The sequence below is a fragment of the Amycolatopsis thailandensis genome, assembly GCF_042723255.1.
Lineage (GTDB): Bacteria > Actinomycetota > Actinomycetes > Mycobacteriales > Pseudonocardiaceae > Amycolatopsis > Amycolatopsis thailandensis.
This window is the reverse complement of record NZ_JBHXJK010000053.1, coordinates 1-57416: the sequence shown is the minus strand read 5'-3', so window position 1 is coordinate 57416 and position 57416 is coordinate 1. Positions and strand designations below refer to the sequence as shown.

The following is a 57416-nucleotide window of genomic DNA, read 5'->3' as shown; positions in this document are numbered from 1 at the left end:
AGATTAACCCGTTAGAGCTGACTGATGTCGAGTTTGCCCTCGGAGTGGAACGCCCGCAGCCGCTTCTTGTCGAACTTGCCGACGCTGGTCTTCGGGACCTCGTCCACAAAGGTCCAGTTCTCCGGAAGCTGCCACTTCGCGACCTTGTCGGACAGGAACTCGCGCAGTTCCTCGGCCGTGACGCTCTGGCCCTCCCGGAGCACGACGGCGACCAGCGGGCGCTCGTCCCACTTCTCGTCGGGGATGCCGACCACGGCCGCCTCGGCCACCGCGGGATGGGCCATCACCTGGTTCTCCAGGTCCACCGAGGAGATCCACTCGCCGCCGGACTTGATGACGTCCTTCGCGCGGTCGGTCAGCGTGAGATAGCCGTCCGGGCTGATCTTGCCGACGTCGCCGGTGCGCAGCCAGCCGTCGTGGAACTTCTCCGGATCGGGCTCGTCCCCGCTCGTGCCGCTGTAGTACGACGCCGCGATCCACGGCCCCTGCACTTCGAGCTCGCCGACGCTTTCGTTGTCCCACGGCAGTTCCTCGCCGTTGTCGCCGATCAGCCGGGCGCTGACCGACGCCGGGAACCGGCCCTGGGTGTAGCGGTACTCCCACGCCTTCTCACCGGTCGCGGCGGCGGGCGGGCGCGCGACGCTGCCCAGCGGCGATGTCTCGGTCATGCCCCAGGCGTGCAGGATCGGCACGTCGTAGCGGTCTTCGAAAGCGTGCATGAGCGACGGCGGCGCGGCCGAACCGCCGACGACGACCTCGCGCAGATGCGAGATGTCCTGCGGGTTCGCGTCGAGGTGGGAGAGCAGGCCCTGCCAGATCGTCGGGACGGCGCCGGCGAAGGTCGGCTTCTCGGCGTCGAGCATCTGGGCGATGGGGGCGGGCTGGAGGAAGCGGTCCGGCATCAGCAGCGAGGCGCCGACCATCAGCGCCGCGTACGGCATGCCCCAGGCCATCGCGTGGAACATCGGGACGATCGCGAGCGCCTTGTCGTGCTGGGCCAGCCGCATGCTGTCGGTCATCGTGACCTGCATGGAGTGCAGCCAGATCGACCGGTGGGAGTACGCGACGCCCTTGGGGTCACCCGTGGTGCCCGAGGTGTAACACATCGCGGCGGCCGAACGCTCGTCCACCTCGGGCCAGTCGAAGGTTTCAGGCTGGCCGGCCAGCAGTTCGTCGTAGGAGTGCACCTGGACGCCGTCGGGCGCGGGGAGGGCCGAGGCGTCGCCGTTGGCCACGATGACGTGACGCACGGTCTTCAGTTCGGGCAGCTGCTTGGCCAGCAGCGGGATCAGCGTGCCGTCGACGATGACGACCTGGTCCTCGGCGTGGTTGGCGACGAAGACCAGCTGCTCCGGGAACAGCCGGATGTTGAGCGTGTGCAGCACCGCGCCCATCGCGGGGATGGCCAGGTACGCGGCCATGTGCTCGGCGTTGTTCCACATGAACGTGCCGACGCGCTGGTCGCCGGTGATGCCGAGGCTCCGGAGGGCGTTCGCCAGGCGAGCGGCGTGTTTGCCGAGCTCACCGTAGGTTTCGCGGCGGGCTTCTGAACCGGTCCAGGTGATGACTTCGCTCTCGGAGTGCACCTTGGTGCCGTGGCGGAGCAGCCTGCCCAGTGACAGCTGCCCGTCCTGCATCGTGCTCAACATCGCGTACTCCCGTGGTGCTCGTTCTCCGGTGAACTGGGGTTGGGCCGACTCTAATGCGGGTCGGGTGAACTGGTCAGTAACGTCGCAGGCAACCGTTCGGTCACAGTGTCGCGCTAACGGGTGTTCGCCGGTTCGGGTCAAGATCATCAATAATTCGTATTTTTCCTACCATGAAACGAAAAATGGCTAACAGTGCGAAGTCTTCGCATCGCTCATAAGGGTGATGAACGCCATCGAATCGCCGCCCGATGGGCGTGTTTCCGCAGGCTGGGGCGGGTTGCCCATGGCGTGGTCGAGGGGTAATAAGTGCGTGTCGGTTTCACGGCCGAGGAACGGGTGGCGTTTACTGGAGCCGTGGTACAGAGACGGCTGGCCAGCGCTTGCTCTTGCAAGCATGGTTAAAGGCCGTCGGCCGCGAAAGCGGAGACCTGAGATGAAAGGACTACTACGTTGGCTCTGCCCACGTTGACTCCGGAGCAGCGCGCCGATGCCCTCGCCAAGGCGGCTGAGGCTCGCAAAGCGCGCTCCGAGCTGCTTGCGTCGATCAAGTCCGGCAAGGAGAGCATCGACAAGGTGCTCAAGCAGGCCAAGGAGAACAAGACCATCGGCAAGACGAAGGTCACGCAGCTGCTGAAGGCCGTGCCCGGCCTGGGCGCGGTCAAGGTCGCCGCCCTGCTGGAGCAGGCCGGGATCGACCCCGACCGGCGTGCCGCCGGCCTGGGTGAGCGGCAGCGCGAGGCCCTCCTCGAGGCGCTGAAGTAAACCTTCCGCCCAGGTCACGGGCTGTCCAGGGGAAGGTGTTGCCTGAGAGGCTGTTGCCCGGGCAACACTTTCCCCTGGTCTCAGCCGGAGCCTGGGACGCTGGTGGGGTGACGACCAGTACCGCACCGGCGACCCCGGCAGACCTGGCCGCCCGCTACGAGCGGGGCGACTTCCTCCTGGCCACGGCGCGGCACGCGCTCCTCGCGAGCGGGGCCGCGGCCACCGCGACCGACACCGATCCGGCGCGGCTGTCCCAGGCGCTGCCTGGACTGTTCACCGGCTCGGGCGCTCCGATCGCGGTCGGAGTCCTGCCCTTCGACACCAGCGACGGAACCTCGACGCCGGGTCACCTGGTCCTGCCCCGCACGGTGCACCGCGCGTCTTCCGACCGCGGGGCCGTTCCGCCGCGCACCACGCTTCCGCAGCCGGTCAAGGTCACTTCCGTGCCCGAACCGGAGGCGCATCTCGCCGCCGTCCGCGCGGCCGTCTCGGCGCTGAGCGACCGGGACCTGCGCAAAGTCGTGCTGGCCCGTGCCCTCGATCTCGATTTCGCCGAATCCGTCCCGGTCGCGGACGTCGTCCGGAACCTGGCGAACGGGAACCCCCGGCACACCACCTACGCCGCGCAGCTGCCCGGCGGTCGCACGCTGGTCGGTGCCACCCCCGAACTCCTGCTGTCCCGCACCGGCGGCTCCGTGCTGTCCCGGCCGCATGCCGGGTCGATGCCCCGGTCGGCGGACCCGGCGATCGACAAGGCCAATGGTGAGGCACTCCTGGCGTCCGAAAAGGACCACGTCGAACACGCCGTCGTGGTGGAGTCCGTCGTCGAGATCCTGCGGCCGTTCTGCCGCACCCTCGACGTCCGCGGCCCCGAGCTGGTCTCGACGCCGGCGATCTGGCACCTCTCGACCACCGTCACCGGCGAGCTGATCGACCAGGACGTCACCGCGCTCGACCTCGCCGCCGCGCTGCACCCGACCCCCGCGATCTGCGGCACGCCGACCGATGCCGCGCGCTCCCTGGTCCAGGAGCTGGAGCCGTTCGACCGCGAGTACTACGCGGGCGCCGTCGGCTGGGTCGACGCGGCAGGGGACGGCGAATGGGCCGTCGGGATCCGGTGCGCGGAGATCGCCGAGACCTCCATGCGGCTGTACGCCGGTGGCGGCATCGTGCCCGCGTCCGACCCGCGGACCGAGCTGGACGAGACGTCGGCGAAGTTCCGCACCCTGCTGGCCGCGATGGGCCTGGAGATCTAGCGCGTTTCGTCCTCTGGATGCGGTACTTGCCACGCGCAACTACCGCATCCAGAGGACTAATTGCGTGGGGTCAGAGGGGTGCGAAGTCTTCGGTGACCGAGATGTCGTCCGACGTGATCAGCGCGACGGCGGCCCGGTAGCCCTCGGTCGCCTTCAGGTCCGCGAGCCGGGTCCGCGCCGGGTCGAGCGCCGCGTGGCTCGACCGGACCAGCCGCGCCTCCTCGTCGTACCCGGAGAACGTGATGCTCTGAAGCGGGATCTTCAGGCCCTTCCCGGTGGCCTTCATGACGGCTTCCTTGCGCGTCCAGTACGTGAAGAACGCCGTCGCGCGCTGCTCGTCGGACAGGCCGGAGATCGCGGCCTGCTCCGTCGGGGTCAGCGCGTACTCCATGAGTGAGTCCTCGGCCCGCCTGGTGGCCGTCTCGACGTCGAGGCCGACGGCGGTCCCCGCGGTGGCGGCGACGCCGATGAGGTCGCCGGAATGCGAGATCGACAGCATCAGCGGCGCGTCCGGGATTCGCGGACGGCCGTGCGGTTTGCCGCAGTCTTCGCAGGTCGCGTCGAATTTCACGGCCTCGACGGCGAGACCGAGCCGCTCGGCGGCGACGGTCTTCGCCAGCACCCGCCCGGTCAGGAACCGGCGTTTGTCGATGTCCTGACGGTAGGTGTCGTACCGGCCTTGTTCGAGCTCGTCGAGCAAGGCCAGGAACCGGGGTTCAGCGGGCAGGGGCTCCGACCAGCGGACCGCGCATTCGATCACCCCTCCTTTTTACCCGATCCGGACTGGTTCACTCGGGTGTTCTTTGAGTAGCGTCTTTACCGGACTCCGCACTGGCATCACTCGAGTTTTCATCGAGCAATGTCGCCTCGTCGAAAGGCGACTGGCCGTTCAGCGTCCGGTCCAGCTGCTCCCGGTCGATCTCGTTGGTCCAAGTGCCGATCAGCACGGTCGCGACGGCGTTGCCCGCGAAGTTCGTCAGCGCGCGGGCCTCGGACATGAACCGGTCGATGCCGACGATGAACCCGACGCCGTCCACCAGCTCCGGCCGGTGCGAGGACAGGCCGCCCGCCAGCGTCGCGAGCCCCGCGCCGGTGACGCCGGCGGCGCCCTTCGACGCGATGATCATGAACACCAGCAACGAGATCTGCTCGCCGATCGTCAGCGGTTTGTCGAGCGCGTCCGCGATGAAGATGGACGCCATCGTCAGGTAGATCGCGGTGCCGTCGAGGTTGAACGAGTACCCGGTGGGCACGGTGATGCCGACGACGGGTTTGGAGACGCCCGCGTGCTCCATCTTCGCGATCAGCCGCGGCAGCGCCGACTCCGAGGACGACGTCGAAAGGATCAGCAGGAACTCGCGGCCGAGGTAGCGCAGCAGCTTGAAGATGTTGACCCTGGCGAACACGCCGATGATCAGCCCGAGCACCACGAACACGAACAGCCCGCAGGTGATGTAGAAGCCGAGCATGATCACCGCGAGACTCTGCAGCGCCTTCCAGCCGGTCTCGCCGACGACGGCGGCGATCGCGCCGAACGCGCCGACCGGGGCCGCCCACATGATCATCGCGAGGATCCGGAACACGAGCCGCTGGATGTGCTCGATGCCGCGGCGGATCGGCTCGCCCTTCGTGCCCAGCTTCTGCAGCGCGAACCCGGCGAGCAGCGCGACCAGCAGCGTCTGCAGCACCTCGCCCTCGGTGAACGCCGAGACCAGCGTCTTCGGGATGATCCCGAGCAGGAACTCGACGGTGCCCTCGCTCTTGGCGATCTGGTCCTGGCCCTTTTCGGCGATCTCCGGTGTCAGGTGCAACCCGGTGCCGGGCTGGAGGATGTTGCCGACGACCAGGCCGATGACCAGCGCGACCGTCGACATCACCAGGAAGTAGCCGATGGCGAGCCCGCCGACGCGGCCGACCTTCGCGGCCTTCGCCACCGAGCCGACGCCGAGCGCGATGGTGCAGAAGATGATCGGCGAGATCATCATCTTGATCAGGTTCACGAACCCGGTCCCGAGCGGCTTCAGTTCCTTGCCGACCTCGGGGAACAGGATGCCGACCGCGATGCCGAGACCGACGGCCGCGATGACGGCGATGTAGAGGTAATGGGTCCGGTCCCGCTTCGCCGCGGGTGCCTGCGTGCTCATGGGTGCCCTTCGACAAGACGGGGACAGGTTGCGAAAACTTATGACAGTTTCTCGGCGAACGACAACCGAAGCGGTACGCTGAACTAAGCGAGCGCTTAGTCAATGCCGAACAGGAGCGGGCTGACCATGGATTTCTCTCTCAGCGTCGAGGAACGCGAGGTGCGCGACTGGGTCCGCACGTTCGTCCAGCGGGACCTGATGCCGCGCGAGCAGGAGGTGCTGCGCCGCGAACGCGCCGGTCAGCCGGGTCTCACCGGTGAAGAGCTGCGCGAACTCCAGCTCAAGGCCAAGGAATCCGGCTTCTGGGGCGTGCAGACGCCGGAGGAGTACGGCGGCATGGGCCTCTCCGCGGTGATGACCGCGCTGCTGGAGGCCGAGCTCGGCCGCACGTTCGTGCCGTTCCGCTTCGGCGGCGCCGCGGACAACATCCTTTATTACGCGAACGACGAGCAGAAGGAGCGCTACCTGCTCCCGACGATCTCGGGCGAACGCAAATCGTGCTTCGCGATCACCGAACCCGGGGCCGGCTCGGACGCCAAGGCCATCCGGACCTCCGCCCGCAAGGACGGCACCGACTGGGTGATCAACGGCGAGAAGACCTTCATCACCGGAGGCAACGAGGCCGACTTCGTGATGGTGTTCGCGATCACCGACCCGGAGAAGGGCGCGAACGGCGGCGTCACCTGCTTCCTCGTCGACCGTGACGCGGGCTGGAAGTCCGAATACATCGACACGATGGGCGAATGGGGTCCGGCGGCGCTGGTCTTCGAAGACGTCCGCGTGCCCGAGACGCAGATCCTCGGCGAACTCGGCCACGGTTTCGACCTGGCCATGCAGTGGATCGGCGCGGGCCGCTACCTGCTGCCCGCCCGCGCGATCGGCTCGTGCGAAAGGCTGATCTCGATGGCCATCGAGCACGCCAACACGCGGGAGACGTTCGGGCAGAAGATCGCCGAGCGCCAGGCCATCCAGTGGATGATCGCGGACTCCGGCACCGAGCTGGAGGCGTTGCGCTGGCTGGTGCTGCACGCCGCCTGGCAGGTCGACCAGAAGCTGGACTCACGGCACGCGCAGTCGATGGCGAAGCTGTACGGCGGCGTGAAGGCGAACGAGATCGTCGACCGTGTCCTGCAGATCCACGGCGGAATGGGCTACACGCGGGAACTGCCGGTCGAGCGGTGGTACCGCGAACTGCGGCTGCTGCGGATCTACGAGGGCACCGACGAGATCCAGCGCCGGACCATCGCGCGCAACCTGCTCAAGGGGCACGTCAAGGTCGGCGGCACCCTGGGCTGACCCCGCCTGAGGAGCCCAAGCGCAATGAAGGGGCCTTTCATCGCAAATTTCGCGATGAAAGGCCCCTTCATTGCGCTTGGCTACTCCTCGGACTTGCCGGACTTCAGGCCCGAAGAGATCAGGTCCATCACCGACGAGTCGGCCAGCGTGGTGACGTCGCCGACCTGGCGGTTCTCGGCGACGTCGCGCAGCAGGCGGCGCATGATCTTGCCGGAGCGCGTCTTCGGCAGCTCCTGCACGACGAGGATCTGCCGCGGCTTCGCGATCGGCCCGATCTCCTTGGCGACGTGGTTGCGCAGCTCCTGCACGGCCGCGTCGCCACCGTCCACGGCGTTGCCGCGCAGGATGACGAACGCGACGATGCCCTGGCCGGTGGTCGGGTCGGTCGCGCCGACGACGGCGGCCTCGGCGACCGTCGGGTGTGAGACCAGCGCGGACTCGACCTCGGTGGTCGAGATGCGGTGCCCGGACACGTTCATCACGTCGTCGACCCGGCCCAGCAGCCAGACGTCGCCGTCGGCGTCGTACTTCGCGCCGTCACCGGCGAAGTAGTAGCCCTGGTCGGCGAAGCGCGACCAGTAGGTGTCGCGGAACCGCTCCTCGTCGCCCCAGATACCGCGCAGCATGCCCGGCCACGGCTTGTCGAGCACCAGGTAGCCGCCGCCACCCTTGCCGACCTCGACACCCTGGTCGTCGACGACCTTCGCCGAGATGCCCGGCAGCGCCTTCTGCGCGGAGCCCGGCTTCGTGGCGGTGACGCCCGGCAGCGGCGAGATCATGATGCCGCCGGTCTCGGTCTGCCACCAGGTGTCGACGATCGGCGCCGAGTTCGCGCCGACGTTCTCCCGGTACCAGATCCACGCCTCGGGGTTGATCGGCTCGCCGACGCTGCCGAGCACGCGCAGCGAGGAGAGGTCGTACTTCTCCGGGATCTCGTTGCCCCACTTCATGAACGTGCGGATCAACGTCGGCGCGGTGTAGTAGATGGAGACCTTGTGCTGCTGGACGATCTCCCAGTGGCGGCCCTCGTGCGGGGTGTTCGGCGTGCCTTCGTAGACGACCTGCGTCGTCCGGTTCGCCAGCGGCCCGTACACGATGTACGTGTGCCCGGTGATCCAGCCGATGTCGGCGGTGCACCAGTAGACGTCCTCGCCGGCCTTGTGGTCGAAGACGTTGTGGTGCGTGTACGCCGCCTGGGTCAGGTATCCGCCGGAGGTGTGCAGGATGCCCTTCGGCTTACCGGTGGTGCCGGAGGTGTAGAGGATGAAGAGCGGGTGCTCGGAGTCGAACGCCTGCGGCGCGTGTTCCGCGGACTGGCCGTCGACCAGTTCGTGCCACCAGAGGTCGCGGCCTTCGGCGATCGGCACCTCTTCGCCGGTGCGCCGGACGACGATGACCTTCTCGACCGATTCGGCGCCTTCGAGCGCTTCGTCGACATTGACCTTCATCGGCGCGGCCTTGCCGCGGCGGTACTGGCCGTCGGTGGTGATGACGATCCGCGCCGCCTGGTCGTCCACACGGGATCGCAGCGCTGTCGGGGAAAAACCACCGAAGACGACACTGTGCAGAACGCCGATGCGGGCACACGCGAGCATCGCGAAGATCGCCTCGGGCACCATCGGCATCTGGATGGCGACGCGGTCGCCCGCGACGAGCCCGAGGGACTCGAAGGCGTTCGCCGCCTTGGAAACCTCGTCCTTCAGCTGGGCGTAGGTGATGTCGCGGTTGTCGCCGGGCTCGCCGACCCAGTGGATGGCGACCTGGTCGCCGTGCCCGTCGACGACGTGGCGGTCGACGCAGTTGTACGCGACGTTCAGCTTCCCGCCCACGAACCACTTCGCCACCGGCGCATTGGTCCAGTCCAGTACCTGCGACCACTTCGTTTCCCAGTGGAGACGGTCGGCCTGCTTGGCCCAGAACGCTTCCCGGTCGGCGTCGGCTTCGGCGTAGAAGTCGGCGGTGGCATTCGCTTGCGCGCTGAAAGCCTCACTCGGGGGGAAGGTCCTGCTCTCCGTGAGCAAATTGTCCAGCGCCGGCGACTGCTCGGTCATGGTGCGATGCCTCCTGTGTTTCGCGTGTCTTCACGCCCGTTGGCACGCTATCGACGTTACGACGCGAAGTAAAAGGTTGCATCGTGGTTGCGGACCGCATTCACACGCTTGAGGACAAAGCGGTACGGACCGCCGGCCATTCTGGTCCGGTGAGGGAGTAGACAACGGTGTCACGGATGGTTCCGTCGGGCCGGACGCGATGCGCGCGCAGTACGCCTTCCCGTTGCGCGCCGAGGCGTTCGATCGCCTTCTGTGACTTCAGGTTGCGGATGTCGGTCTCCCACGAGACGCGGTTCGCGCCGAGGTCGTCGAAAGCGTGGCGCAGCAACAGGAGTTTCGACTCGCGGTTGAGCCCGGTCCGCTGCCACGCGGAACCGATCCAGGTGTAGCCAAGGGAAATGATCTTGTGGCGCGCGTTCATCGCGTAGAACGACGTCGTGCCCGCGACCTCGCCGGTGCGCGCGTCGATCTGCGCCCAGGCGCGGCGGTCCGGGTCGGCCAGGATGGCGTCGACCATGGCTTCGGCCGCGGCGAGGTCTTCCGGCCGCCGGAGGCTGAGCCAGGTCCAGATCGCCGGGTCGGATCCGGCTTCGAACAGGCCTTTCACGTGGTCGCGGGTGAGCGGTTCGAGGCGGACGCGTTCGCCGGTCAAGATCGCGTGAGTGTTCCAGTCGGTCACGATCTTGAACTTACGGCCGGTAATGGCCTTACTGGATAGCCAGTTTCGAAGCATTCGAGAAGGCCACTGCGGCGTTGCCTATGCTCGCGGGAACGATCGACGAAGGCGAGGCAGCATGGCCGAGGAGCGGGAAGAGCTCACCTGGGAGTTGTTCGGGACGGCCAGCAGGGATCTGGCGCAGGCCGTCGCCGACGACGGCTTCGAGCCGGACCTGATCCTGTCGATCGCGCGCGGCGGGCTGTTCGTCGCCGGCGCGCTCGGCTACGCGCTGGACGTCAAGAACCTGCACGTGATGAACGTCGAGTTCTACACCGGCGTCGACCAGCGCCTCGACCTGCCGGTGATGCTGCCGCCGGTGCCGAACGTCGTCGACCTGACGAAGAAGAAGGTGCTCGTCGCCGACGACGTCGCGGACACCGGCGCGACCCTGAAGCTGGTCCGCGACTTCTGCGCCGATCACGTCGCCGAGGTGCGTTGCGCTGTCGTCTACGAGAAGCCGCGCTCCGAGGTGAAGTGCGAGTACGTGTGGAAGCACACGGACCGGTGGATCAACTTCCCGTGGTCGGTGCAGGCGCCGGTCGTGCGGCGCGCGGGGCAGGTGCTGGACGCGTGACGGATCCGTTGAAGCCGCTGCTGGACCTCGAAGGGGTCGCGGCGGCCGCGAAATCGGCTCAGGACGCGGTGTTCGCCGTCCACCGGCTGCCCGCCAACCTGCGTGGCGGCGCGGCGACGGCCGCCGAAGCGTCCGTGCGATCGGCGCGGGCGTCGGCCGGGATCGAGGGCGCCGCGCCCGAACTGCCGGAATCCGGCGAGGTGACCGATCCGGTGCTGGCGGGCGCGCTGCGGGTCGCGGAAGCGCTGGAGGGCCTGCTCCCGACCTGGCGGCGCGCGCCGTTGCAGGCGCTGGCGCGGTTGCACGTTCTGGCCGCGTCGGATCTGGTGACGGATCTCGACGCGCTGGGACGGCCGCGCTCGTCCGGCGACGTCGGGCCGCGGCTGGAGATGCTGGCGCAACTGGTCACCGGCGCGACGTCGGTGCCGGGACCGGTGCTGACCGCCGTCGTGCACGGGGAACTGTTGGCGCTGAAGCCTTTCGGCTCCGCGGACGGGGTCGTCGCGCGGGCCGCGGCGCGGCTTTCGGCGGTGGCGACCGGGCTGGACCCGAAGGCGCTGACGGTGCCGGAGGTCGCGTACTTCCGGCGGGTGCCGAAGTACATCGAGGCCGCTTCAGCCTTCGCAGGCGGGACACCTGAGGGCGTCCAGGCTTGGCTGCTCTTTTCGTGTGAAGCCTTCGAGGCGGGTGCCCGCGAGGCGAAGTCCATCTCGGACGCCGCCGGCTGACTTCCCGCGTTTCGTCCTCTGGATGCGGTCCTTGCGCGTGCAACTACCGCATTCAGAGGACGAAACGCGAGGGTGTAGGGAGACCACACGAGATCTTGAGTAGGTGTGGCGCGTAACCACATGGCTTAAGCGGGCTGGGCGACCTAACGTCGTCCGGCATGAGTGGTGCGTATCACAGCGATCTGGCCGGTAAATCCGCGCTGGTCACGGGCGCGGCGAGCGGGATCGGCCTGGCCTGCGCCGGAGCGCTGGCCGAAGCCGGGGCCAAGGTCCACCTCGTCGACATCGACGACGCCGTCGAGAAGGCGGCCACCGACGTCAACGGCATCGCCCACGTCGCCGACCTCACCGACGCCCAGGCCATCGAGACCCTCCCGGCCGAGATCGACATCCTCGTCAACAACGCCGGCTTCCAGCACATCGCGCCGATCCACGAGTTCCCGCCGGAGACGTTCACCCGGATCCAGGCGCTCATGGTCACCGCGCCGTTCCTGCTCGTCCGCCGCGTGCTGCCGTGGATGTACGGCCAAGGCCGCGGCCGTGTGATCAACATGTCCAGCGTCCACGGGCTCCGCGCGAGCCCGTCCAAATCCGCGTACGTCACCGCGAAGCACGCGCTCGAAGGCCTTTCCAAGGTCACCGCGCTCGAAGGCGCGGAGCACGGGGTGACCAGCAACTGCGTCAACCCCGGCTACGTACGGACCCCGCTGGTGACCGGCCAGCTCCAGGCACAGGCCGAAGAACACGGCCTCGAACGCGACGCCGTCATCGAACAGGTCCTGCTGCGCCGGTCGGCGATCAAGCGGCTCATCGAACCCGAGGACGTCGCCGCGTGCGTGCTCTGGCTGTCCGGCGACCACGCCGCCCATGTCACCGGCACCTCGATCCCCCTCGACGGCGGCTGGACCGCCGCGTGAACCCCTCCCAGAAAGGACGTCCCCCGGTGACCACCCAGAACCGCGGCTCGATCGCCAAGGTCGTCAGCGCCAGCCTGATCGGCACGACGATCGAGTGGTACGACTTCTTCCTCTACACCTCCGCCGCGGCGCTGGTGTTCGGCAAATTGTTCTTCCCCACCAACGATCCGCTGACCGGCACGCTGCTCGCGTTCCTGACCTACGCCGTCGGTTTCCTCGCGCGGCCGATCGGCGGGCTGGTGTTCGGGCACTTCGGGGACCGGGTCGGCCGGAAGAAGCTGCTGGTGCTGAGCCTGCTGCTGATGGGCGGTTCGACCTGTGCGATGGGTGTCCTCCCGACCTACGCGAGTGTCGGTGTCCTGGCGCCGATCCTGCTCACGCTGCTGCGGCTGGTGCAGGGCTTCGCGCTCGGCGGCGAATGGGGCGGCGCGGTGCTGATCGTCTCCGAACACGGCGACGACAAGCGGCGCGGATTCTGGGCGTCGTGGCCGCAATGCGGTGCCCCCGGCGGGAACCTGCTCGCGACGGCGGTGCTGGCGATCCTCGCCGCGACGCAGTCCGACGAGGCTTTCCTCAGCTGGGGCTGGCGGATCCCGTTCCTGCTTTCCGGTGTCCTCGTGGTGATCGGCCTGTGGATCCGGCTCGCGGTCAGTGAGTCGCCGGTCTTCCTGGCGGCGCAGGCGAAGAACGAGCCCGAGCACGCGCCGGTCGTCGAGGTGTTCCGGAAGAACTGGCGCGCGGTGCTGATCACGATCGGTTCGCGGATGGCGGAAAACGTTTCGTACTACGTGATCACCGCGTTCATTCTCGTTTACGTCACCACCGGGCTGAGCCTGCCGAAATCGGTGGGACTCAACGCGGTCCTCATCGGTTCGGCCGTGCATTTCGTGACCATTCCCTTGTGGGGAATTCTTTCCGACCGGGTCGGCCGTCGTCCGGTGTACCTTTTCGGCGCGATCGGTATGGCGGTGTGGAGTTTCGTGTTCTTCGCGATGCTCGACACGAAGAACGCGGGTGTCATCATTCTCGCGGCGACCGTCGGGCTGGTGCTGCACGGCGCGATGTACGGCCCGCAGGCCGCGTTCTTCTCCGAACAGTTCCCGACGCGGGTGCGCTACACCGGCCTTTCGGTCGGCGGGCAGCTGTCGTCGATCGCGGCGGGCGCGGTGGCGCCGCTCATCGCGGTCGCGCTGTTCAAGGAGTTCGGCAGCACGGTCCCGGTCTCGCTCTACGTCGTCGCGATGTGCGCGCTGACCGTGATCGCGCTGCTCGCCGCCCGCGAGACCAAGGGCGAGTCCCTGCACTCCGAAGTTCTCACGGAGCGCGGCCACGTGTCAGCATGACCGTTGTGGACAGTTCCGCACAGCTGCGCCGGCTGCTCGAACTGCTCGCCTCCGGGGCGGGCAGCGAGCAGCTGGCGCACGTCCCCGTCGATCCGAAGGCCACCGAGCTGGCGCTGCGGATCCGGGACACGGTCGCCGAGCATCGGCGGCGCGAGGCTGAGCTGGCCGCGTTGTTCGACACGGCCAGTGACCTCGCCCGGCTGGACGATCCGGACGCCGTCCTGCGGTCGATCGTGCGCCGGGCGCGGGCGCTGCTCGGGGTGGACGTCTCGTACCTCAGCCTCAAGAACGAGGCCGAGGGCAACACCTACGTGCGGGTCACCGACGGTTCGGTTTCCGCGCTGTTCCAGGACATCGTGCTGGGCATGGGTGAGGGGCTCGGCGGGCTGGTCGCGCAGACCGCGCGGCCGTACGCGACGGCGGACTACTTCCACGACGAGCGGTTTCACCACACTTCGTCGATCGACACCGGGGTGCTCGACGAGGGGCTGACCGCGATCCTCGGGGTGCCGCTGGCGATCGGCAGCAAGGTCATCGGGGTGCTGTTCGCCTCGGACCGGGCGGCGCGGGAGTTCAGCGCGGAGGAGGTCGCGCTGCTGTCGTCGCTGGCCGACCACGCGGCGATCGCGCTGGACAACGCGCATCTGCTCGACGAGACGCGCCGCGCGGTCGCCGAGCTGAACGACGCCAACGCGACGATCAGCGCGCACAACGACGCGATGCGCCGCGCCGAAGACGCGCACGACCGGCTGATGGATCTCGTGCTGCGCGGCGGCGACCTGGCCGAAGTCGCCGCCGCCGTCGCGGACGTGCTCGGCGGCGCGATCGCCGTCTACGACGCCGAAGGTGTCGTCCTCGCCCGGACCGGTGGGGAGCTGAGCCTCTCGCGCGCCGCTGTTTCGGCGTCCCGGACGAGCGGGCGCGCGGTGTCCACTGAGGACGGTTGGCTCTGTGCCGTCCAGGCGGGGCAGGAGTTCCTCGGCAGCTTGGTGCTGGGCGGCGGCCGGTCGCTCGGCGAGGCGGACCGGCGGCTGTTCGAACGAGCGGGCGTGGTCACCGCGGTACTGCTGATGCAACGGCGGTCCGTCGCGCGGGCCGAGGACGAGGTGCGCGGGGAACTGCTGTCGGACCTGCTCACCGCGCCCGGCCGCAATCCCGCCGCGTTGCTGGCGCGAGGCCGTCGACTCGGGGTCGATTTGTCGACATCGCACGCGGTGCTGATCGCGCATTCCGACGACGTCTCCCGGCGGCGGCTGGCCGCGGCGGCCGCCCGGCACGCGGCACTGGTCGGGGTGCACGCGGACGAGGTCGTCCTGCTGGTCCGCGGCGTGGACGCCGGCGCGCTGGCCCGATCCGTCGCCGCCGAACTAACCTCCACAATGGACTGTCCGGTGACGGTCGGCGCGGCGGGCCCGGCCACCTCCCCGCGGGAACTGGCCGTGGCGCACGCCGAAGCCGCGCGTTGTGTCGCGTCGTTGCTCGCCCTCGGCCGGGCGGGCGAAGGCGCGAGCATGGCCGACCTCGGTTTCGTCGGACTGCTCCTCGGCGAGCACGCCGATCTCGGCGCGTACGTGACGGCGACGATCGGCCCGGTGCTCGACTACGACGAACGCCGCGGCACGGATCTGATCGGCACCCTCCGCGCGTATTTCTCCTGTGGCGGCAATCTGACGAAGGCGAAAGACCTGCTGCACGTGCACGTGAACACGGTCGTGCAGCGGCTGGACCGCATCGCGTCACTGCTGGGCGAGCATTGGCAGGCGCCCGAACGCGCGCTGGAACTCCAGCTCGCGCTCCGGCTGCACCGCCTCACCAGTGACCGAACCGGATGACCTCCTCGAATTCGCGGCGGGCGATCGTGGTCGCCGAAGAACCGGGTGAGGGGCCGATTTCGGCGCCGTGTCCGAGCGCGACGACGCCGATCGGGTCGTGATCCTCGGGCACCCCGAACTCGCTGTGGAGGCGCTCCACGCTTTCCGGCGCGAGCCCGAAGAACACCGCGCCGAGATCCTCGTCGACGGCCGTCTGGAGGATCAGCAGTGTCGCCATCCCGGTGTCGACGTCCCAGTACGGCACGCGCCACCACGAGTCGTCGCCTTCCGCGAAACCCTTGTCCGGCTTGGCGTAACGGTCGAGATACGCGTTCTTGACCGAGAGCGGCACGATCGCGACCGGTGCCGTGGTCACGGTTTCCGGTGCCCAGCTCGCCCCGAACTCCCAGAATTTCGCGAGTTTCTCGCCGGTGAGGACGAGAAACCCTTGTCCCTGTGAGAAACCGGCCGAGGGACCCTTCAGCGCGTTGCGCAGGATGCGCTGAAGGCTCGCCTCGGCGACGGGCTCGTCGGTGAACTTCCGGACCATGCGACGGCGTCGTACGACGTCCTGGAATTCCATGCGATCAGCTTAGTGCGCAACCGGTCGCGAGGTCGCCGTCTTCACGGGGGATGGTCGCGGAGGCGGGCGGGCGAACACCGTCGAGCCAGCCTTCGAGAGCGGTGAAGGCCGTCCGGAAGCAAGGGCCGATAGGTCGCAGTTTGTCTGGGAAGGCGTCATACAGACCGTCGACGTGGTTGCCGTCGACGATCCGGTAATAACGCTGGAGTCCGGCACGGCCCTGTCCGGCGATCATCCGCTGGTAGACGTCGGAATCGCGGGTGATCGGCAGGAGCGTGTCGAGGGTGCCGTGCAGGGTGATCAGCGGTTTGCCGATCCGGCCGGTCAGTGAGATCCGTTCGACCGCGCGGTGCACCGACGGCGGTCGAGTGGCGTAGTCGTAGTCGCTCCCGGTGAACGACGGGTCGAATTCGGCCTGGTAGATCCGCTGTGTCAGCCCCCAGTAGACGTCGTTGTGGTACTGCCACAGGAATTCCGAACCCGGCGCGAAACCGGCGTCGAGAATCCGCTGATGTGCCTGGGTGGAACCGGCGACGTAGGCGGGGTACGCCTTGATCGCGGGCGGCAGGAAGGTGAAGAGGTTCGGGCCGTCCTCGTGCCAGAGCGTGCCTTCCCAGTCGATGCCGCCGTCGTAGAGCCACGGCCGGTTCTCGAGCTGCCAGCGGACGAGATAGCCGCCGTTCGACATCCCGGCCGCGAGGGTGCGGTTCGGCAAGCGCCCGTAGCGGTGGGCGACGGCGGCTTTCGCGGCGATGGTCAGCTGTGTGACCCGCGAATTCCACTCGGCGAGCGCGTCGCCGGGCCGTCGTCCGTCGGTGTGGAAGTCCGCACCGGTGTTGCCCTTGTCGGTGGCGGCGAACGCGTAGCCGGCGGCGAGGACCTGGTCGCCGATCGCGCGGTCGTTCGCGTACTGCCGTCGCACGCCGGGGGAGCCCGAGACCACGAGACCGCCGTTCCAGCGATCGGGCAGCCGCAGCACGAACTGCGCGTCGTGGTTCCAGCCGTGCGCGGTGTTGGCCGTCGAGGTGTCCGGGAAATAGCCGTCGATCTGGATACCGGGAACGCCCTTGGGCGCGGGGAGGCCTGCCGAAGTCAGCCCGGCCCAGTCGGCCTGGACGGTGTGTCCGGTGGCCAGCGTGCCGGTGGTGGTCAGATCGTCCAAACAGGACAGTTGTTGTTTCGCCGCGCCGGGAACGCGCACGTTCCCGCAACCGCTCGCCGCCTGGGCGGGCGTGGCCAGGGCCAGCATCATCGCGAGGACCAGAATGAGCCGCATCGGCCGACGGTAAGCGTGGTTCTCGTGTGCCGGTACCCGGCGCGGCCACACAAAACGGACTGTCGCTGTGGTGGTCGTCCACGTGGGAACTCCGGCGGTGCCGGCTTTAGCCTGAGGCGATGCGAAAACTCCTCATCGGCGCGGTGGTTTCGGCATTGACCCTCTTCCTCTCTGCTCCGGCGCAGGCGGCGACGATCCGTCCGGTGACCGGGTTCGGGAGCAATCCCGGTGCGTTGCGGATGTTCGAATACGTTCCCGACGGGCTGCCGTCCGGACGTCCGGCGGTGGTCGTGCTGCACGGCTGCACCCAGGACGCCGCCGGCTACGCGAACGGCTCCGGCTGGGTCGGGCTCGCGGACAAGCTGCGGTTCAAGCTCGTTCTGCCGCAACAGGTTTCGGCGAACAATTTCAACAAGTGCTTCAACTGGTTCCAGGCGGGCGACATCAAACGCGGCTCCGGGGAAGCCGAGTCGATCGCGCAGATGGCGCGGTTCTCGGCCGGGAGCCGGACGTACGTCACCGGGCTGTCCGCGGGCGGCGCGATGACCTCGGTGATGCTGGCGGCGTATCCGGAACTGTTCTCGGGCGGCGGTGTCGTGGCGGGGCTGCCCTACGCCTGCGCGACCTCGATGATCGACGCGTACTCCTGTATGAATCCCGGCAAGGATCTGACCCCGAAACAGTGGGGCGACAAGGTGCGGGCCGCGGCTACGGGTTCGCGGTCGCCGGTCAGCGTCTGGCACGGGACGGCGGATTACACGGTCGCCCCGATGAACCTGCGCGAGCTTTCCGAGCAGTGGACCGACGTCGGCGCCGCTGTCGACACGCGTTCCGTCAACGGGATGGGGCACGGCCAGCCGATCGCGCCCGGGTCCGGTTGCGGGCAGGCCGGGCCGTATCTGCTCGACGTCGGCGTCTGCGCCGCGGCGGAACTCGCCGCGAAGTGGCGGCTAGGCGAGGACGGCGTCCAGTAGGCCCGGGAACCGCTTGTGGATGTCCTCGGTCCGTAGCTCGACCCAGCGGGTCCGGCCCTCGACGAACGTCGTCGTGAGGCCGGCCTCGCGCAAGACCTTCCAGTGATGGGAAAGCGTCGGCGCGCTGATCTCGACGTCGTACTCGGTGACGGCGCAGCTTCGCGGCGAAGGGTTGCTTCGCAGGGCGCGGATGAGCTCCAGGCGCACCGGGTCCGCCAGCGCGTGGAGCACCGGCACGATCTCGATCTCCTCGGTCGCCGGTTGCGGCAGCGTACTGCTCACTTCGCTCCAAACTATTTGACAGTCATCGAATAGTCCGGCCACTATACCTCCTATGACGATTCGACGATCATCTAATGATCGGCTCGCCTTGGGGGCTCTGCTGGTACTCGCCGTCGGGACGTTCACCGTCGGCACCGACGGGTTCGTCCTGAACGGGCTGCTGCCCACCATCGCCGCCGACCTGCGCGTTTCCGAAGCCGTCGCGGGCCAGCTGACCACGGTCTTCGCGGTGACCTACGCGATCTCTTCGCCGCTCATCGCGGCCTTCACCGGACGGCTGGACCGGCGCTGGGTGCTCGGCGCGGGGATGGTGCTGTTCACGATCGGCATGGCCGGTCAAGCGGTCGGCGAGTCCTTCGCCGTGGTCGCCGCCGCTCGCGTGCTGGCCGCCTTGGGCGCCGCCGCGTTCCAATCCAACGCCTACGTCCTCGCCGGGGCGCTGGCTTCCGATGAGCGGCGTGGCCGCGCGCTGGCCACGGTCTCCCTCGGGATGAGCGTGTCGATGGTGCTCGGCGTGCCGATCGGTGTGCTGGCGGGCACCTGGTTCGGCTGGCGCGCGGTGATGTGGGGGATCGGCGCGGTGGCGCTGGTCGTGATGCTGCTCGTGCCGCTGCTGCCCGGTCTTCGGATGTCGACGGTTTCTCTGCGCGACAGGCTCGCCGTCGTCGTCCGGCCGCCGATCGCGCGCGTGCTCGGCGTCAGCGTCCTCGGTACCGCCGCGGGCTTCGCGGCCTTCGTGTACCTGCCGGTGCTCGTGGCTCCGGTCGCGGCGGGCGCGATGATCTCGTGGCTGCTCGTCGGTTTCGGGATCGGGCAGATCGCGGGCAATTCCTTCGCGGGCCGGGCGACCGACTCGCTCGGCCCCGCGCGCGTCCGGTCGATCTCGCTCATCGGCACGGTCGCGACGCTGGCGCTGCTCGACGTCGCCGTGCTGAGCCTGCCCGGCGCGCTCGTCCTCGCGCTGGCTTCGGGCGTGTTCGGCGGGATGCTGATGGTGCCGCAGCAGCACCGGCTGTTCTCGCTGGCACCCGACGCGCCGACGGTCGCGTTGGGGCTCAACGGTTCCGCGATCTACGGCGGTGGGGCCCTCGGCGCCGCGCTGGGCGGCGTCGTCCTGTCGTCGGCGGGGGTCTGGTGGGTCGGTCCCGTTGCCGCCTTCGTCGCTGTGCTCGCCTTCGCGCTTTCGGTCCCTTCGCGGACGCGAGTGCCCCAGCCCGCCTGACTGGTCGGCTGAACTTGCCCGAACTATCCACAAGGGACAGTCCACGCTGAATTTGCTGCCCGATTGATCCAATATGTGCAGTTTCGGTCAGGGGTCGTGAGTGGCAAAGAGGGTTAGAACGATCATTACCACTCACGACCCCTGTGCAAAGCGGTCAAATCGGGCGCGCGGCTGGCATATGACGTCCTTTGTGGACGCTTGGGGCGCGAAAAGTGATAGCAAGGGACCTTTGCTATCGCCTCTCTTAACGTTGAGATAAGCGATAGCAAAGGTCCCTTGCTCTCTTCCCGCAGGTCAGGGGCTACTTCGCGGGCAGCCGGGCCGACCAGCGCTCCTCGATACGCGCGAAGCGCCACACGAGGAGCGCGAAGAGCCAAGTAAGCACGAAGAGCGCTACGACCGCGTAGCCGACGTAGTCCAGGCTCAGCGACCCGATCGCCGCGAGCGGTCCGGTCGTGATGCCGAATCGCTCGGTGACGATCGAGATCACCTCGATCGTCCCGATGAGCAGCGCGACCGCGACGGAAAGCGCCGTCACCGTCAGGTTGTAGTAGATCTTCCGCACCGGCTTCGCGAAGGCCCAGCCATACGCGTAGTTCATGAAACAGCCGTCGGCGGTGTCGAAGAGCGTCATCCCCGCGGCGAACAGGATCGGCAGCACCAGGATCGCGTACCAGGGCAGCGAGAACGCGGCCGCGCCGCCGGCTAGCACCAGGAGGCTGATCTCGGTCGCGGTGTCGAAGCCGAGGCCGAACAGCACGCCGATCGGGTAGATGTGCCAAGGCTTCCGCACCGCCTTGGTGGCGCCGCGCAGCAGGCGGTTCATGAAGCCGCGGTTGTCGAGTTGCCGTTCCAGCGCCGCTTCGTCGAACTCGCCCCGCCGCATGCGCCGGAACACCTTGACGATGCCCACCAGCACCACGAGGTTCATGATCCCGATGAGGTACAGGAACACCGCCGAAACGGACGTCCCGATCAGTCCGGTCGCTTCGTGCAACGCCGACGTGTCGTCCTCGACGGCGCCGGCGAGCGCGCGGACGCCGAGCGACAACAGCAGGCACAGCAGGAAGACGATCGTCGAATGGCCGAGGGAGAACCAGAACCCGACCGAGAGCGGCCGCTGCCCCTCGGCCATCAGCTTGCGGGTGGTGTTGTCGATCGCGGCGATGTGGTCCGCGTCGAACGCGTGCCGCATCCCGAGCACGAACGCCGTGACGCCGAGACCGACCCCGAACACGCCCGTGGCGCCGAGCTCGTACTGGCGCGGCGCCACGAAAAGCGTCAGGACCCCCCAGCCCACGACATTGAGGAACAGGATGAATCCGGCCATCCCGGCGACGGACACCCGTTCGCGTCGCGTGAGCGCGAGGCGTCGGGATGAACGGGGTTGCCCGCCGGTGCTCGTCTGATCTTTCAGCTCGCGCGCACCCTCAGTGAGTCGAGAGCCTTCCGTACATGGCCTTTGTTGGCCGTCAGCGCCTTCGCCGCGTTCGCGACGTCCTCGCCGGACAGCAGGTGCACCAGCGCCACCTTGAGGTCGCCGTCGGTCTCGGTGAGCGCGTCGGAGCAGTCCGCCATGCTCATCCCGGTGGCCTCGCGCAGGATCCGGATGGTCCGTCCGCGCAGCTTCGCGTTGGTCGCGCGCATGCTGACCATCAGGTTCGAGTACGTGTGGCCGAGCTTGATCATCGTCGCCGTGGAGAACGCGGTGAGGATGATCTTCTGCGCCGTGCCCGCCTTCATCCGCGTCGACCCGGCGATCGCCTCCGGGCCGGTGTCCACCGCGATGAGGACGTCGACACCGGGCGGCGTCACCGCGGCCGGATTGCCCGAGACCAGCGCGGTCCGGGCACCGCGACGGCTGGCCGCGGCCAGCGCGCCGAGCACGTAGGGCGTCCGGCCGGAAGCCGTCAGCCCGAGCACGAAGTCGCCGGGCGCGACCGTGTCCGCCACTTCGGCGGCCCCGGCCTTCGCGTTGTCCTCGGCGTCTTCGACGGCTTGACGCAGAGCGCGCGCGCCGCCCGCGTGATGCGCGATGAACCAGTCGGAGGGCACGTTGAACGTCGGAACGAGTTCCGCCGCGTCCAACGTCGCCAGCCTGCCGGAGGTACCGGCGCCGAAGTAGTGCACGCGGTGGCCCGACCGCAGCGCCTCCACGGCGAAGTCGACCGCCCGGGCCACCTGCGGCAGGACCGCGGCGACGGCTTCGGGGACCCGGCGGTCCTCGGCGTTGATCGCGCCGAGGATGCCCATGGTCGACATCAGATCGATGTCGGTCGTCCGCGGATTTCGCTGTTCGGTTGGCGAATCGACGTGCACCACCTGGCGTGGGACGGTCATCATGCGCCTCACTTTTTCGCTCATTTGCCGGTTTCCCGCGGCCGCCGCCTGCCGTCGGGCCGTACGCCCAGCCGGTGCGAGCCAACCGCGTCCCTGGTCGCGTCGAGTGCGTTGACCGACGCGTCCATGTGCCGCTGCGCGACACCGATGAACAGGCAGTCGATGACGGTCAGCTGCGCGATGCGACTGGCGGTCGCACCGGAACGGAACGTCGTCTCCCGCGCGGCCGTGGTCAGCACGTGGTCGGCGACCTCGGTGATCGGCGAACGCGGGAAGTTCGTCACGGCGACGGTGATCGCGCCGTGCTCGCGGGCCACCCGCAGCGCCTCGACGGTGTCCGTGGTCGCGCCCGTGTGGGAGATGCCGATCGCGACGTCTCCGGGGCTCAGCACGGCGGCCGAGGTCAGCATGATGTGCGTGTCCGACCAGGCGAAGCTCACCCGCCCGATGCGGTGCAGCTTCTGCTGGAGGTCCGCGGCCACGAACGCGCTCGCGCCCACGCCGTAGACGTCCACGCGGCCCGCGCCGGCCACGATGTCGATCACGCGCTGTAGCGAGGGGACGTCGAGCTGGTCGGCGGTCTCCTCCACGGCACGGGCGTCCGCGAAGCTGACCTTGCCGATGACCGCGGCCAGGTCGTCCTCCGGCCCGATCTCGCCACCGAGGTTGCGGCTCGACCGCGCCTCGGAACGAGCGGTGTCGGCCGCCAGAGCGATCCTGAGCTGCGGATATCCGCCGACGCCGACCGCCTTGCAGAACCGCGTGACGGTGGTTTCGCTGGTGTTGGCCGCGAGTGCGACCTCGGTGATGCTGCGCCGTGCGACCTGCGCGGGGTCGTCGAGGACGACCTTCGCGACGCGCTGCTCGGCCCGGGCGAGCCCGGGCAGGAGGGAGCGAATCCGGACCAGCGGGCTCGCGTCAGCGTCCCGTGTCGGCTGCGCCGGCACGGCCTCGGACGGTGCGGCCGCGATTACGGAATCGGTATCGCCCACCGTGGGAAAGTTACTAACCGTTGGCATCTGCGACAAGGCTACCCACACCCTTCGGGAAGATCGCAACCTATCCGTGTCTGCGGATTCGATTTGCGATTAATCGTTGACCAGAAAGTCGCTAACCAGGTCGAGGCCGTTAACGAGGTCGAGCTAACGACTTGGCAACTTAGTGTCGCGATGCAAGGGGCTGTGTCCCGGTCAACGGGGCAGTTCGGTCACCGTATTGAAGGCGCCCGGTTACCTAGGGCTCAACTTCCAGCCGGTAGCTACAAAAGTAGGGGGATTATGCTCACTGTCCAGCAGTGTGCGGCCCCGTTCAGTGACTTTCACACTGTCCAAGGAAATTCCGCGTCCCGTGTAACGGGCATCGGTCGTGTAACGCCAGCGCAGGGTGATTTGTGAGCTTTGTGACACCTCGGCGGCGGCCTTCCACCAAGCCCGGTGGCCGTGCCCGCCGAGGCCGGTCTGGTCCCCCGCGGGAGCTCCCGGGCCGCTTGCACGCACAGTAATCGATTTCCAGGTGACGCCACCGTCGGTACTTATTTCCAGGAAAAGCGAATCGGAGGGTCCCTCGGTGTCCACGAAGGTGTCAAAGGAGACCCTCACAGGGCCACGGCGGATCTGTAAGGGCGGCGTCGTGAGCGTGGCCGTGGAGACGTCCCCGGCGCCGCTGAACCACGCGTCGCGCCCGTGCGCCGGACGGACGGCCATCGCCTTCGCGAGCGAGCTCGCCCATGTCTCCCTGGCGAGGTTGATCGAGCCCCAGTTCCGCGTCGGATGCACGCGGTTGGTGAGCAGGATCGCGAACGACCGCGACAGCGGGTCGATCACCATCGAGGTCCCGGTGAACCCGGTGTGGCCGGCGGTCGAGGGCGCCGACAGCGCGCCCATGTACCAGGGCTGGTCGAGTTCGAAACCGAGTCCGTGGGCGTCGTCGGGGAACTTGTGGTTGTAGTTCGTCAGCATCGCCCGCACGGTCTCCGGGCGCAGGATCCGGTGACCGCGGTACGCGCCGCCGTTGAGGATCGTCTGCGCCAGTACGGCCATGTCCGAGGCGGTGGAGAACACGCCCGCGTGCCCGGCGACACCGCCGAGCGACCAGGCGTTCTCGTCGTGGACCTCGCCGCGGACGAGGCCTCGCGGCGGCTTCACGGCGTACTCGGTCGCCGCGACCCTGGCGAGTTTCGAGGCCGGCGGGTTGTAGCCGGTGTCGGCCATGCCGAGCGGGCCGGCGACACGGTCCTGGACGACCTTGTCCAGCGGCGCCCCGGCCAGTTTCTCGACCAGGAAGCCGAGCGTGAGCAGGTTGAGGTCGGAGTAGAGGTACGTGCTGCCCGGCGGGTTCTTCAACGGGCTGTCGAGGACGGCCTTCCGGCGCGACGGGATGTCCGGGTAGCCCTCCCACAGTGAAGGGACCGGTGTCGCGGCGAAACCCGAGACGTGGGTGAGCAGCTGCTGGACGGTGACGGACTCCTTGCCGTTCACCCCGAACTCCGGCAGGTACCGCGCCACCGGCGCCGAGATCTCCAGCGCGCCCGACTCGGCCAGCTGCATCACCGCGATGGAGGTGAACAGCTTCGAGATCGAGGCCATGTCGAAGATGGTGTCCGCGCGCATCGGCACCTGCTGCTCCGGCGGCAGTTCGGTGCCGTTCGCGTCGGCGTAGCGGACGGCGCCGCCGACGGCCTGGCGCTCGACGACCACGCCGTCGTGCGCGAGCAGGCCGACAGCTCCGGAGAAGTGCGGATGCCCGGTCGCGTCCGGCTTCGTCCAGCTTTCGACGAACCGTTCGGCCGCCTTGATCGGCTCCGGATCGAGACCGACGTCGGAGGGCGCGCCGTCACGCAGGACGGTGGACGCGGGCGCGAAGTCCACGCGCGGCCTGTCGAACCGCCCGGCCGCGCGATCTGCCTGTTCTCCGGTACCCGGAATCGCCTGTGCTCCCGCCGTCGACATCATGGTCGCCGCGACCAGCACGGAAACAGCCGCGATCAGGATCTTCCTAGCACGCAAGGTTGTTCCCCTCAGCGATATCAGCGATAGATGAGATGGCGGCGGCGTTTCCGGTCGAACTCGGCCAGTTCGGCCTGCCAGGACCCGACGATCTCGTCCACCCCGGCGCCCTTGTCGATCATCGTGCGCAGCCTGTCGGAGCCGGAGAGCTTGTCGAGGAAGTTGTCGGGCCGCCACTTGAACTTGTCCGGGTGCACCTGTTTCGCGGTGACGAACATGGTGACCGCGGTGCGGATGGCGTCGAACGACCGCGCGTCGGTGATCGTCACCTGCACGCCGCCGCAGGGCTCGTTGACGAACTTGCCGAACGTCGGCGCGAAGTACGTCTCGCGGAACTTCACGCCGGGAAGCCACAGTTCGCCGAGCTTCTCGCGCCAGCGCCAATCGAGACCCGGCGCGCCGATGATCTCGAACGGCCTGGTGGTGCCGCGGCCTTCGGAGAACACGGTGCCCTCGAACATCCCCGTGCCGGGATAGACGAGCGCGGTGTCCGGCGTCGGCATGTTCGGGCTCGGCGGCACCCAGGCCAGCCCGGTGCGGTCGAAGAGCTGATCACGTCGCCAGTCGCGCACCTCGACGATTTCGAGCTTGCCCGGCGTGACGCCCTCGGCCGGCAGGAACTCGGCCGCGAAGAACCGCGCGAGTTCGCCGACGGTCATGCCGTGCTGCTGCACGATCGGCTTCCGGCCCACACCAGAGGCGTACGCCGGGTTCAGCATCGGCCCGGCGGCCTTGCCGCCGAGCGGGTTCGGCCGGTCCAGCACGACGACCGCCGCGCCGGCCTTCGCCGCCGCGACCATCGCCGTGTACAGCGACCAGATGTAGGTGTAGAACCGCGCGCCGACGTCGGCGATGTCGAAGACGATGGTGTCGATGCCCGCCTTCGTGAACATCCCGGCGAGCTTCGTCGCGTCGGCGCCGTACGCGTCGTACACCGGCACGCCGGTGCGCGGGTCGGTGTAGTCGCCTTCGGAGCCGCCCGCCTGCGCGCTGCCGCGGAAGCCGTGTTCCGGCCCGAACGCGGCGAGCGGCCGGACCCCGGCGGCGACCATCGAGTCGACGATGTGGTCGCCGCTCGCCAGGACCCCGGTCGGGTTCGAGAGCACGCCGAGCTTGCGCCCGGCCAGCGCCGCCCAGCCACGGGCGGCGAGCACGTCCGCCCCGGTGCGGGTGAGCGGGGGACCTTTGCTCTCGCTTTCCGGCTGGGCCCCCGCGACCGAGGACCCGGCCGTCAGCGCGGGGACCGCGAGCGCGCCGGTGGCGAGGAAGTGGCGGCGGTTGAGGTTCACCAGGTCAGCCCATGGCCGAACGGGTACTTCACCGTGCCCACGTCCTTGCCGGCGGGGATGTCCACCGGCAGCTTGCCCTGCGGCTTCACCTTCCCGAGGATCACCTTCGCCAGCGCCTCGAGCGACGGCGTGATGTAGCCGTACGTCGCGAGCCAGGTCTTGACCGGGTTCTCGTAGCCGGCGTCGTAGGGGATCTGGGCGGCGACCGCGACCACGGGCTTCCCGGTGTCGGCCAGCGCCTGCAACAGCTTGCCCTGCAACGGATACGTACCGACGTTGTTGGTCAGCACCACGACCAGGTCGACGTTCTTCGCCGCCGCGACCGCCTGCGTGATCTGCGCGTCTGTCGGGGTCTGGCCGGTCTGGAGCGCGGTCGCCTGCGTTCCGTGCGCGGTGAGCTTCGAGGCCAGCGCGGTCGTCGTGCTCACGCCCCAGCCGGTCACGAGGGTCTTCGCGGGCTGCTGCGCGAGCGGCAGGACCCCGCCGTCGTTGCGGATCGCGGTGACCGACCGGTCGGCGATGCCTTGCGCGGTCGCGAGGTTGGCCGGGACGCCGACCTTCGACATCACCTTGGCCGGGTCGACGAACGGCGAGGTCAGGATGCCCCGGTTCAGTTTGAGCTTGAGCACCCGCAGGACGCTCTCGTCGATCCGCTTCTCGGTCAGCTCGCCCTTGCGGACCGCGTCGAGCACCGAGTTGATCGCCAGGTCGAGGTTCACCGGCATGAGCAGCTGGTCGATGCCCGCCTTGAGCGCCAGCACCGGGATCTCCGCGTCGGTGTGCAGCTCGCGCACCGCGTCCATGGAGAGCGAGTCGGTGACGACGACACCGCGGTAGCCCAGCTCGCCACGCAGTTTTCCGGTGAGGATCGGCTTCGACAACGTGGCGGGCTCGCCCGACGGGTCGAGGCTGGGGAACTGGATGTGCGCGCTCATGATCGAGTCGATGCCCGCGCCGATGGCGGCCTTGAACGGCGGGACGTCGGTCTCGCGCCAGCTGGCCTCGCTCCGGTCGATCCGGGGCAGTTCGAGGTGACTGTCCGTGGCCGCGTCGCCGTGGCCGGGGAAGTGCTTCGCGGCGGCGGACACCGTCTCCGAACGCCGTCCGGAGTCCTGGAAGCCCTTGACCTGGGCGCCGACGAACTGGCTCGCCAAATCCGGGCGGCCGGAGAAGGACCGGACGCCGATCACCGGGTTCGCCGGGTTCGAGTTCACGTCTGCGTCGGGGGCGAAGTCCTGATTGATGCCGACCGCGCGCAGTTCGTGCCCGAGGATCCGGGCTGCCTCCTGCGCGGCCTTGGTGTCACGGCCCGCCGAGATCGCCATCGCGTTCGGCAGCTCGGTGGCGGGGGAACCCATGCGGGTGACCGTGCCGCCCTCCTGGTCGGTCGCGATCTGCAACGGGATGTGGGCGCCGCTGCGGATCGCGGCCCGCTGGAGCCCGTTCGACAGCTTGGCGACCTGGACCGGGTCGTCGAAGTTGTCGCGGCTGTCGTTGTTGAAATAGATGACGCCGCCCAAGTGGTACTTCTCGACCACCTGCGCGGGGGTGTCCACCCCGAAATCGGCCTTGTTCTTTGCGTTGACCTCGTCGGCGGACTTGCCGTTCACCCACGTGACGAACAGCTGGCCGACCTTCTGCTCCAGGGTGAGACCGCGCAGCGTCCGCTGGGCCTCCGCGTCCGCGCTCATCGGCTGCGCGGAGGCCGGGACGGCCACTGCGGTTCCAGCGGCAAGGGTGAGCAGACCCGCGAGGGGCACGGCGAGCGCATGGATCCTCCGATGACGGGCGTGCGCGATTCGGGTCGTCACCTCAAGCCTCCCAGATTCGTGCCTGACTCTCAGGTGGAAAGAAGTCCACCTGGAAGCACTGATATCCGGAAGCTACCCACGAGCACTTTGCTTGTCCATCGGCCAGGCGCACGAACGGTCCGTTCATACACAAAGGGACGCGAAGGGGCCTGTCACGCTTGAAAACAGGGACAAAACACTGGCGGCGCCCCTCGGCCAAATCCGGCGGGCGCCGCCAGTCAGTGCGGACCACTCGGGCGACCAAGCGTGCAACTCTGGTCGTACCTTCATGGACTCGGCGTCCGGCGTCCCGGTACGCAGTCCCTAGACGACGAGCCTCCCGCGGCGCGCTGCGCGTGGGTACCCGGTGTCCGCACACGGAGATTCGCCGGGGTGGAACAGGCTTCTCTTCTACCTGTTCCCTGGCCGACCGAACGTCCGCACCTACTTTCTACGCCGTGAGCCGGGTCACTTCAAGTGCGCAGACGGGTGCACCGGTACAGAGGCTCGATCTAGTGACACGGGCACGCTGGGCGACGGACAATTCGCGGTCCTGTCTGCGGAAACCGGCTCCGTACCGCCGTCCGGGTACGCGTTCAGCGGGTGCGTTTGCGCCGGCTGTAGCCGTACCAGGTGGCCCCCGCGGCGACGGCGCCGAGCGCGACCAGGCCCGCCGACCGGGCCGGGATCCGGGTCCGCAGGGACATCGGATGCTCGAAGGCGAGGATCTCCCAGCCCTGTTCGGTCGCGTGCTTGCGCAGGACGCGGTCGGGGTTGACCGCGTGCGGCCGTCCGACGACCTCGAGGAGCGGGATGTCGGTGCTCGAGTCGGTGTACGCGTGGCACTGGGTGAGGTCGTAGCCGTACGTGGCCGCGAGTTCCTTGGCGGCGACGGCCTTGTTCTCGCCGTAGCAATAGAAATCGACTTCGCCCGAGTAGCGGCCGTCCACGATCTGCATCCGGGTGGCCACGCTGCGCGTCGCGCCGAGCATTTCGGCGACCGGGGCGACGACCTCCTCGCCGGTCGCCGACAGCACCACGACGTCGTGACCGTCCGCGCGGTGGGCGGAGATCAGTTCCGCCGCTTCCGCGTAGACGAGCGGGTCGACGACGTCGTGCAGCGTTTCGCGGACGATCGCGGACACCTGCGCGACGTCCCATCCGGTGCACAGCGCGGAAACCTCGGCGCGCATCCGCTCGGTTTTCGCCGCGTCCGCGCCCGCCAGGGAGAACACGAGCTGTGCGTACGCGCTGCGAAGCGCGGCTCGTCGGTTGATCAGGCCTTCGCGCAGAAGAGGTTTGCTGAAGGCCAACGCGCTCGATGACGCGATGATCGTCTTGTCGAGATCGAAGAACGCCGCGACCGGGCTCGGTGTCGTGCTGGGTTGGGCCACCCGTCAAGGATAGGAGAGCCGCACCGGCACGCGCCCGTTGGTCGACCACGATCGGGATACGACGGTGGAAAATCCACGACCGCGCGGCCGCTCTGGCGCGTCGTGCCGTTATCGAATTGTGGGTACGATCCTCGCCCGCAACAGGCAGGTATCGGAGTTACAGTGAGATTGTCCGGTGTCGAACCGGACCCAGGTTCAGTCCGACCCCCCGGGGCTGAACCCCAGGCGGCCCTCGTCCCTCCCCCCTGGCGAGGGCCGCCTCCTGTTATTTCCCCTCCTGTCAGTGGTTCAGACCTCATCGGTCTCGGAAACCGGGCCAGGGCAACGACGAATCGGCCGACGTTCGTAAACCTTCTTTTCTCTCAACGCTTTCAGGGCATCGCGCGGGCCGGAAACAGGGCGCGAGTGTTCGGTGCGGAAAAGCCGGGAAGTATGCCGGAAAGCGCCGACGAAAACGTCGGGGAAGCCGGTTTTCCGGGACGAGTTGTCCACAACACCCCGGTTGTCCACAGGTGGGGCGGAATGGCGTTGTGCGCGGACGGGTCCGGCGCGACCGTGGAAGCACAGCCCGAGTCCGACCGAATCCCGGGGGAGCCATGACCGAACAACATCCGCTCGTCGTCGCCGGAGACGACATCCTGCTCGACGAGATCCTGCGCGTGGCGGCGGCCGCGGGCTGCGAGGTGGAACGCGCACCCGATCTGGACGCCGCTCGCGGGAGATGGGCCCGCGCGCCGCTCGTGGTACTCGACGAAGAAGCCGCGAGCGCGCCGAACCGCCTGCTGCGGCGGAACAAGGTCCTGCTCGTCTGCAAGGGCGCGCCGACGCCGGTGACGTGGGAGCGCGCGTTCAACACCGGCTCGGAGAAGGTCCTTTCCCTGCCGGACGAGGAAGGCGATCTCATCGGCGAGTTCGCCGACGTCGTCGACGGGCCCGCGCGTGACGACGGCGTCGTCATCGGGGTCGTCGGCGGTAGCGGCGGCGCCGGGGCCTCGGTACTGGCGGCCGCCGTCGCGTACCGGGCGGAGAAATCCGGGGGCGGCGGGCTGCTCGTCGACTGCGATCCGCTCGGCGGCGGTGTCGACGTCCTCCTCGCCGCGGAACGCGATCGCGGGCCGCGCTGGCCGGAACTCGACCTCGGCGGCCGGGTGACCATGACGGCGTTGAGCGAGGCCCTGCCGCGGAAGAAATACGCGTCAGGCTCACTGTCCTTTGTGTCCTACGGGCGGGAAGGGCACGGTCCCGGGCCGGACGCGATCGAAGGCGTGCTGTGCGCCGGTCGCCGCGCGGGGCGGACGGTCGTCTGCGATCTGCCGAGGTATTTCGGGGTGGAAACGTCCACCGCGATCGGGCTCGCCGATCTGATCGTGGTCGTCGTCCCCGCGGAACTCCGCGCCTGCGCGGCGGCGAAACAGGTCCTCGCCAGGCTCGAACCCCACGGGACCCGGGTCGGTGTCGCGGTCCGCGGGCCGTCGCCCTCGGGGCTGATCCCGAAAGAGATCGCCGACGCCGTCGGTGCCCCGCTCATCACGTCGATGGGCCGCGAACGGTCGTTGCCGGTGGCCGTCGACCGCGGTGAGTTCGTGCCGCGACACCGCGGGCATCTGGCCGTGGCCGCCGCCGAGGTCCTCGCCGCCGCGCGCGGAAACCTGGCCGGTGCCTCGCGATGACCGAGGAACTGGTCGAGCGGGTCCGGCGGCGGCTGGCCGCGTCGGGTGCCCCGGCGGATCCGGTGAGCGTGGCGCGGGCGGTCCGCGCCGAAGCCGGTGGCGCGCTCGGTCAGGAGGCGGTCCTCGGCGCGGTCCGGCTGGCCCGTGACGAGTTCGTCGGCGCCGGTCCGCTCGCGCCGCTTCTCGGGAGACCCGGCGTCACCGACGTTCTCGTCACCTCGCCGGACGAGGTCTGGATCGACGCCGGGACAGGCCCTGAGAAGACAGAGGTCCGTTTCGTCGACGAGGAGTCCGTTCGCAGGCTGGCCCAGCGGCTCGCCCTCGCCGGCGGCAGGCGGCTGGACGACGCGCAACCGTTCGCCGACTGCTGGCTGCCGGGCGTGGGACCGCGAGGCCGGATCCGGATGCACGCGGTCCTCCCGCCGCTCGCGCCCGCCGGGACCGCTCTCTCGCTCCGGGTCCTCCGGCCCGCCACCCACGATCTCGCCGAACTCCGGCTTCGCGGGGTTTTCGGGACCAGCGGCGCGGAGCTGCTCGATTCGGTCATCCGGCGCCGGCTCACGTTCCTGGTGTCCGGCGGTACCGGGACGGGCAAGACGACGTTGCTGTCCGCGCTGCTCGGCGCGGTGCCCCCGGGCGAACGCATCGTCTGTGTCGAGGACGCGGGCGAACTGAGACCGGACCATCCGCAGTTCGTCAGCCTGATCGCCCGTCCGGCCAACGTCGAGGGCGCGGGCGAGATCGGGCTCGGCGAACTGGTGCGGCAGGCGTTGCGCATGCGCCCGGACAGGCTGGTCGTCGGCGAAGTGCGCGGCGGGGAGGTCATCGCCTTGCTCAACGCCATGAACACCGGGCACGACGGCGGAGCCTGCACCGTGCACGCCAACTCGTCGGCGGAGGTCCCGGCGCGGATGGAGGCGCTGGCCGCGCTCGGCGGGCTCAAACGGGACGCGCTGCACAGCCAGCTGACGGCGGCGGTGCGGGTGGTCCTGCACATGTGCCGCTCGTCGAGCGGGATCCGGCGGCTGGAGGAGGTCGGCGTCGTCCGCTCGTTCCGAGGCGAGGCCAAGGTCGTCCCGGTCTGGAGCAAGGGGCACTGGATCGGCGACGAGACACCCTTCGAGGAGATGGCGGCATGAACCCCTGGTTCCTGCTCTCCTGCGGCGCGGGACTGGCCTGCTGGCCGAGGACGGCGGTGCGTGTCCCGGTCACCTGGCGGCTGCCTCAGGTCGCTCGCACGGCCTGGTGGCCGTTGCCCGCGTTGCTCGTCTCGCCGTTCCTCGGGATCGGCTGGGCCTTGGCGACGCTGGTGCTCACCTTGACCGTCCGCCAGGAGTACCGGTGGCGGGCGCGGGAGAAAGCGGCGCTGGCGGAAGCCGAACTCACCGCGGCGATCCTGCGCACGATGATCGGCGAGCTCCGGGCGGGCGCCCATCCGGTGGCGGCGGCCGAGGCCGTGGCGGAAGCGGTGCCCGCCGCGGCCGGACGGCTGCGCGGCCTCGTCGCGGCCGCCAGACTCGGCGGCGGAGCACGCGATCCGGACGCGCCACCGGCGCTGACGAACGCGTGGGAGCTCGCGAGCCGGTTCGGGCTTCCGATGGCCGACGTGCTCGACGCCGCGCGGCGGGAAACCGAGGCCGAGGTCGGCTTCCGGCGTCGTCTGAAGGCGAAGATGGCCGGTCCTCGGGCGAGCGCCGCCGTGCTCGCCGTTCTCCCCCTGGTGTGCCTGCTGCTCGGCGAAGCGATGGGGGCGGGCCCGTTCGGCGTCCTCACCGGGACCGGTGCCGGTCAGCTGCTGCTCGTCCTGGGCAGCGGACTGATCTGGGCGGGAACGGCCTGGTGCCGGGCACTCACCGGGCGGGTGGCCCCGTGCTGACCGGAGTGGCGTTGATCCTGCTGGGCGGTGCCGTCTTCTGCTGGCCCCGCCTCGGACCTGGAGCTACCGCGCGGCCAGGCCGTCTCCTCGCCTGGCTTCGGGGGCGGGCGGCCCGGGACCGCCGGGTCGGCGGTGTCTCCGAACTGCTCCGGTCGGCCGTCACCCTCGACCTTCTGTCCGCCTGCCTGGCGGGCGGGCTGCCGGTCCCTGTCGCGCTCGAAGCGGTCGTCCCGGCGGCGTCACCGAAGACCGCGGTGGCACTGCGTTCCGTGTCCTCGCATCTCGCCGTCGGAGTCGGGCCCGCCGAAGCCTGGGCGCCGGTGCGGGACCGGCCCGGTCTGGCCGAACTGTCCGTCGCCGCCGTCCGAACGGCGAGGGCGGGCACCGCGCTCGCCGAACACGCGAAAGACCTCGCGCGAAGACTGCGCGAGTCGCTCTCCGCCGAAGCCGAGGAACGCGCGGAACGGGCCGGAGTGCTGCTGGCGGCACCGATCGGCCTCTGCTTCCTCCCCGCTTTCCTCTGCCTCGGTGTCCTGCCCGTCGTGCTCGGCCTGGCCGGTCGTCTCGACGGCGTCCTCTGAAACGAAAGGCGATCTCCCATGCGCAAGTTCCCCACCTTCCGTGGAGACGACGGAACAGCGACCGTCGAGTACGCCATCGCCATCGTGGCCGCCGCCGCGCTGGCCGTCGTTCTCTATCTGATCGTCACCAGCGACGCCGTCGCCGCCGGGCTCACCGCGCTCGTCGAGCGGGCCTTGTCGGTGAAGTTCTGATGCCACGCGACGACAGCGGCTCCGTCACGGTGGAGGCCGCGCTCGGCATCGGCGCGCTGACTTTCGTCGCGGCCTTGCTGTTCGCCGGGATCGGGGTCGCCGCCGACCAGGTCCGCTGCACCGACGCGGCCCGCGAGGCGGCCAGGCTCCTCGCCCGGGGCCAGCCCGCCCGGGCCGAACAGGCGGTGCGGGAGATCGCGCCGGCCGGCGCACGGCTGGACGTCGTCCGGGAAGGCGACACCATCACCGCCGGTGTCGAGGCCGAACCGGTGGCCGGACTGCTGCCGGGCATCCGCCTGCGTTCCCGCGCCTTCGCGGTGGCCGAGCCGTGAGCGGCGACGATCGCGGCGTCGCGACCGCGTGGACGGCCTCGATCGTCGCCGCCCTGATCTGCACGGCGGCGTTCGTCTTCTGGCTCGGCGCGGCCGTCGCGAGCAGGCACCGCGCAGAGGCAGCCGCCGATCTGGCGGCGCTCGCCGCGGCTTCGCGCGCGGCGGACGGGCCCGGCGCGGCCTGCGAACGGGCGCGGCAGGTCACCGTCCGGATGTCCGTCACCCTGCTGACCTGCCGGTGGGAGCGAGGCGACGCCCTGGTCGAGGTGCGGTCGGAGTCGCCGGGACGGTGGGCGGCCATCGGGCAGGCGGAGGCACGGGCCAGGGCGGGTCCGGTCGACAGGCCACCGTGACGGGCGTCGCACGGTGAACGGTCGCCCAGCGGTGACCAGCGGGTAGTACGGGCGAGTAACCGCCGGGCGCGAGCAGCGGTCGTTGAGGCGCGGCGAGCGGTCGAAGTCATGATCAGCGCTCCGCCGAACGGTCGTGCACCGCAGGTCGTGAGCACGATCACAGCGACAAGGACGCCCAGCTCGGCTGCGACGAACGGCCTCGAACCGGTCGGGCACGCCCGTTAATCGGACGTCCGGCCTTCAGTCCGTCCTGTCGGACTACCGCGCGTTCATCGCTAAGTAACGGCCGGTTGTCGCGTGAGGTCTTCTCCCGATGTGCAACTTGCCGTTTATTGAGATGTGCGCCACCTCGAGAAGGTCGCCGGGTGGCCGCGCAGGACTTACACAGGACAGAGTTGACCTGAGGCAGGGACAGTAATGTTGGACGCGAATTGGCCGGACAGCTGGCGGGGCGCCTTCCGCATCGAGATGCGGGCGGAGGCGATCGGCCTCGCGTGGCGTGGCTGGCCGGTGCTCCCCGGTGCGGAGCCCGCCGCGCTCACCGCTGAAGGTGACGACCTCACCTGGCGGCGTCCCGTCCCGGCCAAGGACAACTGGCGTGAGCTGACCGAGGCCCACCCGCACGACGTCGCCACCTGGTTCGGCGACGAGACGCACAGCCTGCTCGTGGCCACCGGCACCGTGCTGGACGCCATCGAGGTCGACGACGAGCTCGGCAAGGCCGCCGCCCGTCTGCTGCGCGCCTCCGGCCACCCGGCCCCGATCGTCGCGATGCCGAACGGCCGCTGGCTGTTCCTGACCACCGTCGCCACGAGCATCCCCCGCGAGCTGGAAGACCAGGCCTCGATCCAGTGGCACGGCGCGAACGGCTACATCCCGCTGCCCCCGTCGCCGTTCCAGCACGGTGTCGTGCACTGGCGGGTCAAGCCCGAGGTCTGGGGCTGGCAGCTCCCCGAGGCCGCCGAAGTGCACGACGTGCTCGTCCGTGCGCTGGCCGGTGACCAGGCCGCCGCCCCCGTGGCGAGCCTGACCACCGCCGCCTGATCTACCCACGAGCCCAACCCACAATTTCAAAGCTCCGAGTGGCCTGACCGGGACCCGTGTTGACGCAACGCCCCGAGCACGGTGTCCAGAACGGCCACTGCCCCCGCCTTGTCCAGCGGATCGTTGCCGTTCCCGCACTTCGGCGACTGGACGCAGGACGGGCAGCCGGCCGGGCATTCGCAGGAAACGATCGCCTCCCGCGTTGCGGCCAGCCAAGGGACAATTGCGGCAAACCCGCGATCGGCGAATCCCGCACCCCCGGGATGGCCATCGTGCACGAACACCGTCGCCTCCCCGGTGTCCTCGTGCCACGCGGTAGACACCCCGCCAATGTCCCAGCGGTCGCAAGTAGCGAACAGCGGTAGCAGGCCGATCGCCGCGTGCTCGGCGGCATGCAGGGCACCGGGGACGCGCGCCGGATCCAACTCGGCGCTCGTCCCCGGTGCTCCGCCAAGATCCTCGGTCCCCACCCTGGAGCCTCCGGTCCCCACCGGCTCCAGAGCTTCGGTCCCCGCCCGATGGCCCCCGGTCCCCGCCATGCCATCGGAAGACAGGCCATCGGAAGAGCCGAGCAGCTCCGCCGAGATCGTGTACCAGACGGCGCGGGTGTGCAGACTCTGCTCCGGCAGATCGAGCGGAGTCTGGTCCAGCACTTCACCGGAAGGCCGTCTCCGCAAGTAGCCGACCACTTGCGAACTCACCGACACCTCGCCGAGGTTCACCGTGATCCCGCCGTGCACCTGAGTCTCTTCGGTGCGCAGCACGCTGATGTCGACGATCTCGCGCGGTGACGTGGTCCAGTCCGGATCCTCCGCGTGCACCAGGGCGAGCCCGGTCTCCAGATCGAGTTCGTCGACCACATAGGACGAACCCTGGTGCAGGTACACCGCGCCGGGATGCACCGCGTAGCAGGCGGAACCCGGATCGACGGTGCCGAGCATCCGGCCGGAATCGGCCTCCACCACCGCGATCTGCTCGCCGCCCGAACCGCGGATGCCGACCTCGGCGTGCGGCCGGTCGCGCGAAGTCCAGTACCAGCCGCTCGTGCGGCGCCGGATGATCTTCTCCTTGACCAGATCGGCGAGCACCCCACGCGCCGCTTCACCGCCGAAGGCCGCGACCTCTGGTTCGGTCAGCGGGAGTTCGGCGATGGCGCAGGCCAGCTGCGGCCCGAGCACATACGGGTTCGACGGGTCGAGGACGGCGGCTTCCACCGGCCTGTCCAGGATCGCGGCCGGATGGTGCACGAGATAGGTGTCCAGCGGATCGTCGCGGGCCACGAAGACGACCAGTGCCGCGTCCCCCGCGCGCCCGGCCCGGCCCGCCTGCTGCCAGAACGACGCGAGCGTTCCCGGATAACCGGCCAGCACCACCGCGTCCAGCCCGGCGATGTCGACGCCGAGTTCGAGCGCGTTCGTCGTCGCCACACCGAGCAGCCGCCCGGAAAGCAAGGCCGCTTCGAGGGCGCGCCGCTCCTCCGGCAGGTACCCGGAGCGGTACGCGGCGACCGATTCCGCCAGCGCACCGTCCACTTCGGACAGAATTCGCCGCGCGCCCAGCGCCGTCAGCTCCGCGCCTCGCCGCGAACGGACGAACGCCAGCGAGCGGGCACCCTCGATGACCAGTTCGGCGAGGATCCGCGAAGCCTCCGCGCCGGCCGATCTTCGTACCGGTGCCCCGTTCTCGCCCGAAAGTTCCGACAACAGCGGGGGTTCCCACAGTGCGACCGTGCGGGCGCCGCGCGGCGAGCCGTCCTCGGTGACCGGGACGCACTCCTGCCCGGAGAGCTTCGAAGCGAACGCCGCCGGATCCGCCGTCGTCGCCGACGCGAGAACGAAGACCGGCGAAGCGCCGTAGTACGCCGCGACCCTTCGCAGTCTGCGCAGCAGCAACGCCACGTGCGAACCGAAGACCCCGCGATAACTGTGGCATTCGTCGACCACGACGAACGAGAGCCGCCGGAAGAACCGGGACCAGCGCGCGTGCGACGAGAGGATCCCGCGATGCAGCATGTCCGGGTTCGTGAACACCCAGTTCGCGTGCGCGCGGACCCAGTCCCGCTCCTCCAACGGAGTGTCACCGTCGAACGACGCCGCCCGCGCCTTCTTGATGTCCAAAGAGGACACGGAGCGCAACTGATCGGCGCCGAGCGCCTTGGTCGGCGACAGGTACAGCGCCGACGCGCGCTCGTCCTCCACCAGCGCGGACAGCACCGGCAACTGGTACGCGAGCGACTTGCCCGACGCGGTCCCGGTGGAGATCACGACGTGCTTGCCCTCGCGCGCCAGCGACGCGGCTTCCGCCTGATGCCGCCACGGCGCGTCGACGCCGCCCGCCTTCAGCGCCTCGACGACTTCGGCCGCCGCCCACTCTGGCCAGTCCACCGAATCCGCCGCCCGAGCGGGCAGCTCGGCCACATGGGTGACCGGGTACAGCGAAGCCGGGATTCCCGCCGTCGCGCGGTCGAGAAGCCGCCGCCCCTTACCGGATTCCGCCGTGCCGTCCACGTCCGGAAGCTTCGCACAGCGCACCGACAGAAACGGGCCGCCGCCGGAGGAGAACGGACGCCGGGAGGGGGCCCGGATGATCGATAAAGTGATCAGACTCACAAGGTTACGGAACGTGCGGTGGCAGGGACGGCTTGCCGCCCGCCATCCCACTACCAATACACTCCCGCAATCCACACCGTCTGTGGCGAGCGTCATGTGAGACGTACCTTGCAGTGCGACTAGCGTGACCTTCGATACAGATCCCCATGCCAGCGCACGACACGCCGGTTCCATCGGCGGATCGCTCGTTGGCCAACGGCGACGTCTCCAGGAGGACGAATGTCCCGGCAGTTCCTCGCGGCGGGCGAACTCACGCTCACCGGAGGTGGTTACACCATTGTCGGTGTAATCGCCGTGGTCGCCCTTGCCGCACTGGTCATCGGCTACGTTCTGCTCAAGGAGGTGCTGGCCGCCGGCCAGGGCACCACCAAGATGCAGGACATCGCGAAGGCAGTGCAGGAAGGCGCGGCTGCCTATCTGAAACGGCAGCGCAACACCCTCGCGATCTTCGGTGCGATCGTGTTCGTACTGCTCTTCGCCTTGCCGGCCGATGACTGGAACGAAAAGATCGGCAGGTCGATCTTCTTCCTGGTCGGCGCGGCGTTCTCCTTCGCGATCGGCTACCTCGGCATGTGGCTGGCGACGCAGGCGAACCTGCGCGTCGCGGCCGCTTCGCGCGAGTCCGGTGGTCGCGAGAAGGCGATGCGCCTGGCGTTCCGCACCGGCGGCGTGGTCGGCATGATCACCGTCGGCCTCGGCCTCTTCGGCGCCGCGGTGGTCGTCCTCGTCTACACGGGACAGGCCCCGAAGGTGTTGGAGGGCTTCGGTTTCGGTGCCGCGCTGATCGCGATGTTCATGCGTGTCGGCGGCGGTATCTTCACGAAGGCCGCCGACGTCGGCGCCGACCTGGTCGGCAAGGTCGAGCAGGGCATCCCCGAGGACGACCCGCGCAACGCGGCCACCATCGCCGACAACGTCGGTGACAACGTGGGCGACTGCGCCGGCATGGCGGCCGACCTCTTCGAGTCGTACGCGGTCATGCTCGTGGCGGCACTGATCCTGGGCAGCACCGCCTTCGGCGTGCACGGCCTGATCTTCCCGCTCATCGTTCCCGCCATCGGCGTGATCACCGCGGTCATCGGTGTCTACATCACCAAGGCCAAGGCGGGTGAAGGCGGTCTGGTCACGATCAACCGCTCCTTCTACATCTCCGCCGCCATTTCCGCGGTGCTCTCGACGATCGCGGCGTTCGTCTACCTGCCCGGTTCGTTCTCCGAGCTGACCAGTGGCGCCACGGGTGAGCCGGGCAACCCGGCGCTCATCGCGACCATCTCGGTGATCATCGGCATCGTGCTCGCGGCGATCATCCTCAAGCTCACCGGGTACTACACCGGCACCGAGTACAAGCCGGTCAAGGAGGTCGGCAAGACCTCGGAAACCGGTGCGGCGACGGTGATCCTGTCCGGTCTTTCGGTCGGTTTCGAGTCCGCCGTCTACACCGCGCTGGTCATCGGCGCGGCCGTGTTCGGCGCGTACCTGCTCGGTGGCGGCGTCGCACTGTTCGCCGTGGCGCTGGCCGGTACCGGTCTGCTCACCACCGTCGGTGTCATCGTCGCGATGGACACCTTCGGCCCGATCTCGGACAACGCGCAGGGCATCGCTGAGATGTCGGGCGACGTCGACGAAGACGCCGCGCAGATCCTCACCGAGCTCGACGCGGTCGGCAACACCACCAAGGCCATCACGAAGGGCATCGCGATCGCCACGGCGGTCCTCGCGGCGACAGCACTGTTCGGGTCCTACCAGGACGCGATCAGCAAGGCGCTGAAGTCGATCCCGGAAGCGGCCGAAGCCAGCATGTCGACGCTGAATTTCTTCGTGAACACGGTGGTCAGCCCGAACACCCTCGTCGGCGTGATCGTCGGCGCGGCGGTCGTGTTCCTGTTCTCCGGTCTCGCGGTCAACGCGGTGTCCCGTGCCGCCGGCGCGGTCGTCTACGAGGTGCGCCGCCAGTTCCGCGACATCCCGGGGATCATGGAGGGCACCACCCGTCCCGAGTACGGCCGGGTCGTCGACATCGTCACGCGCGACTCGCTGCGTGAGCTGACCACGCCCGGTCTGCTCGCGGTCTTCGCACCCATCGCGGTCGGTTTCGGCCTCGGCACCGGCGCGCTCGCCGGATACCTGGCCGGTGCGATCGCGACCGGCACCCTGATGGCGATCTTCCTCGCCAACTCCGGTGGCGCCTGGGACAACGCGAAGAAGCTCGTGGAAGACGGAAACCACGGCGGCAAGGGATCGGACGCGCACGAGGCCACCATCATCGGTGACACCGTCGGCGACCCGTTCAAGGACACCGCCGGTCCCGCGATCAACCCGCTGATCAAGGTGATGAACCTGGTGTCCGTGCTGATCGCCCCGGCGATCGTGCAGTTCTCGATCGGCGCGGACGCCAACGTCGGCGTCCGTATCGCGATCTCGCTGGTCGCGGTCGCGATCATCGTCGCCGCGATCGTCGTTTCCAAGCGTCGCGAGTCGGTTCTTTCCGACAGCCCCGCGGAAGCGAAGGCGTGACACCGTAAAAGCAGTACCCACCGGGCCCGCCACCTTTCCGTGGCGGGCCCGGTGCCGTGTCCGGGCAGGCTAATCTCTGCGCGTCACGCTGATCCTGATCCGGGGAGCCCCGCCATGAGGCGTTCGATCATCCTGTTCGCCGCCGTATTCCTGCTGGCGGGCTGCAATGGCGCCGAACCGGCCGCCGTCGCCCCGCCTTCTCCTTCTTCCGCTCCCGCGGCGGGCGGCTCTTGGATGGACGGCTTCTGTGGTTCGCTGATCGACTTCGCCAAGATCGGCGACTTCAGGATGCCCGACTTCGAGCAGGACGATCCCGCGAACGCCCGCAACGCGATGGACGAGGCCTTCGGCGTGTTCGCGCCCGGTTTCGACAACGCCGTCACCGGCTTGAAAGGGCTCGGTCAGGCGCCGAGCGCGGAAGCCGAGAGCGCGCGCAAGAGCATCGTCGACGCGCTGACGCCGATCCGGGACCAGGTCGTCGCGGCGAAGGCGAAACTGGACGCCGCGCCCAAGGACGACAAGAAGGCCACGGCGGAGGCCGCGATCGCGTTCCGGCAAATCGGGTCCGACATCAACGACATGCCGGACCCGTTCCAGCAGTTGGAAACGAACGCTTCGCTCAAGGCCTTGGCCGAGCAGGCCCCGAACTGCAAGAAGTTGCCCTCCTGACCATTCTTTTCGCCGTCTTGATCGCCCGGCGATTTGCATTGCCCACCGGTATCGGTACCGTCGGGGGCCAGCTGGGAAGTCGTGGAGTCCGGGAGGTGTTTTCGTGCGGCCGCGGTTCACCGTCCTTGCCGCGCTAGCAACAGGTATCGGGCTCGGCCTCGCCGGGTGCGGGCAGCAGCCCGCGGTGACTTCCCACGCCAGACAAGAAGGTCTCGCGACGGTCAGCGCGTCGGAGGCCGACCACACCTCCGCCTGGGCGGAGGGGTACTGCGACGCGGCGGGTGGCCTCGTACGGACGCTGGCGGCCTTGCCCAGCGTCGACCCGAGCACGCCGCAGCAGGCCTCCCGGACCTCCGGTGACCTGATGGCTTCGGTCTCCGAAGGGCTGAAGCGGACTTCCGCCGCGCTCGTGAACCTCGGTCCGGCCCCGGTCTCCGGCGGGGACACCTCGCGAACGTCCGCCGTCGCCCAGCTCGACGGCATCCGGGCCCGCGCCGACGACGCCCGCCGCCGTCTCGACTCCTCAGCCGACTCCGAGGCGACGAAAACGGCACTTCGCGACGCGAGGACGTCTCTCGACGAACTCGACCGCCTCGACCTTCTCAGGGGCCTTAACGACGTGCCTCAGCTCGCTTCGGCGAGCAGCCGGATCCCGGTTTGCCAGGATTTGGTCAAGCAACCGCGCTGAGTCACGGCGCTATCACTGGCCATGACTCGAACTTGTGTTCTATTCTGTCCGGGTGGACGGGACGATCTCGCTCTTCTCGGCGGAGGCGAGCGGGCCGGGGCTCGCCGACCTCGCCGGAGTGCTGTGCGGGCCCGGGCGGATGACGGGCTTCGGGCGGACGGCGGCACGGCTGTCCGCCGTGGTCGACGAGCCTTGGCGGGCGGGTGCCCTCGCCAGGGAATGCCGTCGGCGCGGCGTCCAGGCGCAGGTCTCGGCCGCCGAATGCGGGCGGCCACTGGTGAGAACGCCGTTCCGGGTCGATCTGCTGCCGCTCGAGCAGCGCTGGGGTCGTGGTGAAGAGAAGGTCCTGCCGGACGGGTTCCGGCTCGACGGGGCCATGTTGAGGATGTGGGCGCTGGCGGCGGGCAGCCCCCAGGGCAACGGCTACCTGCTCGCGCTCGATCCGGAGGTGCCGGAGACGCATGAGCGGCTGATCAAGGCGCTGGCCCGGCTCGGCGTCCCGGCGAAGGTACAGAAGGGTGAAGAAGCGCTGCTCCGGGTCACCGGACGGCGGCGGCTCGCGCACGTCCTTGAGCTGATCGGGGACGCGCCTGCGGGAGCCGAGCTCGCTTGGCCCAGCCTGGTGCCGGTGGTGCGCGCCGTTTGAACGTCGTGATCGCTTGGGTCGTGAGTGCGATTCGTGTTCTGGCGGACTCGTTTTGCCTGCCCGCTGGTGTGATCGGCGAGTGTGGAGGATTTGGGACGTTGAACGTCAGGGATCTTCCACGCTCGGTCTCGTTGGTGGGGGGCAGTGAACGTCCGGATCCGTTGTCGGCGGGGCCTGGTTTCGTCGTGGCCGGCATGACCTTGATCAACGGAGGATCGGGGACGTTGAGTGTCCCGGATCCTCCGTTGATCAAGGTCCGAAGCCGGGGCGACCCCACGGTGAAGGAATTGGGACGTTCAACGTCCCAATTCCTTCATCGTCGCGCCCTGGCATCCGCGGAACCGCCACCCTCGCGCAGGTCAGGCGTAGGTAGGTAAGTACCGGTCCGCTCTAACCCGAATCGCCACTCACGACCCCCGCGCGGCTGCGGCCTCACGTGACCGAGTGGACGGCACGTGTGATCAGACGGACGGCACGCGTGACCGGTTGGACGACACGCTCACCACGGGGCCCGTCGCGTGCCGTCCGTCCCGTCACGCGTGTCGTCCACTCGATCACCCGTGTCGTCCATCTGATCACGCGAGACCGCTCGACTGGAGGTGACGGTCAGCTCCGAATCGAATCGCCACTCGCGACCCGAACGAGGGTCAGGGCTTCGGCGCCTTGCAGTCCGGGTTCGCCAGGTCCAGTTCACTGTGCTTGAGGCAGGAGGTCAGCTGATAGGTCTGTTCCCCGTAGTTGATGCCCTTCCGCACCGTCACCTTCCCGGCGGCGTCGACCTCGCACGGGTTGTTCATCGTGCACCGCTGGCCGCTTTCGTTGCCGGTGTTGTTGACGCCGACGACCTTCCCGGTCGAGGTCTCGATGATCGGCGACCCCGAGGTCCCGCCGATCGTCTTGCACGCCGGGGTGTACCGGATCGAGTCCTTCCAGACCCAGTTCGCCTCGCGCAGTTCATGGACGAAGCCGTCGATGTTGCACGAGTAGATCTTCTTCCAGTACCCGGAGACCACGTCCATCGCGACACCGGCCGACGGACGGGTCGGCGAGAGCGTCAGCGGGGCGATACCGTAGGTCGACTGGATCTTGGCGTAGCTGGTGTTGAGCTGGTAGAGCGAGACGTCCGTGTCGGTCATCGTCGCGTAAAGCAGCTTCTTCGCCTTGAGCGTGCCCAGTGATGAGCGGCCGTCCTTGGACAGCAGGGTGAAGGTCCGTGATGAAGACTTGTCGACGATTACTTCTCCCGGGTCCGGGAAGCCTTCTTGCAGGCAATGCCCGTTGGAAAGGACGAGGGCCGGGTCGTCGAGGCTCGCCTCGGGCGGCTTGACCACCGACCCGGAGCAGTTCGACAACGCCACGGTGCCGGCGAAGGTGGTCGTCGCCGCCTCGGCGGGGGTAACTCCGACCAGGGCGGATGCGGTCAGCATGGCGAACAGTGTGCCGAGGAGTCGTCGAGTCACGTGGAGTCCTTTCGGGTCGGCGTGGGTATCAAGTGAAGCGTTGGCGGGCACGGTGTCACCACCGTCGAACGGAGGGTGTTCACCCCGTCACGCGGGACCCCAGGCGGACGTGTCCGACATCACGTGCTAGGTGTTGAAAGGAAACATCGACGAGGTCAGCGGCGATGCGCTGGACACACGATCGGCGGCGTGTTGCGCCACCTAGCCGGGGTCCGGACGGCGCGAGCGTGCACACTGACGGGTCGAGAGGCGGCGCGAAGGCGCCGAAGATGAGCGGAGAGCAGGACAGCGTGGCAGGAGCACGGACGAAGAAGACCGCGTCGTCGGACGACGGCGCCGGCCGTCGTCGGCTGGTGATCGTCGAGTCGCCGACCAAGGCCCGCAAGATCGCCCCGTACCTCGGCGGTAACTACGTCGTGGAGTCCTCGGTCGGACACATCCGCGACCTTCCCCGCGGCGCGGCGGACGTGCCCGCCCAGTACAAGGGTGAGTCGTGGGCGCGGCTGGGTGTCGACGTCGACAACGACTTCAAGGCGCTCTACGTCGTCACACCCGACAAGAAGTCCAAGGTCACCGAGCTGAAGGGCCTCCTGAAGGACGTCGACGAGCTCTACCTCGCCACGGACCCCGACCGCGAGGGCGAGGCCATCGCGTGGCATCTGCTGGAGACCCTCAAGCCGAAGGTCCCGGTGCGCCGGATGGTCTTCCACGAGGTCACCGAGCAGGCGATTCGCGCCGCGGCCGACAGCACCCGCGAGCTCGACGGCGACCTGGTCGACGCGCAGGAGACCCGCCGCATCTTGGACCGGCTCTACGGCTACGAGGTCTCGCCCGTGCTGTGGAAGAAGGTCATGCCGAAGCTTTCGGCGGGCCGCGTGCAGTCCGTGGCGACCCGGATCGTGGTCGAGCGGGAGCGCGAGCGCATGCGCTTCACCTCGGCGTCGTACTGGGACATCTCCGCCACGATGGACGCCGGCGCCGAGGCCTCGCCGCGCAACTTCCCGGCCAGGATGATCGCCGTCGACGGCGCGCGCCTGGCCACCGGCCGTGACTTCGGCTCGGACGGACAGCTCAAAGCGTCGAACAACGAGATCCGCGTGCTGGCCGAGGCCGACGCGGTCCGGCTGGCCGAGGCGCTGAAGAACCGTGACTTCAAGGTCGCGAGCGTCGAAGAGAAGCCGTACACGCGCAAGCCGTACGCGCCCTTCATGACCTCGACCCTGCAGCAGGAAGCGGGCCGCAAGCTGCGGTTCACCTCCGAGCGCACGATGCGGATCGCGCAGAAGCTGTACGAGAACGGTTACATCACCTATATGCGTACCGACTCCACGACGCTGTCGGAGTCGGCGATCTCGGCGGCGCGCAGCCAGGCGACGCAGCTGTACGGCAAGGAATACGTCTCGCCGTCGCCGCGCCAGTACACCCGCAAGGTGAAGAACGCGCAGGAAGCCCACGAGGCGATCCGTCCCTCGGGCGAGGTCTTTCGCACGCCGGGCCAGGTCGCGAAGGATCTGGACACCGACGAGTACCGCCTTTACGAGATGATCTGGCAGCGCACGATCGCGTCGCAGATGGCGGACGCGAAGGGCACCACGATGTCGGTGCGCATCGTCGGCACCGCCACCAGCGGCGAAGAGGTCACTTTCGCCTCTTCGGGTCGCACGATCACCTTCGCCGGGTTCCTCAAGGCGTACGTCGAGGCCGTCGACACCGAGAGCGGCGGCGAAGCGGACGACAAGCAGAGCCGTCTCCCGCAGCTGGTCAAGGACCAGGCGCTGACCGCGACCGACCTGAGCCCGGACGGGCACACCACGTCGCCGCCGGCGCGCTATTCGGAGCCGAGCCTGGTCAGCAAGCTCGAAGAGCTGGGCATCGGCCGCCCGTCGACGTACGCGTCGATCATCAAGACCATCCAGGACCGCGGCTACGTGTGGAAGAAGGGTTCCGCGCTGGTGCCCTCCTGGGTCGCGTTCGCCGTGATCGGCCTGATGGAACGGCACTTCGAGCGGCTGGTCGACTACGACTTCACCGCCGGCATGGAGGACGAGCTCGACCGCATCGCCGCCGGTGCCGAGCACCGGACGCAGTGGCTGTCGAAGTTCTACTTCGGCGGCGACATGGGCGTCGACGGTTCCGTCGGCCGTCTGGGTGGTTTGAAGAAGCTGGTCGGCTCAGGCGTCGAGGACATCGACGCCCGTGAGATCAACTCGATCCCGCTGTTCAGCGACGCCGACGGGCACACCGTCGTCGTGCGCGTCGGCCGCTACGGCCCGTACCTCGAGCGCGAGGTCGACGGGACGTCGCAGCGGGCGAACCTGCCCGAGGACCTGCCGCCGGACGAGCTGACCCCGGCCATCGCGGAGAAGCTGTTCGCGACGCCGCAGGAAGGCCGTGTGCTCGGCAAGGACCCGGTCAGCGGGCACGAGATCGTGGCGAAGGAAGGCCGCTTCGGCCCGTACGTCACCGAGCTGCTGCCCGAGCCGGAGCCGCTGCCCGAAGGCGCGACAGCCGCGCAGAAGAAGGCCGCCAAGGCGAAGCAGCCGAAGCCGCGTACGGGTTCGCTGTTCAAGTCGATGTCGATCGAGACGATGAACCTCGAAGACGCGCTGAAGCTGCTTTCGCTGCCGCGCGTGGTCGGCAAGGACCCGGAATCCGGCGACGAGATCACCGCGCAGAACGGGCGCTACGGGCCGTACCTGAAGAAGGGCACGGACTCGCGTTCGCTGACCACCGAGGATCAGCTGTTCTCGATCACGCTCGAAGAGGCACTGAAGATCTACTCGGAGCCGAAGCAGCGTGGCCGGTCCGCGACCGCGAAGCCGCCGCTCAAGGAACTGGGCGACGACCCGGTGTCCGGTAAGCCGATGGTGGTCAAGGACGGCCGCTTCGGTCCGTACGTGACCGATGGCGAGTACAACGCGACGCTGCGGAAGTCGGACAGCATCGAGGAGCTGACCGCCGAGCGTGGTGCCGAACTCCTGGCGGAGAAGCGCGCGAAGGGCCCCGCGCCCAAGCGCAAGGCTCCGGCGCGGAAGCCGGCGGCGTCGAAGACGGCGGCCACCAAGACGACAGCGGCCAAGAAGACCGCCGCGACCAAGACCGCCGCGTCGAAGACAACAGCTGCGAAGACGACAGCGGCGAAGAAGCCCGCTTCGCGCTCGACAGCCACGAAGACGAAGTAGCTCTCGTACCGCAAGTGTCATGAGGGGTCCCCTTAGGACGAAATCTGTCCGAAGGGGACCCCTCATGACATTCGGCGAGGCGGGGCGGGACAGCGACCGGCGAGAAGCGCGGTCAGGAACCCAGGCCCGCCCAGAAGCCGCACCGGTGATCGACGTAGTGATCGACCGGCCGGACAGCGTCCGGCGCGAGTGACAGCACGACACCGGAATCCCACCGCGGCGAACCGGCGGCGTTCGGATCATCCGTGTGCATGAAGCTGGTCCAGTACGCGATCATCTGCTCCGACAACCGTTTCTGCTCCGGCCGCAGCGGCAGTTCCTGGCCGTGGAGTTCGAAGAGGTAAGCCAGGTCGAGCGCGTGCGCCGCGCCGTGCGGCAGGCCCGGTGCCTCGATCCCGTTGACATTGGGCGCGTTCTTGTCGTCGAACTCGTACGCGTACACAGGAGTTCGCTTCGCCAGCAGCTTGTTCCCCTCGGCGGTCGGGCACGCCCAGGAGCGATCGGTGGTGACGGTCGCCCAGGCCATGGCGGGGGATTCGTAGTCCCGTGACGGATACTTCGCACCGACCTCGCCCGCGTGCTCGCCGAAGGACGCGCGCAGGAATTCCTGATAGCGCTCCTCGGTGATCGGCTTGTACAGGGCGACGCCCGCGATGAACGACCGCATCTCGTCGTGCGTGCCGCCCGAAATCACCGGCACCCGGTGGAAAGCGCCCAGCCGCACCGCTTTCGCCGGATCGAGGGGGAGCAATGGGGTGCCGTAGGTCAGATGGTTTGAGAACGTCTGCGTGTGTTTCATCAGGTCGGCGGCGGGGAGACGGCGGAGGCAGCCGATCGCGTCCGGGCCCGTGCAGCCGTGGTTCGCGGCCGCCGCGGCGCCGTCCGCCTCTGTCTTGGCCAGCGGGGAGTACGGCGTCTGCGCGGGCTGATTCGGGATCAGACCACCGTCGGGCCAGTCCAGCAGGCAGGAACCGGACATGATCGCGGCCTTGTCGAAGAGCCCGGCCGACGCGGGCGACGTGAGGAGCGCGCAGCTGCTCATCCCGCCCGCGGATTGCCCGGCCACGGTCACGTTCCGCGGGTCCCCGCCGAACGACGCGATGTTGCGCTGGGTCCAGCGCAACGCGGAAAGCTGGTCCGCCAGGCCGAAATCACCGGATCCGGCGAGCCCGGGAAGTCCGAAGTAGCCGAAGACGCCGAGACGGTAGTTCACCGTCACCACGACGACGTCGCCTTGATCCGCCAGGCGTTGCGCGCCGTAGTGGCTGCCCGCGTCCATGGTGTAGCCGCCGCCGTGCAGCCAGACCATCACCGGCAGGCGGCGGTTTCCCGCGTCGCGTGGCGCGGTGACGTTCAAGAAGAGACAGTCTTCGTCGCCGCCGGTGGCCTGAGGACAGACGTTTCCCGGTTTCGTCGCGTCGGCGACGCCCCTCCACGGTTCCGGAGGCCGCGGCGGCTTCCAGCGATCCTCGCCGACGGGTGGCGCGGCGTACCTGATGCCGCTGAACGTCCGGACCTGTCCGGATTCGGCGCCGCGGACGGCTCCCGCGTCGGTGCGCACGACGAGCGGATCCGCGGGCGCGACGATCGTGAGAAGGCCGGTGACGAGTGCCAGCAGGAGATGCATGAGATGTCCTTTCAGTGATCGGCGAGACGACGCCACAGTCCGACGTGGCGGAAATAGAGGTGCTGGAGCACCTGGACGACGACGAACGTGACGCCGTACAGCGCGGCGCCGAGAGCGGGAACGGCGTCGACAGGGAGGGCGTACGCCATCAGGACCCGACCGGCGGCGTCGGCGAGCAGGGCGACTCCCCACAGGACGGTCGCGACCCGCCAGGCGCGCCGGAACCAACCGTGCCGCGGCCAGAGCTCGTTCCATTCGGTGACGCGCAAGGTGTCCGCCCACGGGCTCTTCGCGAGCATCGAACGGCCCATGCCGAACGCGAGCGGCCTGGTGAACAGCAGCGAGATGAGGAACGCGGCGCCGACCGCCCCGGTGAACCAGCCGGCCTTCGCCAGCATGAACCGGGGGCTGCCGGTGACGAACGAGACGCCGACGCTCACCGCGAAGATCGCCAGCACGAAGATCGCGAGAGTGTCGATCGAGCGACGCCGGATCGCCCGGTACAGCACGAAGGCCACGGTCGGCAGAGCGCACAGAGCGAGTGCGGGCAGCGCTCCGACACCGAGGCCGCGCAACACGTAGTAGCCCGCGAGGGGCACCACGACTTCGAGGAGCACCACACCCCACTGGCGGATCGCGGGAGTCACGTCGGCCGCCTGGTCGCGAGGTCGAACAGGGTCACCAGTTCTTCGGCGTAGGAGGTCAGGTCGATCGTCGGTTCGCCCGCGAGCAGGAACACCGGTCCCTCCACGGAACGGCGGATGGTCGTCGCCATCACCCGGACGTCGAATTCGCGGAACTCGCCGCTTTCCTGGCCCCAGCGCAGGATGCGTTCCACCGGTTCGAGCGCCGCCTGCTCCGTCGACGCGTCGAAGTCGAGCGCGCCGCCGAGGAAGATGTTCAGCAGGGCCCGCATCCGGGTCGGCCGCGCGGCGGCGAACTCCAGGTTCGCCTCGATGTAGGTCCGTAGCGCCGAGCTCGCGGACGACGGCTCGCTCATCCGCTCCGTCATGAACGCGCCGATCTCGCCGAAGACGTCTTCGAGGACCGTGCGGACCAGTTCCTCCTTGTTCGCGAAGTGGTACGAGATCAGCCCGGTGCTCGACAACTTCGCCTCCTTCGCGATCTGAGCGAACGACGCCTTGGCGTAGCCGAGGCTCGCGATCGTCTCGATGGCCGCGGCCACGATCTGTGCGCGCCGGGCACTCTCGGTGAACGACTTCGCTTTTGCTTGCATGAGCAGAAAATAGCTCACCCGAGCAAAACTGTCGACCGCCGACCGCTCACCGACCGCTCGCAGACCCGTCTCACCCGTTCGAACAAAAGTTCTAAAAATTGTCGGTACCAGGGTGTTCAATGGTCAGGTGAGCATTTCAACGACCGCTGTCTTCGACGTCATCGACGAGGTCATCGCCCCGCTGGCGGCCGAGGTCCCGGAGCGTCCATCGGTGATGGAGTTCTACGACCCGGAGCTCGCCGTGCCGCCGGTGCTGGCCGACGAGGAGCCGACTCCCGGGCTCACCCTGGCCGAGGAGGTGGAGCAGTACACCCGGTTCGTGAGCGGGATGGCGACCATCGGGCTGGCCCCCGGCGGTGAGGTCACGCCCGAAGCCGTCGGGCTGTATCGCGCGCTGCGCGGCGGGTTCATCCGCGGCGTGGTGACCGGGGTCTTCCCGTCGCGCGAGGAGCCATGGGAGGTCCGGTTCTTCGGCGACGAGGACTACACCACGGTGCTGAACAAGCTCGGCAAGCGAGCGCGGCTGCGGTCCGGTTTCCTCAGCGCGCTGCCGGGCTGGGTGTTCGACGGGCTGCCCGACCACCCGACGGGACCGGGCGAGACCGTGCGCATCGAGACGGACGTGGACGGGTTGATCCCCGTGAAGGCCCGCGAGGCCGTCGAGGTGATCCGTGAGGGCGCTTCGCGGCCGCGGCACGGCACGGTCCTCGTCGATCTCGCGGTGCGGAACTCCATCCTCGCCGAATACCCGCACGGCGCTTTCGGCCTGGTGGACAACGACCTCGGCCGGTACCAGTTCAGCGCGGCGATGAACGGTGAAGGGCGCTGGACGCTCACCTGGGGCCCGGCCAGCCGGTCGATGGCCGAGCAATGGATCGTGAAGGCGGTGCAGAACCATGCGTGAACCGACCACGGTGAAGGAACTGATGAGGCGCGCCGCCGAGCCGGTGCTGCGCGCGGTGCCCGAGCGCCGGAGCGTGTACCTGGGCTACGACCCGGAGATCACCGACGACGAGATCCGCCGTCTGTGCCCGTCGTACGACGAGCCGGCGGATCTCGTCACCCAGGCCGAGCGGTACGCGGCCAAGGCGGCGATGCTCGAAGAAGCCGGGCTGATGGAGAACGGCGAGATCCATCCCGCCGCGCTCCGGATGCACGGCGTGATGCTGCGGGGTTCGGTGCGAGGCGTGCTCACCGGCGTTTTCGCGTCCGCGCCCCGCGCGGTGCGGGTCGATTGCTACGGCGACGGGCAGCAGGCCGTCGTCTGGCGGATGCGGTCGGGGCGGCGGACCACGTTCAGCCTGAGCGACTTCGGTGAGCTGGGCGCCCGCGTTTTCGGCGGGCTCCCGCACGTTCCCGCCGGTGGGACGGAGCCGATGCGCATCAGGATCGACGGGCACGGCGTGCCGCTGCCCGGTCAGGACGAAGAGGTCGGCCTGGTCGGGGACACGCTCAGCAGGCCAAGGACCGGGACGGCGATCCTCGACCTGGTCGCGTTCGGCGGGCTGAACGCCGAGTACCCGGACTACGGATTCGTGATCGTCGACAACGATTTGGGGAGGTTCGTGTTGTACGCCGCCCCTTCCGAAGGGTGGCTGATGTTCGGTGGAATGGACCGCCGGGCATTGGCGGGCTGGCTGCACGAGGCGGTGGACATGAGCCGGACGTAGCCGCTGGGACGAGGGGGCGGAATGGATCTGGATCGGCGGGCGGCCGACGCGTGGTTCCGGCGGCGAGGGTTGCCGATGGTCATCCACCGGCGGAGGCGTGGAGCAGGCATGTTGCGCCGTTCCACGCCCGGTCTGGTGTTCCTGTGCCTGCTCGACCTGCTGCTGGCCGGGTTGCTGAAGCTGCTCGACGTCCCCGAAGACGTGATCGAGGCCCGGATGCGGGAAAGCGGTCTCGCGTACGTCCTCGGGGTGCTCGCCTTGACGTTCGCCGTGGTCGTGGTCCCGGTGATCGCCGGCCGCCTGATGGTGAAGCTGCTCCGGGCGTTGAACCGCACCCGGGTCCGGCTGGCCGTCATGGCGGCGACGATCGGGTTCTGGGTGCTGGTGCTGCCGCTCGGCGAGCGGCTCACCGGGCTGGTGTCCTGGGATCGCGCGTTGTGGGTGGCCGTGCTCACGAACCTCGTCGCGCTGGCCGTGCTGATGCTGCTGGTGCGGATCGGTGTCGGCTCGATCCTGACCTGGGCGGCGCGCAGCGCGGTCGCGCAGGTCAGGGCCATCGGCACGCTCGCGTCGAGGGCGTTGCCGCTGCTCTTGCTGGTGGTGATGTTCAGCTTCTTCACCGCCGAGCTGTGGCAGGCCGTCGAAGGGCTGGACCCGGGGCGGCTGTGGCTGGTGATCGGCTTCCTCGTGCTGATCGGCGCGGTGTTCCTGGCCTCGATGCTGTCCGACGAGATGAAGGAGCTGAAGTCCTGGACCGTGGAGCCGGGGGCGGCCGTCCTGCGCGGCACGCCGTTCGACGACGACGCGCCGTTGGATGACGACACCGCGCCGGTGCGGCGTCGGCGCGCGCTCGCGAAGACGGAGCGGCTGAACATCGCCTTGGTGCTGTTCTTCGCCCAGGCGGTGCAGATCGTGGCGTTCGGCGTGCTGGTGTTCGCCTTCTTCATCGTGTTCGGGGTGCTGATCCTGCGGCCGGAGGTCGTGACGGAATTCGCCGGCAGGCAATCGGCGCCGGGGACACTGCTGGGCGTCCCTCTTCCGGTGAGTTCCGCGCTCGTCAACGTCTCCCTTTTCCTTGCCGTTTTCTCCGGTTTGTACTTCGCCGCGTCGACGGCGACGGATGCCCGTTACCGGCGTTCTTTCTTCGAGCCCCTGCTGGAAGATGTGAAGATCAGCCTCGCGGCGCGTGACATTTATCTGGCCCATTGGGCGGATGTGCGGCGGGCCGAGGTGGTTACCCTTGAAGCAGAGGACATTCCGTAGTGAGGTGGTCACCATGAGCGGGAAGGGCGGAACCCCCTTCTTCGATGCCCCCGACGTCGTGAAAGCCGATGGCACTCAGGCAGATCCTCCGGCCGACAGGTTCGCCGACCCCCTGTCCGGGCTGGTCACGACCGGCACGGCGGCGCAGGCGAACCCGTCGGTGGACGCCGACGAGGTCCGCGTGCAGGTACCGGGGCCGGTCCAGCACGACCCCGAAGTGGTGAGCAGGATGGTCAACGCGGCGATGCTCGCGGACGATCAGCCCGCCGAAAGCCCCGGCCCCGAGCAGACAGCGGACCAACCGCCGTCCAAGATCGTCAGCACCGTGGGTGAGCAAGGCGCTGCTCCGATCGGGATCCTGCCCCAACAGCGCACCTGGCCGTCGAGGCCGTCCCAGCTGATCCGTCAGCCACGCCGGTTGAAGCAGGAAGAGCCCGCAGAGGTCGACGAAGAGGCCGAGGTCGAAGTACGGCGTGCCAAGCGATCCATGCAGATGCCACGGATCGGCAAGCCGTCGTCGAACACCGCCGGCGTGATGATCGCGATCGCCCTCATGATCGTCTTCGCCGTTCTCGCCATCCAGCTGCTGGCCAGCCTGTTCAGTAGCATCGCGGGGATCTTCGGGTAACCCGTCCGGCGGTAGCGCCGGACGGGGCCGTCCGCCCTCACCTCGCCCATCGGGATACCCTGGCCATACGGTCGGGGGACTCGGCGTTGACCCGGGTCGCTCCCGGCGTCGCGTGACTAGTGGGGTGGGCGTATCAGCGAGGGCGTGCGGTCGGTGCCCGAAGCGGGCACCGGTGAATCGACGGGGCGAGACGCTTCCACCATGCACCGCGTGCGGCGGGTGCTGGCGATCAAGCCGTTCCGCCGGATCTGGGGTGTCTCGTACCTGTGCAGCGTCGCGGACTGGCTGAATCTGCTGACGCTGACCGGCCTGGTCACCAAGCTGACCGACAGCTACGCCGCGCAGAACTTCGCGTTCGTCGGGGTCGTGCTGACCTCGCTGCTGCCGGGGCTGCTGTTCGCCCCGCTCGGCGGGCTGCTCGCCGACCGGTTCGACCGGCGCAAGGTGATGGTGCTCTGCGACCTCGGCCGGTGCGGGTTCCTGCTGTCGATCGCTTTCGTCGGCACCCCGTGGTGGGTGTTCGTCGGGAACTTCCTGGTCGGCTGCTGCGCGATGATGTGGATCCCGTCGAAGGACGCGGCGGTGCCGAATCTGCTGCGACGGCCGGACCAGGTCGAGACGGCCAACCAGCTCGGCATGGTGATGACCTACGGCCTCGCGGTGATCACCGCGGCCGGGGCGAACGCCGTGCTCACCGGCAGCAACACCACGTTCCACTTCTTCCAGGGTGACGCCCAGCTCGGCATCGCGAAGGTCGCCGTCGTCATCACCGGTCTGCTGTACCTGACCAGCGCGATCGTGATCGCCACCCGGATCCCCGAACTCTCGCTGCGCAATGTCCACGCGGTCGAGAAACCCAAGGTCAAGGCGGCCGACGAGGAGAAGTTCGGCTTCCGTCAGATGATCGCCGACGGCGCCCGCTTCGTGCGGACGACGCCCTTGGTGCGCGGTCTGATGATCGGCGCGTTCGGCGCTTTCGCCGCCGGCGGCGCGGTGATCGGTTCGGCCAAGCCGTACTCGTCGAGCCTGCTCGCCGGTGACGCGGCGTTCAACCTCCTGGTGCTCGCCGTCTTCCTGGGACTCGCCACCGGGATGGCCGTGGCCCCGAAGCTCGCGCGGCGGCTCGCGCACGATCGGCTGTTCGGCATCTCGATCGTCGCCGCGGGTCTGTGTCTCGTCGTCGTCGCGCTGTCTCCGCACCTCGCCGTCTCGCTGGTCGCGGTCGCCGCTGTCGGGGTCTGGGCCGGGACGGCCTTCCTGACCGGTGTCACGATCATCGGTTCGCGGATCGAGGATTCCATCCGCGGCCGGATCAACGCGATCTACCAGTCGCTGATGAAGATCGTGCTGTTCGGCTCGACGATCCTGGTGCCGGTGCTGATCAGCGCGGTCCAGACGACCGAGGTCGAGTTGTGGGGCAGCAGGATCACGATCGACGGCACGCGGCCGGTGATGATCGGTGGCGGGGTCCTGGCGCTGCTCGCCGGCATCTTCGCGTACCGGCAGATGGATGACAGGCGGGCCGAGCCGATCCTCGCCGACCTCCGCAACGCGCTGCGCCGCAGCCCGCGCAGGGTGAACGGGCTGCTGATCGCGCTGGAAGGCACGCGGGCGATCAACACCGAGAAGCAGGCCGAGCGGCTGGCCGAATGGCTGCGCGGGGGTACGCGTCCGATCGTGCTGGCGGCCGACCCGGCGCTGGACGACCAACGGCTCGCGAAGCTCGTCTCCGGTGCTTCGCTTTCCGGCGCGCGGGCGCAGGCGCTGGCCGCCGCCGCGGTGCGGGCGGACATCGTCGAACGGGACATCCAGCCCGCGCTCGACGCCGGTTCCGTGGTGGTGATGGAGCGGTTCGTGGATTCGCCGCTGGCGCATCTGTCCGCGGTCGCCGGGCTGGACAGCCAGGAGCTCGAAGGGCTCGCGGACTGGGCGACCGGCAGGTTGCGGCCCGACATCACCGTTCTGCTCGACGCCGATCCCGGCACGGTGATGCGGAAGTCGGAGTCGCTGGACGCGCAGTGGCGGGTGCAGCATCTGCTGTCGGAGATGGCCGCCGCCGACCCGGAGCGGTATGTGGTGGTCGACGCGGAAGGCACCGAGGAAGAAGTGAGTGACCGGGTGCGGACCGCGGTCCGCGCGGTGCTCGTCGGCAGGCTCGCCGGGATCGCCCCGGCGGAGGAGAAGGTCGAGGCATGACGGAAGCCCCTGTGCTGATCGGTGTCTGGAAGCAGCTCGTCGGCCAGGAGCCCGCCGCGCGCACGCTTTCGTCGGCGTCGACGGCGGCCGCGAGGATCATCGAGAACCAGCCTGTCGCGCCGGGGGCGATGACGCACGCCTGGCTGGTCACCGGTCCTCCCGGTTCGGGGCGCTCGACCGCCGCGAGGGTCTTCGCGGCGGCGTTGCAGTGCAGCACGGGGACGGGCTGCGGGGAATGCCCTGGCTGTCGCACCGTGATCGCCGGTACGCACGCCGACGTCAAGCTCGTCGCGCCGGAAGGCCTCTCGATCTCCGTCGCCGAAATGCGTTCGCTGGTCCAGGCCGCCGCGCGCCGCCCGACCACCGGGCGGTGGCAGGTGGTGATCATCGAGGACGCCGACAGGCTGACCGAAGGCGCGTCGAACGCGCTGCTGAAGGCCGTCGAGGAGCCGCCGGACCGCACGGTGTTCCTGTTGTGCGCGCCGTCCGATCACCCGGACGACGTCTCGGTGACGATCCGCTCGCGGTGCCGTCTGGTGACGCTGAGGACGCCGCCCGCCGAGGCGATCGCGCGGGTGCTGGTGGAACGGGACGGCATCGATCCGGAACGTGCGCGGTGGGCCGCTTCGGTCTCGAGTGGACATGTCGGCCGTGCGCGGCGTCTCGCCACGGACGAGGCGGCCCGGCAGCGGCGGGCGACCGTGTTGCGGATCCCGCTCGGCCTGCGCCGTCCGTCCGATGTGTTCACCTGTGCCGATCAGCTGATCAGCGCGGCCGAGGCGGACGCGGGTGAGGAGAGCAAGGTCCGCGACGAGGCCGAACGTTCCGAGCTCCGCACCGCGATGGGCGGTGACGGCACCGGGAAGGGTGTCGCCGGGGCGAAACGAGCCGCCGAAGCCGCGGTGAAGCAGCTTGAGAAGCGTCAGAAGTCACGCGCGACGCGGACCCAGCGGGACACGCTCGATCTCGCGCTGGTGGACCTGGCCGCGTTCTACCGGGATGTGCTCGTGACCGCGAGCGGCGCGGCGGGCGCGACGCTGAATCACCCCGACCACGCTTCGGAAATTTCGCAGGCCGCCTCCGCCTGGGCGCCCGACTCGATCCTGCGGCGCCTCGAAGCCGTCCTGGGCTGCCGCGAGGCCATCGACCTGAACGTGAAGCCGAGGATCGCCGTCGAAGCCATGGTCACCACCCTGCGTCAAGGCTGACCAGCCCCCGCACCCGCCCTCGACACCCCTACCCCAGCCCCCCGCCCATCCCAGGGGGGCGTCCCCGAGTCCAGTTTACCGGGGGAAGGGGCGGAAAAGTGCTGGTCGGGCGAGTTGTCCACAGGTAGGGGCGGTTGTGGACAAGTGCTGTGGGTAAGTGAAGAGGATTCGGGTGTGAAGGGGTCGTGCCCCCAATGTGGCATTGGAGACGTTCGATGTCCCCAATGCCACATTGGGGGCAGCGCGTGGCAGGCCTGAAAGGCCCTTTAAGTCCCCGAAGGGGAACCCGGGCTAGGGGTCGCGAGACCCCGAGGGCGAGTACGTGAAGGCCCCCTTCACTGCGCCTAGCGCAGTGAAGGGGGCCTGG

The 57416-nt window shown here is 68.9% G+C and carries 49 protein-coding genes; 29 read left to right on the top strand and 20 right to left on the bottom strand.

The features are described 5' to 3' along the window. Positions 1-11: 11 nt before the first annotated feature. The gene (locus tag ACFWMR_RS22040; RefSeq protein WP_378379694.1) at positions 12-1649 is read right to left on the bottom strand and encodes a long-chain fatty acid--CoA ligase; all 1638 of its coding nucleotides are present in this window, start codon (positions 1647-1649) and stop codon (positions 12-14) included. A gap of 450 nt (positions 1650-2099) precedes the next feature. On the opposite strand from ACFWMR_RS22040, the gene mihF reads away from it, so the two are divergent. Beyond that, on the top strand, positions 2100-2411 hold the full coding sequence (gene mihF, locus ACFWMR_RS22035) for an integration host factor, actinobacterial type (protein ID WP_005155963.1): 312 nt from the start codon (positions 2100-2102) through the stop codon (positions 2409-2411). Positions 2412-2518: 107 nt separating this feature from the next. Continuing rightward, entirely contained in the window at positions 2519-3667 is a 1149-nt protein-coding gene (locus ACFWMR_RS22030; RefSeq protein WP_378379693.1) for an isochorismate synthase, read from the top strand. Between the two features lie 70 nt (positions 3668-3737). On the opposite strand, the gene ACFWMR_RS22025 is transcribed toward ACFWMR_RS22030, so the two are convergent. Then, a complete protein-coding gene (locus ACFWMR_RS22025) occupies positions 3738-4427 on the bottom strand; it encodes a 4'-phosphopantetheinyl transferase family protein (RefSeq protein ID WP_093933182.1) in 690 nt (229 codons plus the stop codon). A 28-nt stretch (positions 4428-4455) separates the two neighbouring features. Continuing rightward, positions 4456-5811 (bottom strand): cation:dicarboxylate symporter family transporter, encoded by a 1356-nt coding sequence (locus ACFWMR_RS22020; protein WP_378379692.1) that lies wholly within the window; start codon positions 5809-5811, stop codon positions 4456-4458. A 126-nt stretch (positions 5812-5937) separates the two neighbouring features. On the opposite strand from ACFWMR_RS22020, the gene ACFWMR_RS22015 reads away from it, so the two are divergent. Further along, positions 5938-7107, top strand: a complete 1170-nt coding sequence (locus ACFWMR_RS22015; RefSeq protein ID WP_005155959.1) for an acyl-CoA dehydrogenase family protein — start codon at positions 5938-5940, stop codon at positions 7105-7107. A gap of 80 nt (positions 7108-7187) precedes the next feature. Here ACFWMR_RS22015 and acs read toward each other — a convergent pair whose 3' ends face one another. Both acs and ACFWMR_RS22005 read right to left on the bottom strand, forming a co-directional pair. Beyond that, entirely contained in the window at positions 7188-9158 is a 1971-nt protein-coding gene (acs, locus tag ACFWMR_RS22010) for an acetate--CoA ligase (RefSeq protein ID WP_093932359.1), read from the bottom strand. A 100-nt stretch (positions 9159-9258) separates the two neighbouring features. Then, entirely contained in the window at positions 9259-9837 is a 579-nt protein-coding gene (locus tag ACFWMR_RS22005) for a GNAT family N-acetyltransferase (RefSeq protein WP_378379691.1), read from the bottom strand. Between the two features lie 115 nt (positions 9838-9952). Here ACFWMR_RS22005 and ACFWMR_RS22000 point away from each other — a divergent pair, with 115 nt between their 5' ends. The 5 genes from ACFWMR_RS22000 to ACFWMR_RS21980 all read left to right on the top strand — a co-directional run bounded on the left by ACFWMR_RS22000 (position 9953) and on the right by ACFWMR_RS21980 (position 15270). After that, positions 9953-10450, top strand: a complete 498-nt coding sequence (locus ACFWMR_RS22000; RefSeq protein ID WP_007028464.1) for a phosphoribosyltransferase — start codon at positions 9953-9955, stop codon at positions 10448-10450. After that, complete coding sequence (locus ACFWMR_RS21995) at positions 10447-11178, top strand: oxidoreductase (RefSeq protein WP_378379690.1); 732 nt, start codon at positions 10447-10449, stop codon at positions 11176-11178. Before ACFWMR_RS22000 ends, ACFWMR_RS21995 begins: the two co-directional genes overlap by 4 nt. A 158-nt stretch (positions 11179-11336) precedes the next feature. Then, complete coding sequence (locus ACFWMR_RS21990; protein ID WP_378274354.1) at positions 11337-12095, top strand: 3-hydroxybutyrate dehydrogenase; 759 nt, start codon at positions 11337-11339, stop codon at positions 12093-12095. 26 nt (positions 12096-12121) lie between these two features. Next, positions 12122-13438: an MFS transporter gene (locus tag ACFWMR_RS21985; RefSeq protein ID WP_378379689.1), complete on the top strand. Its 1317-nt coding sequence runs from the start codon at positions 12122-12124 to the stop codon at positions 13436-13438. Next, positions 13435-15270 (top strand): helix-turn-helix domain-containing protein, encoded by a 1836-nt coding sequence (locus ACFWMR_RS21980; protein ID WP_378274352.1) that lies wholly within the window; start codon positions 13435-13437, stop codon positions 15268-15270. The genes ACFWMR_RS21985 and ACFWMR_RS21980 overlap by 4 nt, the downstream gene beginning before the upstream one ends. Here ACFWMR_RS21980 and ACFWMR_RS21975 read toward each other — a convergent pair. Next, the gene (locus tag ACFWMR_RS21975; protein WP_378379688.1) at positions 15248-15832 is read right to left on the bottom strand and encodes a nitroreductase family protein; all 585 of its coding nucleotides are present in this window, start codon (positions 15830-15832) and stop codon (positions 15248-15250) included. The two genes, ACFWMR_RS21980 and ACFWMR_RS21975, sit on opposite strands and share 23 nt — an antisense overlap. 4 nt (positions 15833-15836) lie before the next feature. Then, entirely contained in the window at positions 15837-17108 is a 1272-nt protein-coding gene (locus ACFWMR_RS21970; protein ID WP_378379687.1) for a tannase/feruloyl esterase family alpha/beta hydrolase, read from the bottom strand. 119 nt (positions 17109-17227) lie between these two features. Here ACFWMR_RS21970 and ACFWMR_RS21965 point away from each other — a divergent pair, with 119 nt between their 5' ends. Then, on the top strand, positions 17228-18082 hold the full coding sequence (locus ACFWMR_RS21965) for an extracellular catalytic domain type 1 short-chain-length polyhydroxyalkanoate depolymerase (RefSeq protein ID WP_093938547.1): 855 nt from the start codon (positions 17228-17230) through the stop codon (positions 18080-18082). On the opposite strand, the gene ACFWMR_RS21960 is transcribed toward ACFWMR_RS21965, so the two are convergent. Continuing rightward, positions 18059-18364, bottom strand: coding sequence for an ArsR/SmtB family transcription factor (locus tag ACFWMR_RS21960; protein ID WP_093938546.1), 306 nt, complete (start codon positions 18362-18364; stop codon positions 18059-18061). The two genes, ACFWMR_RS21965 and ACFWMR_RS21960, sit on opposite strands and share 24 nt — an antisense overlap. Positions 18365-18416: 52 nt before the next feature. Between ACFWMR_RS21960 and ACFWMR_RS21955 the strand changes: the two genes are divergently transcribed. Then, positions 18417-19586 (top strand): MFS transporter, encoded by a 1170-nt coding sequence (locus ACFWMR_RS21955; protein ID WP_378379686.1) that lies wholly within the window; start codon positions 18417-18419, stop codon positions 19584-19586. Positions 19587-19887: 301 nt separating this feature from the next. On the opposite strand, the gene ACFWMR_RS21950 is transcribed toward ACFWMR_RS21955, so the two are convergent. The 7 genes from ACFWMR_RS21950 to ACFWMR_RS21920 all read right to left on the bottom strand — a co-directional run bounded on the left by ACFWMR_RS21950 (position 19888) and on the right by ACFWMR_RS21920 (position 29404). Then, entirely contained in the window at positions 19888-20931 is a 1044-nt protein-coding gene (locus tag ACFWMR_RS21950) for a HoxN/HupN/NixA family nickel/cobalt transporter (protein WP_378379685.1), read from the bottom strand. 68 nt (positions 20932-20999) lie between these two features. Then, positions 21000-21929 carry an N-acetylmuramic acid 6-phosphate etherase gene (locus ACFWMR_RS21945; protein WP_378379684.1) on the bottom strand — a complete coding sequence of 310 codons (930 nt, stop codon included), beginning with the start codon at positions 21927-21929 and terminating at the stop codon, positions 21000-21002. A 17-nt stretch (positions 21930-21946) separates the two neighbouring features. Continuing rightward, complete coding sequence (locus ACFWMR_RS21940; RefSeq protein ID WP_378245008.1) at positions 21947-22945, bottom strand: MurR/RpiR family transcriptional regulator; 999 nt, start codon at positions 22943-22945, stop codon at positions 21947-21949. Positions 22946-23155: 210 nt separating this feature from the next. Next, entirely contained in the window at positions 23156-24877 is a 1722-nt protein-coding gene (locus tag ACFWMR_RS21935) for a serine hydrolase (protein ID WP_378379698.1), read from the bottom strand. A gap of 74 nt (positions 24878-24951) precedes the next feature. Further along, on the bottom strand, positions 24952-26220 hold the full coding sequence (locus tag ACFWMR_RS21930; protein WP_378379683.1) for an exo-beta-N-acetylmuramidase NamZ family protein: 1269 nt from the start codon (positions 26218-26220) through the stop codon (positions 24952-24954). After that, a complete protein-coding gene (locus ACFWMR_RS21925) occupies positions 26217-28031 on the bottom strand; it encodes a glycoside hydrolase family 3 protein (RefSeq protein WP_378379682.1) in 1815 nt (604 codons plus the stop codon). Before ACFWMR_RS21925 ends, ACFWMR_RS21930 begins: the two co-directional genes overlap by 4 nt. 575 nt (positions 28032-28606) lie before the next feature. Next, on the bottom strand, positions 28607-29404 hold the full coding sequence (locus ACFWMR_RS21920; protein WP_093938540.1) for an HAD family hydrolase: 798 nt from the start codon (positions 29402-29404) through the stop codon (positions 28607-28609). A gap of 596 nt (positions 29405-30000) precedes the next feature. Here ACFWMR_RS21920 and ssd point away from each other — a divergent pair. The 8 genes from ssd to ACFWMR_RS21880 all read left to right on the top strand — a co-directional run bounded on the left by ssd (position 30001) and on the right by ACFWMR_RS21880 (position 35452). Continuing rightward, a complete protein-coding gene (gene ssd, locus ACFWMR_RS21915; RefSeq protein WP_378278506.1) occupies positions 30001-31074 on the top strand; it encodes a septum site-determining protein Ssd in 1074 nt (357 codons plus the stop codon). Then, the gene (locus tag ACFWMR_RS21910) at positions 31071-32213 is read left to right on the top strand and encodes a TadA family conjugal transfer-associated ATPase (protein ID WP_378379681.1); all 1143 of its coding nucleotides are present in this window, start codon (positions 31071-31073) and stop codon (positions 32211-32213) included. The genes ssd and ACFWMR_RS21910 overlap by 4 nt, the downstream gene beginning before the upstream one ends. Continuing rightward, positions 32210-32950, top strand: a complete 741-nt coding sequence (locus ACFWMR_RS21905) for a type II secretion system F family protein (protein WP_378379680.1) — start codon at positions 32210-32212, stop codon at positions 32948-32950. The genes ACFWMR_RS21910 and ACFWMR_RS21905 overlap by 4 nt, the downstream gene beginning before the upstream one ends. Beyond that, positions 32944-33531, top strand: a complete 588-nt coding sequence (locus ACFWMR_RS21900) for a type II secretion system F family protein (protein WP_378379679.1) — start codon at positions 32944-32946, stop codon at positions 33529-33531. Before ACFWMR_RS21905 ends, ACFWMR_RS21900 begins: the two co-directional genes overlap by 7 nt. 18 nt (positions 33532-33549) lie before the next feature. Further along, the gene (locus ACFWMR_RS21895) at positions 33550-33723 is read left to right on the top strand and encodes a DUF4244 domain-containing protein (protein ID WP_093939287.1); all 174 of its coding nucleotides are present in this window, start codon (positions 33550-33552) and stop codon (positions 33721-33723) included. Further along, positions 33723-34055 carry a TadE family type IV pilus minor pilin gene (locus tag ACFWMR_RS21890; RefSeq protein WP_378278510.1) on the top strand — a complete coding sequence of 111 codons (333 nt, stop codon included), beginning with the start codon at positions 33723-33725 and terminating at the stop codon, positions 34053-34055. The genes ACFWMR_RS21895 and ACFWMR_RS21890 overlap by 1 nt, the downstream gene beginning before the upstream one ends. After that, a complete protein-coding gene (locus ACFWMR_RS21885; RefSeq protein ID WP_378379678.1) occupies positions 34052-34408 on the top strand; it encodes an Rv3654c family TadE-like protein in 357 nt (118 codons plus the stop codon). Before ACFWMR_RS21890 ends, ACFWMR_RS21885 begins: the two co-directional genes overlap by 4 nt. A 417-nt stretch (positions 34409-34825) precedes the next feature. Further along, positions 34826-35452 (top strand): bifunctional DNA primase/polymerase, encoded by a 627-nt coding sequence (locus tag ACFWMR_RS21880; protein WP_093933352.1) that lies wholly within the window; start codon positions 34826-34828, stop codon positions 35450-35452. Between the two features lie 26 nt (positions 35453-35478). On the opposite strand, the gene ACFWMR_RS21875 is transcribed toward ACFWMR_RS21880, so the two are convergent. Next, a complete protein-coding gene (locus ACFWMR_RS21875) occupies positions 35479-37959 on the bottom strand; it encodes a DEAD/DEAH box helicase (RefSeq protein ID WP_378379677.1) in 2481 nt (826 codons plus the stop codon). Positions 37960-38280: 321 nt separating this feature from the next. On the opposite strand from ACFWMR_RS21875, the gene ACFWMR_RS21870 reads away from it, so the two are divergent. From ACFWMR_RS21870 to ACFWMR_RS21855, 4 genes are all read left to right on the top strand, one after another. After that, positions 38281-40575, top strand: a complete 2295-nt coding sequence (locus ACFWMR_RS21870) for a sodium-translocating pyrophosphatase (RefSeq protein WP_093933350.1) — start codon at positions 38281-38283, stop codon at positions 40573-40575. A gap of 114 nt (positions 40576-40689) precedes the next feature. Further along, positions 40690-41244: a lipoprotein gene (locus ACFWMR_RS21865; RefSeq protein WP_167406050.1), complete on the top strand. Its 555-nt coding sequence runs from the start codon at positions 40690-40692 to the stop codon at positions 41242-41244. Between the two features lie 103 nt (positions 41245-41347). Next, entirely contained in the window at positions 41348-41932 is a 585-nt protein-coding gene (locus ACFWMR_RS21860) for a hypothetical protein (protein ID WP_378379676.1), read from the top strand. A 34-nt stretch (positions 41933-41966) separates the two neighbouring features. Then, on the top strand, positions 41967-42578 hold the full coding sequence (locus ACFWMR_RS21855; RefSeq protein ID WP_378379675.1) for a hypothetical protein: 612 nt from the start codon (positions 41967-41969) through the stop codon (positions 42576-42578). A 647-nt stretch (positions 42579-43225) separates the two neighbouring features. On the opposite strand, the gene ACFWMR_RS21850 is transcribed toward ACFWMR_RS21855, so the two are convergent. Further along, a complete protein-coding gene (locus tag ACFWMR_RS21850) occupies positions 43226-44038 on the bottom strand; it encodes a S1 family peptidase (protein WP_378379674.1) in 813 nt (270 codons plus the stop codon). 269 nt (positions 44039-44307) lie between these two features. Between ACFWMR_RS21850 and topA the strand changes: the two genes are divergently transcribed. Beyond that, the gene (gene topA / locus ACFWMR_RS21845) at positions 44308-47220 is read left to right on the top strand and encodes a type I DNA topoisomerase (protein ID WP_378379673.1); all 2913 of its coding nucleotides are present in this window, start codon (positions 44308-44310) and stop codon (positions 47218-47220) included. Between the two features lie 112 nt (positions 47221-47332). On the opposite strand, the gene ACFWMR_RS21840 is transcribed toward topA, so the two are convergent. The 3 genes from ACFWMR_RS21840 to ACFWMR_RS21830 are packed head-to-tail and all read right to left on the bottom strand — an operon-like array spanning position 47333 to position 50084. Beyond that, on the bottom strand, positions 47333-48847 hold the full coding sequence (locus ACFWMR_RS21840; RefSeq protein WP_378379672.1) for a carboxylesterase/lipase family protein: 1515 nt from the start codon (positions 48845-48847) through the stop codon (positions 47333-47335). 11 nt (positions 48848-48858) lie between these two features. Next, positions 48859-49494, bottom strand: coding sequence for a VC0807 family protein (locus ACFWMR_RS21835; protein WP_378379671.1), 636 nt, complete (start codon positions 49492-49494; stop codon positions 48859-48861). After that, positions 49491-50084: a TetR/AcrR family transcriptional regulator gene (locus tag ACFWMR_RS21830; protein WP_378379670.1), complete on the bottom strand. Its 594-nt coding sequence runs from the start codon at positions 50082-50084 to the stop codon at positions 49491-49493. The genes ACFWMR_RS21835 and ACFWMR_RS21830 overlap by 4 nt, the downstream gene beginning before the upstream one ends. A 112-nt stretch (positions 50085-50196) precedes the next feature. On the opposite strand from ACFWMR_RS21830, the gene ACFWMR_RS21825 reads away from it, so the two are divergent. From ACFWMR_RS21825 to ACFWMR_RS21800, 6 genes are all read left to right on the top strand, one after another. Beyond that, positions 50197-50988, top strand: a complete 792-nt coding sequence (locus ACFWMR_RS21825; RefSeq protein WP_093933344.1) for an ESX secretion-associated protein EspG — start codon at positions 50197-50199, stop codon at positions 50986-50988. Then, complete coding sequence (locus tag ACFWMR_RS21820; RefSeq protein ID WP_093933343.1) at positions 50981-51754, top strand: ESX secretion-associated protein EspG; 774 nt, start codon at positions 50981-50983, stop codon at positions 51752-51754. Before ACFWMR_RS21825 ends, ACFWMR_RS21820 begins: the two co-directional genes overlap by 8 nt. Positions 51755-51862: 108 nt before the next feature. Then, complete coding sequence (locus ACFWMR_RS21815; RefSeq protein WP_378379669.1) at positions 51863-53017, top strand: hypothetical protein; 1155 nt, start codon at positions 51863-51865, stop codon at positions 53015-53017. A gap of 13 nt (positions 53018-53030) precedes the next feature. After that, on the top strand, positions 53031-53645 hold the full coding sequence (locus tag ACFWMR_RS21810) for a hypothetical protein (RefSeq protein ID WP_244199604.1): 615 nt from the start codon (positions 53031-53033) through the stop codon (positions 53643-53645). Positions 53646-53789: 144 nt separating this feature from the next. Continuing rightward, positions 53790-55841, top strand: coding sequence for a bifunctional MFS transporter/dTMP kinase (locus ACFWMR_RS21805; RefSeq protein ID WP_093933340.1), 2052 nt, complete (start codon positions 53790-53792; stop codon positions 55839-55841). Next, the gene (locus tag ACFWMR_RS21800) at positions 55838-57049 is read left to right on the top strand and encodes a DNA polymerase III subunit delta' (protein ID WP_093933339.1); all 1212 of its coding nucleotides are present in this window, start codon (positions 55838-55840) and stop codon (positions 57047-57049) included. The genes ACFWMR_RS21805 and ACFWMR_RS21800 overlap by 4 nt, the downstream gene beginning before the upstream one ends. Positions 57050-57416: the final 367 nt, after the last annotated feature.

Excerpts from the sequence above, each read along its gene's own strand:
- ACFWMR_RS22040 (WP_378379694.1), bottom strand. The coding sequence starts at position 1,649 with ATGTTGAGCACGATGCAGGACGGGCAGCTGTCACTGGGCAGGCTGCTC.
- ACFWMR_RS22020 (WP_378379692.1), bottom strand. The coding sequence starts at position 5,811 with ATGAGCACGCAGGCACCCGCGGCGAAGCGGGACCGGACCCATTACCTC.
- ACFWMR_RS22015 (WP_005155959.1), top strand. The coding sequence starts at position 5,938 with ATGGATTTCTCTCTCAGCGTCGAGGAACGCGAGGTGCGCGACTGGGTC.
- acs (WP_093932359.1), bottom strand. The coding sequence starts at position 9,158 with ATGACCGAGCAGTCGCCGGCGCTGGACAATTTGCTCACGGAGAGCAGG.
- ACFWMR_RS22000 (WP_007028464.1), top strand. The coding sequence starts at position 9,953 with ATGGCCGAGGAGCGGGAAGAGCTCACCTGGGAGTTGTTCGGGACGGCC.
- ACFWMR_RS21990 (WP_378274354.1), top strand. The coding sequence starts at position 11,337 with ATGAGTGGTGCGTATCACAGCGATCTGGCCGGTAAATCCGCGCTGGTC.
- ACFWMR_RS21980 (WP_378274352.1), top strand. The coding sequence starts at position 13,435 with ATGACCGTTGTGGACAGTTCCGCACAGCTGCGCCGGCTGCTCGAACTG.
- ACFWMR_RS21975 (WP_378379688.1), bottom strand. The coding sequence starts at position 15,832 with ATGGAATTCCAGGACGTCGTACGACGCCGTCGCATGGTCCGGAAGTTC.
- ACFWMR_RS21970 (WP_378379687.1), bottom strand. The coding sequence starts at position 17,108 with ATGCGGCTCATTCTGGTCCTCGCGATGATGCTGGCCCTGGCCACGCCC.
- ACFWMR_RS21965 (WP_093938547.1), top strand. The coding sequence starts at position 17,228 with ATGCGAAAACTCCTCATCGGCGCGGTGGTTTCGGCATTGACCCTCTTC.
- ACFWMR_RS21955 (WP_378379686.1), top strand. The coding sequence starts at position 18,417 with ATGACGATTCGACGATCATCTAATGATCGGCTCGCCTTGGGGGCTCTG.
- ACFWMR_RS21945 (WP_378379684.1), bottom strand. The coding sequence starts at position 21,929 with ATGATGACCGTCCCACGCCAGGTGGTGCACGTCGATTCGCCAACCGAA.
- ACFWMR_RS21940 (WP_378245008.1), bottom strand. The coding sequence starts at position 22,945 with ATGCCAACGGTTAGTAACTTTCCCACGGTGGGCGATACCGATTCCGTA.
- ACFWMR_RS21935 (WP_378379698.1), bottom strand. The coding sequence starts at position 24,877 with ATGATGTCGACGGCGGGAGCACAGGCGATTCCGGGTACCGGAGAACAG.
- ssd (WP_378278506.1), top strand. The coding sequence starts at position 30,001 with ATGACCGAACAACATCCGCTCGTCGTCGCCGGAGACGACATCCTGCTC.
- ACFWMR_RS21910 (WP_378379681.1), top strand. The coding sequence starts at position 31,071 with ATGACCGAGGAACTGGTCGAGCGGGTCCGGCGGCGGCTGGCCGCGTCG.
- ACFWMR_RS21905 (WP_378379680.1), top strand. The coding sequence starts at position 32,210 with ATGAACCCCTGGTTCCTGCTCTCCTGCGGCGCGGGACTGGCCTGCTGG.
- ACFWMR_RS21895 (WP_093939287.1), top strand. The coding sequence starts at position 33,550 with ATGCGCAAGTTCCCCACCTTCCGTGGAGACGACGGAACAGCGACCGTC.
- ACFWMR_RS21890 (WP_378278510.1), top strand. The coding sequence starts at position 33,723 with ATGCCACGCGACGACAGCGGCTCCGTCACGGTGGAGGCCGCGCTCGGC.
- ACFWMR_RS21880 (WP_093933352.1), top strand. The coding sequence starts at position 34,826 with ATGTTGGACGCGAATTGGCCGGACAGCTGGCGGGGCGCCTTCCGCATC.
- ACFWMR_RS21870 (WP_093933350.1), top strand. The coding sequence starts at position 38,281 with ATGTCCCGGCAGTTCCTCGCGGCGGGCGAACTCACGCTCACCGGAGGT.
- ACFWMR_RS21865 (WP_167406050.1), top strand. The coding sequence starts at position 40,690 with ATGAGGCGTTCGATCATCCTGTTCGCCGCCGTATTCCTGCTGGCGGGC.
- topA (WP_378379673.1), top strand. The coding sequence starts at position 44,308 with ATGAGCGGAGAGCAGGACAGCGTGGCAGGAGCACGGACGAAGAAGACC.
- ACFWMR_RS21840 (WP_378379672.1), bottom strand. The coding sequence starts at position 48,847 with ATGCATCTCCTGCTGGCACTCGTCACCGGCCTTCTCACGATCGTCGCG.
- ACFWMR_RS21830 (WP_378379670.1), bottom strand. The coding sequence starts at position 50,084 with ATGCAAGCAAAAGCGAAGTCGTTCACCGAGAGTGCCCGGCGCGCACAG.
- ACFWMR_RS21820 (WP_093933343.1), top strand. The coding sequence starts at position 50,981 with ATGCGTGAACCGACCACGGTGAAGGAACTGATGAGGCGCGCCGCCGAG.
- ACFWMR_RS21815 (WP_378379669.1), top strand. The coding sequence starts at position 51,863 with ATGTTGCGCCGTTCCACGCCCGGTCTGGTGTTCCTGTGCCTGCTCGAC.
- ACFWMR_RS21810 (WP_244199604.1), top strand. The coding sequence starts at position 53,031 with ATGAGCGGGAAGGGCGGAACCCCCTTCTTCGATGCCCCCGACGTCGTG.
- ACFWMR_RS21800 (WP_093933339.1), top strand. The coding sequence starts at position 55,838 with ATGACGGAAGCCCCTGTGCTGATCGGTGTCTGGAAGCAGCTCGTCGGC.